Raw genomic sequence first — 56,418 nt, 5'->3', positions numbered from 1 at the left:
GGTGGAAGATGCAGTAGGCTTTAAGGCTTTCCGTCTAGCGGACATGCACACCAGCCCAACGTGCAACTTCCAGGGTAGTGCGAATCGGCTCAGGGACGTGGTCAACTGGCAAGCACCCCAGGGAGTGAAGCGAGTATACCCCAAGCCGTTTCACGTTTCAGCCCTTGGTGACGTCCGGATCGGTTGCGAGCACCAGATCGACACGGTCCAGCAGGTCGCGAACCTGCTCGCGAGTCGAGCCGCTGGCCTGTACATCCGGGCGTTCTTCCTTGTGCAGCAGGTCGTGGGTGATGTTCAGCGCGGCCATCACGGCGATGCGATCGGCACCGATGACTTTGCCGCTGCTGCGGATTTCGCGCATCTTGCCGTCCAGGTAACGGGCGGCGCTCACCAGATTGCTGCGCTCTTCCTGGGGGCAGATGATCGAATATTCTTTGTCGAGGATCTGCACGGTAACGCTATTGCTTGAACTCATGAGTCTTGCTCCAGGGCCTTGAGGCGCGAAATCATTGATTCGACCTTACGCCGGGCGATTTCGTTCTTTTCAATGAGGTGAGCGCGTTCCTCGCGCCAGGTCTTTTCCTGAGCTAATAGGAGTCCGTTTTGACTCTTTAGTTGCTCGACTCGGCTAATTAGCAGTTCGAGTCTGGCCATCAGCGCTTGCAGGTCGGTGTCTTCCATTGTCTTCACTGTCTGATGGGTGTCGGACTGTAGGAGCGAGCTTGCTCGCGATGAACCCGAGAACGCCGCGGGGTGTCAGGTACTCAGCGCTATCGTTGGCGACCATCGCGAGCAAGCTCGCTCCTACAGGGGTAGTCGATGTAGGATACAAGGCCTTCATTCTAGACATAGCGCCGTCTGGCGCCTAGCTGCCCATGCCCATTCAGAATTCTCCGTACCAAGCCTTCGCCACCCTGCTCACTTCCAGCGGTCATAACGTCTCGCCTGCCGAACTGCATGGCCTGTTGCTCGGCCGCAGTTGCGCCGGTGCCGGCTTCGATGCCGAAGGCTGGTTGATCGATGCCGCCGAGCTGCTCGAAAGCGAGCCGCAAGATAATGTCCGCAATGCCCTGATCGGCTTGCAGGAGATGGTCAAGGGTGAACTCACCGGTGACGATGTGACCGTCGTTCTGCTGCTGCCGACGGATGACGAGCCGCTGACTGATCGTGCCGCCGCACTGGGCCAATGGTGCCAGGGCTTCCTCAGCGGTTTCGGCTTGAACTGCCGTGACAGCAGCATGCTCAGCACCGAGGCCACCGAAGTGCTGCAAGACCTGGCGGCCATCGCCCAGGTGCAAGACGCGCTCGAAGAGTCCGACGACGGCGAGAGCGACTACATGGAAGTCATGGAATACCTGCGCGTCGCGCCGCTGCTGCTGTTCAGTGAAACCAGGAAACCGGACGCGCCGGCTGCCGCCAAACCGTCGTTGCATTAATCGCGAGCCAGGAAAAGCCATCTGCCCATGATTCATATCCCGAAATCGGAATACAGCCGTCGCCGCAAGGCCCTGATGGCGCAGATGGAACCCAACAGCATCGCCATCCTGCCTGCCGCCGCGGTGGCCATTCGTAACCGTGACGTCGAGCACGTCTATCGCCAGGACAGCGACTTCCAGTACCTCAGCGGTTTCCCTGAGCCACAGGCCGCCATCGTGCTGATGCCCGGCCGTGAGCATGGCGAATACCTGCTGTTCTGCCGTGAGCGCAACGCCGAACGCGAGTTGTGGGACGGCTTGCGCGCCGGCCAGGAAGGCGCGATCCGTGACTTTGGCGCCGACGACGCATTCCCTATCACCGACATCGACGACATCCTGCCGGGCCTGATCGAAGGGCGTGACCGGGTGTATTCGGCGATGGGCAGCAACCCGGAATTCGACCGGCACCTGATGGACTGGATCAACGTGATCCGCTCCAAGGCGCACCTTGGCGCCCAGCCACCGAACGAATTCGTTGCCCTGGATCATCTGCTGCATGACATGCGCCTGTATAAATCGGCGGCAGAAGTGAAGGTGATGCGCGAGGCTGCGCGGATTTCCGCCCAGGCGCATATCCGTGCGATGCAGGCCAGCCGCGCCGGGCTGCATGAGTTCAGCCTCGAAGCCGAGCTCGACTACGAGTTCCGCCGGGGCGGGGCGAAGATGCCGGCCTACGGTTCGATTGTCGCGTCGGGGCGCAACAGCTGCATCCTGCATTACCAGCAGAATGACGCGGTGCTCAAGGACGGTGACCTGGTGCTGATCGACGCCGGTTGCGAGATCGACTGCTACGCCAGCGACATCACCCGCACCTGGCCGGTCAACGGCAAGTACTCGGCGGAACAGAAGGCGATCTATGAACTGGTGCTGGCTTCACAAGAAGCCGCATTTGCCCAAATCGCCCCGAACAAGCACTGGAACCAGGCACACGAAGCCACGGTTCAAGTGATTACGAGCGGTCTGGTGAAGCTGGGCCTGTTGCAGGGCGACGTCGACGAATTGATCGCCAGCGAAGCCTACAAAGCGTTTTACATGCACCGCGCCGGCCACTGGCTGGGCATGGATGTGCATGACGTCGGCGAGTACAAGGTCGGCGGTGAATGGCGCGTGCTGGAAGTCGGCATGGCGCTGACCGTGGAGCCGGGCATCTACATCGCCCCGGACAACCAGAACGTGGCGAAGAAATGGCGCGGCATTGGTGTGCGCATCGAGGACGACGTAGTGGTGACCAAGACCGGTTGTGAAATATTGACCAAAGGCGTGCCGAAAACGGTCGCCGAGATCGAGGCCTTGATGGCCGCCGCACGGGCACAAGCGGCATGAGTCGAGTCAATCTGGCCATCATCGGTGGCGGTCTCGTGGGGGCCAGTCTGGCGTTGGCCTTGCAGGCCGGGGCCAAGGCCCGTGGCTGGAAGATCGTACTGATCGAACCGTTCGCGCCGGGCGACACTTATCAGCCGAGCTACGACGCCCGCTCTTCGGCGCTGTCCTACGGGGCCAAGCAGATTTATCAACGGCTGGGCGTGTGGCAGGAAATCTCCCGCCGCGCCGAGCCGATCAAGCAGATACATGTCTCCGACCGTGGGCGTTTTTCCACGGCGCGACTGTCGGCGATGGAAGAGGGCGTTCCGGCGCTGGGTTACGTGGTGGAAAACGCCTGGCTCGGCCAATGCCTGTGGCAAGGCCTGGACAAGGACGTGATCAGTTGGCGTTGCCCGGCGGAAGTCACGCGCATGGAGCCGCTGACCGACGGCTATCGCCTGACTCTCAACGATGAAACCACCCTGGAATGCGACCTCGCGGTGCTCGCTGATGGCGGCCGCTCCGGCCTGCGCGAGCAACTGGGAATCGGCATCAAAAAGCGCCCGTACAACCAGAGCGCGCTGATCGCCAACATCACCCCGAGTGAAGCGCACAACGGCATGGCCTTCGAACGTTTCACCGACGACGGCCCGATGGCCTTGTTGCCACTGCCGGAAAACCGCTGCGCGCTGGTCTGGACCCGTCTGGGGATGGACGCGCAGCGACTGGCGGCCCTTGATGAAAAAAGCTTTCTCAGCGAGTTGCAGGGCGTGTTCGGTTATCGCCTCGGCACCTTGAAGCAGGTTGGCGCGCGGCATTTGTACCCGCTGACCTTGATCGAGGCCGAAGAGCAGGTGCGTCCGCATCTGGCGATTCTTGGCAACGCCGCCCACAGCTTGCACCCGATTGCCGGCCAGGGTTTCAACCTGTCGCTGCGTGATGCCCAGGCCTTGGCCGACGCGTTGCTTGCCAGCGAGACCTCGCCCGGCGACTTTGCGACCTTGCAGACTTACCGCGAGCGTCAGCGCATGGATCAGAACCTGACCGTCGGCTTCTCCGATCAGGTCACGCGTTTGTTCGGCAGCACCCAGCCGCTGGTGTCCCTGGGGCGCAACCTCGGCCTGCTCGGCCTTGATCTGCTGCCTCCGGCCAAACGCTGGTTCGCCCGGCAGGCCATGGGCTTGGGTACGCGTCCCGATGCTTGAGTGGCGGGTTAACGCCCACTCTCTGCCGCGATTGCAGGTCGATATTCACGACGGCGCGGGCCCCTTGGCGGCGCCGGTCGAAAAACCCCTTTACGTGCGGTGCAAGCCGCAAGCGAGACAGGCATAAAGCATGGAAATGCGCGCAGATCTGCTGATTGTCGGGGCCGGAATGGTCGGCAGCGCCCTGGCGCTGGCGTTGCAGGACAGCGGGCTGGAAGTCCTGCTGCTGGACGGCAGCCCCCTGAGCGTCAAACCGTTTGATGTTCAGGCGTCGTTCGAGCCGCGAGTGAGCGCCTTGTCGGCGGCCAGCCAGCGGATTCTTGAGCGCCTGGGCGTCTGGGACGGCATCTCCAATCGGCGCAGCAGTCCTTACACCGACATGCAGGTGTGGGACGGCAGCGGCACCGGGCAGATTCATTTCTCGGCGGCCAGCGTGCATGCCGACGTGCTTGGGCACATTGTCGAGAACCGCGTGGTTCAGGACGCCTTGCTCGACCGTTTGCACGACTGCGACCTCGGGATGCTGGCCAATGCGCGCCTGGAACAGATGCGCCGTTCCGGCGACGACTGGCTGCTGACCCTGGCCGATGGCCGCACACTGCGCGCACCGCTGGTGATTGCAGCGGATGGCGCCAACTCGGCCGTGCGGCGCCTGACTGGCGTGGCGACGCGTGAGTGGGATTACTTGCACCATGCGATTGTCACCAGCGTGCGCAGCTCAATGCCTCATCAGATGACGGCCTGGCAGCGTTTCACCGATAACGGTCCGCTGGCGTTCCTGCCGCTGGAGCGCGATGGTCAGCAGGATTGGTGTTCGATTGTCTGGTCGACGACCCCAAGTGAAGCCGAACGCCTGATGGCGCTGGATGACGACGGCTTCTGCAAAGAACTGGAGCGCGCCTTTGAAGGCCGACTCGGCAACGTGCTCAGCGCTGACCCGCGTCTGTGCGTGCCGCTGCGTCAGCGCCACGCCAAGCGTTATGTGGCGCAAGGCCTGGCGTTGATCGGCGACGCAGCGCACACCATTCACCCGCTGGCCGGGCAGGGCGTGAACCTGGGTTTCCTCGATGCCGCCGTATTGGCCGAAGTGCTGTTGCAAGCAGCCGCGCGGGGCGAGTGTCTGGCGGATGTGAAGGTGCTCAGTCGTTACGAGCGACGACGCATGCCCCACAACCTGGCGTTGATGGCGGCGATGGAGGGGTTTGAGCGGTTGTTCCAGGCGGATCCGCTGCCGGTGCGCTGGTTGCGCAATGCCGGGTTGAAGATCGTCGATCAGATGCCGGAAGCCAAGGCGTTGTTTGTGCGTGAGGCGCTGGGGTTGACCGGGGATTTGCCGGCGCTGGCCAAGGCCTGACATCTTTATTGGGGCCGATGGCCTCTTCGCGAGCACATTCACCGCAGATCCCTGGCCATGCAACATCTGGTAACGCACCCGCGAACTGTTCGATTGAGAAGGAAAATGTGAGTCCTTATCATTTGGCTTCAATTTTCAATCGAGAGACCGCTCCCATGTTGGCACCGAAGCGTCTACTGACCGCACTGGCCCTGACCCTGATTGGCAGCACCGCCGCCCAGGCCGCCGACGAAGTAGTGGTTTACTCCTCGCGTATCGACGAGCTGATCAAGCCAGTCTTCGATGCCTACACCGCGAAAACCGGTGTGCAGGTGAAGTTCATCACCGACAAGGAAGCGCCGCTGATGCAGCGCATCAAGGCCGAGGGCGAGAACGCTACCGCCGACCTGCTGCTCACCGTCGATGCCGGTAACCTCTGGCAAGCCGAGCAGATGGGCATCCTCCAGCCGTTCACCTCGAAAGTGATCGATGCCAACATCCCGCTGCAGTACCGCGCGTTCTCTCACGCCTGGACCGGCCTGAGCCTGCGGGCGCGGACCATCGCTTACTCCACCGATCGAGTGAAACCGGGTGAGTTGACCACCTACGAAGGTCTGGCCGACAAGCAATGGGAAGGCCGCCTGTGCCTGCGTACGGCGAAGAAGGTCTACAACCAGTCGCTGACCGCCACAATGATCGAAGTGCATGGCGCCGATAAAACCGAAAAGATCCTCAAGGGCTGGGTGAGCAACCTGTCCACCGACGTGTTCTCCGATGACGTTGCGGTGCTGGAAGCGATCAACGCCGGCCAGTGTGACGTCGGCATCGTCAACACCTACTACTACGGCCGCCTGCACAAGCAGAAGCCGGACCTGGCGGTGAAGCTGTTCTGGCCAAACCAGGGTGACCGTGGCGTGCACGTCAACCTGTCGGGCATTGGCCTGACCAAACATGCGCCGCACCCGGAAGCGGCCAAGGCGTTGGTGGAGTGGATGACCACGCCGGAAGCGCAAAAGATTTTCGCGGATGTGAACCAGGAATTCCCGGCCAACCCAGCGGTTCAACCTTCCGCTGAAGTGGCGGGCTGGGGCAAGTTTGTCGCCGATACCTTGCCGGTGGAAATTGCCGGCAAGCGTCAGGCTGAAGCGATTCGGATGATGGATCGGGCAGGTTGGAACTGAGTCTCGCGCGTTAAAGATCAAAAGATCGCAGCCTCGTTTCAACGACAGCTCCTACATTGGGATAGCGGACCCCTGTAGGAGCTGTCGAGTGAAACGAGGCTGCGATCTTTTTGCGTTTTTCCTGAAATTCACGATTTATCCGCGAGAGACCTTCCTTGGCCCACCCCGCCCAACGTCGCTGGTATCCCCTGGTCTTCGCCATTGCTGCGCTGGTCCTGCTGCCCCTGAGCGTGTTGTTTCTCTCCTGGCAAACCATCGATCAGCAAATCTGGTCCCACCTGTGGGACACCCAGATGCCACGCTTGCTGGGCAACACCCTGACCCTGGTGCTCGGCGTCGGTATCGGCGTAACGCTGTTGGGCGTGAGCCTTGCCTGGCTGACCAGCCTCTGCGAATTCCCCGGTCGGCGCTGGCTGGACTGGGCGCTGATGCTGCCGTTTGCGATTCCCGCCTACGTGCTGGCGTTTGTCTTCGTCGGCCTGCTGGATTTCGCCGGCCCCGTTCAAACGTTGATGCGGGAATGGTTCGGCAGCGGGCTGCGGCTGCCGAGAGTGCGCTCCACCGGCGGGGTCATCCTCGTTCTGGTGCTGGTGTTCTATCCCTACGTTTACCTGTTGGCGCGCACCGCGTTCCTGGCGCAGGGCAAAGGCCTGATGGAAGCGGCGCGGGTTCTCGGCCAATCGCCGTGGCAGGCGTTCTGGCGCGTCGCCTTACCGATGGCGCGCCCAGCCATTGGCGCGGGCGTGGCATTGGCGTTGATGGAAACCCTCGCGGATTTCGGTGCGGTGTCGGTGTTCAATTTCGACACGTTCACCACCGCCATCTACAAAACCTGGTACGGATTTTTCAGCCTCTCCACCGCTGCGCAACTGGCGAGCCTGTTGTTGCTGGTGGTGATGGTCGTGTTGTACGGCGAGCGCCGTGCGCGCGGGGCCAACCGGGCAAGTAACGAGCGACCGCGAGTCAAGGCGCTGTATCACTTGCACGGTTTCAAGGCGTTGGCGGCAATGAGTTGGTGCGGCCTGGTGTTCGCTTGCGCCTTCGTCATTCCGATGCTGCAACTGGTGGTGTGGTTCTGGCAGCGCGGGCGCTTCGATCTGGACGAGCGTTACGCCGGGCTGATCGTCCACACCCTCTATTTGGGCGGCATGGCGGCAGTGATCACGGTCTGCGTCGCCCTGGTACTGGCGTTTGCCCGCCGACTGGCGCCGACGCGGGGTATCCGCACCGGTGTCAGCCTGGCCAATCTTGGTTATGCCTTGCCCGGTTCGGTGCTGGCGGTGTCGATCATGCTGGCGTTCAGTTACCTGGACCGCGAGCTGGTGATCCCGTTGTCGGGTTGGCTCGGCGGCGCGGGCAAGCCGTTGCTGTTGGGCAGTCTGTCGGCGCTGTTGCTGGCGTATCTGGTGCGGTTCATCGCGGTGGCGTATGGGCCACTGGAAAACAGTCTGGCGCGAATACGGCCATCTTTGCCCGAAGCGGCACGTAGCCTTGGCGTCAGTGGGCCACGGTTGTTTTTCAAAGTGTATCTGCCGTTGTTGCTGCCCGGCACGTTGAGCGCCGCGTTGCTGGTGTTCGTCGATGTGCTCAAGGAAATGCCCGCGACCCTGCTGATGCGCCCGTTTGGCTGGGACACGCTGGCGGTGCGCATCTTTGAAATGACCAGCGAAGGGGAATGGGCGAGGGCGTCGTTGCCAGCACTGACCCTGGTTTTGGTCGGGTTGTTACCGGTCATCGGATTGATTCGACGTTCGGCGCATCGAAACGCCTAGGTGCCAGTCCTACACCTTGAGGCTACAATGCGCGGCATTCGGTGCGGTCCGTCCTACGGACCCGGTAGCTGAGATCGGCTGAAAGCCTTGTAATTCAAGGCTTTCACTCGGTAAAGCACCTGCCCGCACCTTCGCCACGCCCGGAAGGAGAAACCCATGGGACAGCGTACGCCTCTGTATGACCTTCATCTCGCCCTTGGCGCGAAGATGGTCGATTTTGGCGGTTGGGATATGCCTCTGCATTACGGCTCGCAGGTCGAGGAACACCATCAGGTGCGCCGCGATTGCGGGGTTTTCGATGTATCCCACATGACCGTGATCGATGTCGGCGGCCCTCAGGCGAAAGCCTGGCTCCAGCATTTGCTGGCCAATGACGTCCAGCGTCTGCACAGCCCCGGCCGTGCCTTGTACAGCACCATGCTCAACGAGCGCGGCGGCATCGTCGACGACATGATCGTCTATCGCCTCGACGAGGGTTATCGTCTGGTGGTCAATGCCTCGACTCGCAACCAAGACCTCGCCTGGATGCAGGCTCACCTCGATGGCTTCGATGTGCAGCTCAACGAGCGCTCCGAGCTGGCGATGCTGGCCATTCAAGGTCCGCAGGCCCGGCACAAGATTGCCGAACTGGTGACCCAGTCTCGCGGTAACCTGATCCAGCTGCTCAAGCCGTTCGAAGGCCAGCCGGACGGTGACTGGTTCATCGCCCGCACCGGCTACACCGGCGAAGACGGTCTGGAAATCGTTCTGCCGGCCAGTCAGGCGCCGGGTTTCTTCAACGACCTGGTGGGCGCGGGCATTTCCCCCATCGGGCTTGGCGCACGGGATACCTTGCGTGTCGAAGCCGGGATGAACCTCTACGGTCAGGACATCCATCAGGATGTTTCACCGCTGGCCTCCAACATGGCCTGGAGCATTGCCTGGGAACCGGCCACTCGTCAGTTCATTGGCCGCGCCGCCCTGGAAGCCGAACGCGCGGGTGGCATACAGCACAAACTGGTCGGTCTGGTCCTTGAGGAGCGTGGGGTTTTGCGCGCTCATCAAGTGGTCCGCATCGCCAATGTTGGCGAAGGAGAGATCACCAGTGGTAGTTTCTCTCCTACGCTTAGCAAGTCGATAGCACTGGCGCGCGTGCCAATGGCAACTGCCGACCGCGCCGAAGTGGAAATCCGTGGCAAGTGGTACCCGGTCCGAGTGGTCAAACCGACCTTCGTACGCCATGGCAAAACCTTGATCTAACCTTTTCCGGCGGACTACGACCGCTGACAATTTCTTGAGGACACAGAACATGAGCGATATCCCTGCCGACCTGCGTTTTGCCGAAAGTCACGAATGGGCCCGTCTGGAAGCCGATGGCACCGTCACCGTGGGCATCAGCGATCACGCTCAGGAAGCCTTGGGCGATGTGGTGTTCGTTGAACTGACCGAAGTCGGAAAAGTCTTCGCCGCCGGTGATCAATCCGGTGTGGTGGAGTCGGTTAAAGCCGCTTCCGACATCTATTCCCCGATTGCCGGTGAAGTGATCGCGATCAACGAAGACCTGGGCGCTTCGCCTGAGTCGCTCAACACCGACCCGTACGGTGCCTGGATCTTCAAGCTGAAGCCAAGCAACACGGCTGACCTGGACAAGCTGCTCGATGCGGCTGGCTACAAGGCCGCCATCGGCGAGTAAGCTTTTCAGCGTCATCCCAAAGCCCCGACCTGTCGGGGCTTTTTTGTGCCTTGTAGATCAGGATCTTTTGATCTTCAAGGGCACCGCGACATCGACTGCTATGCTGCTTTGACCGAGTTGCATCGACGTTGAGCGCCAGTCAAGAGAGAGCCCGTCATGTCCCAGTTGCCGTCCTTGAGCCAGTTACGCGACCCCAATGCCTTCCTTCGCCGCCATCTCGGGCCCGATGCCGCCGAGCAGCAGGCGATGCTCGACAGCCTCGGCCTCGGTAGCCGGGTCGAGTTGATCGAGCAGACGGTGCCCCCGGGAATTCGCCTGAACCGGGCACTCGACCTGCCGCCAGCCCTCGACGAAGAAGCCGCGCTGGCCAAACTTCGGGGGTACGCCGAGCAGAACCAGGTCTGGACCAGCCTGATCGGCATGGGCTACCACGGCACGCTTACGCCAGCCGTCATCCTGCGCAACGTGCTGGAAAATCCCGGTTGGTACACCGCCTACACGCCCTATCAACCGGAGATCGCCCAAGGTCGTCTCGAAGCGCTGCTGAATTTTCAGCAACTGACCATCGACCTCACGGGCCTGGAACTGGCCAATGCTTCGCTGCTGGATGAGGCCACCGCAGCGGCGGAAGCCATGGCGCTGGCCAAGCGTGTCGCCAAGTCGAAAAGCAATCTGTTCTTCGTCGACGAAAACTGTCATCCGCAGACCATTTCCGTGGTGCAGACCCGTGCCGAAGGGTTCGGCTTCGAGCTGATCATCGATGCTGTGGATAACTTGAAGCAGCACCAGGTGTTCGGCGCGCTGCTGCAATACCCCGACACCCACGGCGAGATCCGCGACCTTCGCCCCTTGATCGATCACCTGCATGCCCAGCAGGCGCTGGCCTGTGTCGCTACCGATCTGTTGAGTTTGCTGTTGCTGACGCCGCCGGGAGAGTTGGGTGCCGACGTGGTGTTCGGTTCGTCTCAGCGGTTTGGCGTGCCGATGGGTTACGGCGGGCCGCACGCGGCGTTTTTTGCCAGCCGCGATGAGTACAAACGGGCGATTCCCGGACGGATCATCGGCGTCTCGAAAGATGCCCGTGGTAACACCGCATTGCGCATGGCCCTGCAAACCCGCGAGCAACACATCCGTCGGGAGAAGGCCAACTCGAACATCTGCACCGCCCAGGTATTGCTGGCCAACATCGCCAGTTTCTACGCGGTCTACCATGGCCCGGAAGGGCTGAAACGGATTGCCCAGCGTGTTCATCGGCTGACCTGCATCCTTGCTGCCGGTCTTGAGCGAAACGGTATCAGCCGACTCAATCAGCATTTCTTCGACACCCTGACCCTGGAGGTTGGTGGCACTCAGACCGCGATTATCGAAAGTGCCCAGGCGGCGCAGATCAACCTGCGTATTCTCGGCCGCGGGCAACTGGGCCTGAGCCTCGATGAAACCTCTGATGAATCCACCGTGGCGAAGTTGTTCGATGTGTTCCTCGGCGCCGATCATGGGCTGAGTGTCGACGAACTGGACGCCGAAACCCTGGCTTCCGGCATTCCCAGCGGGCTGCTGCGTACCTCGCCGTATTTGCGTCACCCGGTGTTCAACGCCCATCACAGCGAAACCGAGATGCTGCGTTACCTCAAACAACTGGAAAACAAGGACCTGGCGCTCAATCAATCGATGATCCCGCTGGGCTCTTGCACCATGAAGCTCAACGCCACCAGCGAAATGATCCCCATCACTTGGCCACAGTTCGCCAATTTGCACCCGTTTGTGCCGAAAGAGCAGGCGCTCGGTTATTCGCTGATGATCGAGGAACTGGAGCGCTGGCTGTGCGCGATCACCGGTTTCGATGCGATCTGCATGCAACCCAACTCCGGGGCCCAGGGCGAGTACGCCGGTTTGCTGGCGATCCGCAAATACCACGAGAGCCGCCATGAGGGCGCCCGGGATATTTGCCTGATCCCGTCCTCGGCCCACGGCACCAATCCGGCTTCGGCGCAGATGGCCGGGATGCGCGTGGTGATCGTCGAGTGCGATGAAGCGGGTAACGTCGACCTGGAGGACTTGAAGGAAAAAGCCGCGGCGGCGGGGGATAAACTCGCCTGCCTGATGGCGACGTATCCTTCGACTCACGGCGTCTACGAGGAAGGCATCAGCGAAATCTGTGAAGTTATCCACAGCCACGGCGGCCAGGTGTACATGGATGGCGCCAACCTCAATGCCCAGGTCGGGCTGACACGGCCGGCGGACATTGGCGCCGACGTTTCCCACATGAACCTGCACAAAACTTTCTGCATTCCCCACGGCGGCGGCGGGCCGGGGATGGGGCCGATTGGTGTGCGAGCCCATCTGGCGCCGTTCGTGGCCAATCACCCGGTGGTGCCGATCGACGGGCCGTTGCCGCAGAACGGCGCGGTGAGCGCGGCGCCCTGGGGCAGTGCGAGCATCCTGCCGATCAGCTGGATGTACATCGCCATGATGGGACCGCAACTGGCGGACGCCAGCGAAGTGGCGATCCTTGCCGCGAATTACCTGGCGCAGCATCTGTCCGGCGCGTTCCCGGTGCTTTACACCGGGCGTAACGAACGGGTAGCCCACGAATGCATTCTCGACTTGCGACCGCTCAAGGTCCTGACCGGGATCAGCGAGGAGGACGTTGCCAAACGCTTGATGGACTACGGCTTCCATGCCCCGACCATGTCATTTCCGGTGCCGGGAACGTTGATGGTCGAACCGACCGAGAGTGAATCGAAGGCCGAGCTGGATCGGTTTATCGGGGCGATGCTGAGCATCCGCGCGGAAATCACCGAGGTGCAGAACGGCAACTGGCCGGCCGAAGACAACCCGCTGAAACGTTCGCCGCACACCCTGGCCGACATCAGCGGAATTTGGGAGCGGCCCTACAGCATCGAACAGGCCGTGACGCCCGATGCGCACACCAAGGCGCATAAATATTGGCCGGTGGTGAACCGGGTGGACAATGTTTACGGCGACCGCAATTTGTTTTGTGCCTGTGTCCCGGTAGACGATTACCGCTGAGATTCCGGCAACACATCTAACCCTGTGGGAGCGGGCTTGCCCGCGATGAGGCCGGAACAGTCAATATCTAGGGTGACTGACATATCGCCATCGCGGGCAAGCCCGCTCCCACAGGGGATTTGCGTCGGGCAAAAAAATGCCGCTCATGTGAGCGGCATTTTTGTTCAGCAGTAAATCTTATTCGGAAGCGACGGCATTCTTCGCCAGGATCGCATTCGCCAGTTCCATGTCGGTCGCCTGCAGGCCCGGGTTGTCGGCGCGGACTTTCTGCATTGCGGCTTCCAGGTACGGGCCGCGGATGCCGCCGTCGCTGGCGACGAAGCTGCCGGCATCGTCCTGAGCGGCAATGATCAGCTTGTGATCCTTGAAGGTCAGGTAGGTCGAACCGGTGGTTGCACCGGAGGAGATGACGTTACGCCAAAAGCTATCGGCCATCGCCGAACCGACTGGAAGGGACAACAAGGCGAGGGTAGCGACAGCAAGTTTGAGACGCATAGGGTGACTCCACTGGGTTATCTACGGCGTTGGATTGCCAATCACCCAATCGAGTTCCCTTCCGGCTCATTCAGCCGGTTCCACCAGCAAAATCGCCCCTTGCTGCCCAACCACGCGAACCCGGCTGCCCAATGCAGCATCCGGTCCTCGGGCCATCCACACGCCATCGGCAACCTTGATTTTGCCGCGTCCGTCGATAATCGCTTCATGCACCACAAAGGTTTTGCCGACCAATTCCTGACCGCGCAGGTTGAGGTTCGGCTGATCGCTCTCGCGCACGGCGCTGCGCTGGCGTCTCCACCAATACAGCGCGGTGGCGATCGAGAGCAGGCCGAACAGCAGGAACTGCAATTCCCAGGACAGCTCCGGCGCCACAAAGGTCAGCACGCCAACGGCGGCGGCTGCCATGCCGATCCACAGCAGATAGCCGCCCGCGCCGAACACTTCGAGAATCAGCAACACCGTGCCTAACGCCAGCCAGTCCCAGAAGGATAGATGCTGCAGAAATGCCCACATAGCGTGCCTCAGGCTTTCTTGTTATCGAACGTGGCCTTGACGATTTCGCCGATGCCGCCGACTGCGCCGATCATCGAACTGGCTTCGAGCGGCATCAGGATCACTTTGCTGTTGTTGGCCGAGGCCAGTTTGCCCAGTGCATCGATGTACTTCTGCGCGACGAAGTAGTTGACCGCCTGCACGTTGCCGCCAGCGATGGCTTCGGACACCACTTTGGTCGCCTGGGCTTCAGCTTCGGCCTGACGTTCACGGGCTTCGGCTTCGAGGAACGCGGCCTGCCGACCGCCTTCGGCCTCGAGGATCTGCGCCTGCTTCTTGCCTTCGGCGGTCAGGATGGCGGCCGCTCGCAGGCCCTCGGCTTCGAGGATTTGCGCGCGCTTGATCCGCTCGGCTTTCATCTGGCCAGACATTGCCGCCATCAGGTCAGCCGGCGGGCTGATGTCCTTGATCTCGATCCGGGTGATCTTGATGCCCCACGGCGCCGTGGCTTCGTCGACGGTACGCAGCAGTTTTTCGTTGATCCCGTCGCGCTGGCTGAGCATCGCGTCGAGTTCCATTGAGCCGAGCACGGTACGAATGTTGGTTTGCAGCAGGTTGCGAATCGCGTGTTCGAGGTTGTTCACCTCGTAGGCGGCCTGGGCGGTGTTGACCACCTGGAAGAAACACACGGCATCGATCTGCACCGTGGCGTTGTCGGCGGTAATGACTTCCTGCGGCGGAATATCCAGCACGCTTTCCATCACGTTGATCTTGCGACCGATGCGGTCCATCACCGGAATGATGATGTTCAGGCCTGGCTTGAGGGTGTTGGTGTAACGGCCGAAACGCTCGACCGTCCATTGGTAACCCTGAGGCACGACCTTGAAACCCATGAACAGAATGGCGACCACGAGGCCGACAAAAAGCAAAAGCACGCTACCGATCTGCATAACGATTCCCTGTTGATCAATGAAATGGCGATCGCAGGAGTGTAGCGGCGCGGGTCGGGGATAAGTACCGATAGTCGGCCCTCGCATCATCAGGAGACACAATAGGGTTTATTTCTGCTCGCTCTGCGGCGTCACTCGCAGCACCTCCTCGATCGTGGTCAAACCCGCCGCGACTTTCTGCGCCCCGGACAGCCGTAAACTGCGCATGCCTTCCTTGAACGCCTGGCGCCGGATCGCCAGCAAATCGGTATCGGGATTGATCAGCGCCTTGACGCCGTCAGTCAGTTGCATGATTTCGTAAACCCCGGCGCGGCCACGATAGCCGGTGTCGCGGCATTCCAGGCAGCCGATGGCGCGTTGTGCGTTACTCGGCAACGGTGCCTGCCAGGGCCGGGTCAAGGTTTGCCAGTCTTCTTCGCCCAGCGTCAACGGCGCCTTGCAATGCGGGCACAAGGTACGGACCAGACGCTGGGCCATGACGCCAAGCACCGTGGCTTTGATCAGGTAATGCGGCACGCCGAGTTCCAGCAGGCGGCTGATCGCGCTGGGCGCGTCATTGGTGTGCAACGTCGACAACACCAAGTGACCGGTGAGTGCGGCCTGAATCGCCATTTCGGCAGTTTCGAGGTCGCGGATCTCGCCGATCATGATGATGTCCGGGTCTTGCCGCATCAGCGCACGCACACCGGCGGCGAAGGTCAGGTCGATGTTGTGCTGGACCTGCATCTGGTTGAACGCCGGCTCGACCATCTCGATCGGGTCTTCGATGGTGCAGAGGTTGACCTCGGGTGTCGCCAGTTTCTTCAGGGTGGTGTACAGCGTGGTGGTTTTACCGGAACCGGTCGGTCCGGTGACCAGGATGATGCCGTTGGGCTGGCTCGTCATGTCCTGCCAGCGGCGCAGGTCTTCGGCGGAGAAGCCCAACTGATCGAAATTCTTGAGCAGCACTTCCGGGTCGAAGATCCGCATGACCATTTTTTCGCCGAAGGCGGTCGGCAATGTCGACAGGCGCAACTCGACTTCGCCACCGTCCGGGGTCTTGGTTTTTACTCGGCCGTCTTGGGGTTTGCGCTTTTCCGCGACGTTCATCCGCCCCAGGCTTTTCAGGCGGCTGACGATCGCCATGGTCACCTGCGGCGGGAATTGATAGACGTTGTGCAGCACGCCATCGATGCGAAAGCGCACGGTGCCTTGCTCGCGTCTGGGTTCGATGTGGATGTCGCTGGCGCGCTGCTGGAATGCGTACTGGAACAACCAATCGACGATGTTGACGATGTGTGCGTCGTTGGCGTCGGGTTCCTGGTCGCTGGCGCCGAGGTTGAGCAACTGTTCGAAGTTGCCCAGGGTGTTCATCTGCTGATCGGCGTTGGTCGCGCCGCTGACCGATTTGGCCAGGCGGAAGAATTCCACACTGAAGCGCTGGATGTCGATCGGGTTGGCCACCACGCGCTTGATCGGCAGTTTCAGGACGTGGGTCAGGTCGGCTTCCCAACCGTTGACGTATGGCTGGGCGCTGGCCACGGTCACCGCGTCGCGATCGATGGCGACCGCGAGAATTTTGTGGCGCTGGGCGAACGCGTAGGACATCAACGGGGTAATGGCCGCGACGTTGATTTTCAGCGGGTCGATGCGCAAGTAAGGTTGGCCCGCCTGCTGCGACAGCCACAGCGTCAGGCTCTCCAGGTCGAGGTGTTTGCCAGGGCGGCTGAGGTCGTCCAGCTGCTGGCTGGCGATGAACTCCAGCGGGTGCATCTGGCCATTGGCGGCGTGACGGCGTCGGGCATTCAGCGCGTGCTCGGCCGAATCCTGGCTGATAAAGCCTTGGGCGACCAGTTCACGCAGCAAATCATTGAGATCCAGCCAGCGGTCCTGAATGGCGAGTTGAACGGACATGCGGGCTCCTCATGAACAACAGTTCGCAAAGGATAGTCGCGCAGCCGCTGACCGTTGGGCCACTACCCGACGAAGCCGTTTCGAGTTCTTTCAGCCTGTCGCCTGAACCGGCTCATCCCACGCAGAATCGGCGGCTTGCAGCTCCACCGAACAGACGCTGATCAGGTTACGCAGTTTTTCCGCGATGACCTGGGCGCGGTGCCAGCTCAATCCGTCGATAACGATGTCGAGCGACAGCAGATCATCCATGCGCTGTACGTTGACCTGGTGCGGCGTGAGGAACTGCATGGCAAACAGGTTCAGCGCCCGGCACAGCACATCCGGTTCAGCCTCGGTCAGCAGTTGGTAGTGAACGCGGCAGTGGGCATTACTGGTGTTCCAGACATCGGCGCGGGTGGGCGGGGTGTTCACGGCTTCTAGATGCGGCATGGTCGGTCTCCAAATCACTGGAGAAATTTTTACATTCGTCGGCGGGTATTTCTTATCTATGATGGGGGTAATTGGCGATTAATCGAATTGCACAATTCAAAGCGCTATCAATTACAGGTTTTTCTATGCACAGCGAGCTGGATGGCTACGACCGCAAGATTCTGGCATTGCTGCAAGAGGACGCCTCGCTCTCCAGTGCGCAGATCGCCGAGCAAGTGGGGCTCTCGCAGTCGCCGTGCTGGCGGCGAATTCAGCGGATGAAGGAGGAGGGGATCATTCGCGGGCAGGTGACGTTGCTCGACCGCAAGAAAATCGGCTTGAACACGCAGATCTTCGCCCAGGTGAAACTCAACGCTCACGGACGCTCGAACTTCACCGAATTCACCGAGGCGATTCGCGGTTTTCCCGAGGTGCTGGAGTGTTACGTGCTGATGGGGGCGGTGGATTTCATGCTGCGGATTGTCGCGGCGGACATCGAGGCCTATGAGCGCTTCTTTTTCGAGAAGCTGTCGATGGTGCCGGGGATTCAGGAAGTGAACTCGATTGTGGCGTTGTCGGAGATCAAGTCGACCACCAGTTTGCCGGTTTGAAAATGATGCGTTAATCCTGCGGCCCCATCGCCAGCAGGCTGGCTCCCACATTGGATTTGTGGTGTACACAAAACCAATGTGGGAGCCAGCCTGCTGGCGATGGCGGTATTACATGCGCAGCAACATCTTCCAGGCACGGTTCTGATACACCGCAATCGCCTGCTGCTTACGCGCATCCAGTGATTCGTCGGTGATCGGCTCGTTGGCCAGTTGCGCCAGTTTGTTCAGCTCACCGTACAGGCGATCCATTTCTGGAATGTCCAGCACGTTGCGCGCATGGTGCATCCAGGCCTGGATGCGTTCGATGCGCGGCAGTTGCTCGGCCAGGTCTTCCGGCTGTTGCTGGTAACGCTGCAATTGCAGGGACGTGGCTTCCTCGCCCAACAGGCGCGGCAACCAGCTGCCCAGTTGCGCGGCGCCTTGGCGATTGCCACGAACGTTGCGATCGGCAGCCCAGGTGCGGGCCAGCAACCAGCGCGAAGTGTTCAGGGAGAACAGACCCCAGCGCGGGTCTTCGAGTTCTTCGAGGAACTGCTCCGGCGCGGCTTTGCGCACGTCTTCGTCGTCGATGCCGGCTTGCACCAGTGGACGCCAGTCTTCCAGCAAGGCATCCAGTGCAACGCGCAGATCGTGCGTCGACTGACGCGGTGCGGCCTGGCCCAGGCTGCTGAGCAGTGCGCGCAGTTCAGCGAGGTTCTCGACCCAGTCCTGCAACAGGCGCCAGTGACCATTGAAGCGATACTGCTCGGCCAGACGCTGGCTGCTGCCCAGCAAGTGCCAGCTCAGGGCGGCGAACGCATCGTCCAGCGGCATTTCGGCGCTGATTTGCGGCGCCGGCAGGCTCAACGAGTAGCTGTTGGCGTCGTACAAACGATAACCGCGTTCGGCCTTACTGATGTCGCACGGCATCAGGGCCAAGGTCGCGGCCAGTTCAGCGGCCAGTTCCAGCAACGCGGCCGGATCGCCTTCGCGCAGTTCCAGTTCCAGTTCGCAGATTTCTTCTTTCTGTTTGCCGACGACAACGTGGCCCAGGTCCAGCGCGGCCTCGATGACCACTTTGGTCTTGCCACGGCCCCAAGCGATTTCCGCGCGTTCGCGGATGAAATCGGTGGTGAAGATTGGCTTCAGGGTTTTCTTGTCCAGCTCGGCCAACTCTTCAGGCCAGCATTCGCCGTCGAGTTTCTTCACGTCGAGCTTGGCTTTGGGCAGGTTCCAGTCGTACTCGTTACGCTCAGACAGACCGGCGACGCTCTGGCCACGGGTCTTGAGGGTCTGAATCACTTCTTCGCCATCGCGGCGCAGGCGCAGGGCAACCTTGGCGCGGGCCAGGTCGCGCTCAGGCGTGTCGAAGTACTGATTCATCAACTCACGGCGTTCCCAGCCACTTTTGTTGCGTTTTTTCAGGAGCGGGTGCTCGCGCAGAGCGGCGAGGGTTTCGCGGCTGACGCGGAGTTTGATTTCGGTTTCTTTCTGCATGGCCGGAAAATCCAGGATCGGGAGCGCAGCCGGGGGAATGTGTGGCTGCCAAGGTCGTGCAGTGTACAGGACTCATTCGAGATAGGGTCTGTTGACGCTTGGCGACGAACCGCAACGGTTTATTCCTGTCGCCAGATGGTTCTATGATGGACTTCAATTCGGGAGTTGGAGTCAGCGATGCCTTTGCCGTCCATGAAAGATCAGTTCGCTGCGCTGATCGCCGCACCGTCCGTCAGTTGTACCCAACCCAGCCTCGATCAATCCAATCGTCCAGTGATTGATCTGCTGGCGACGTGGCTCGGTGACCTGGGTTTTGCCTGCGACATCCAGCAGGTCAGCCCCGGCAAGTTCAACCTGCTAGCCAGTTTCGGTTCCGGCCCCGGCGGCCTGGTGCTGGCCGGGCACAGCGACACGGTGCCTTACGACGGCGCGCGGTGGCAGACCGATCCGCTGAAGCTGACCGAAGTCGATGGCCGTTGGATTGGCCTCGGCAGTTGCGACATGAAGGGTTTTTTCGCCCTGGCCATCGAAGCCGTCATCCCGCTGCTCGACCAACCGTTCAAGCAGCCGCTGCTGATCCTTGCCACCTGCGATGAAGAAAGCTCGATGTCCGGAGCTCGCGCCCTGGCCGAAGCCGGGCGGCCGTTGGGCCGCGCAGCAGTGATCGGCGAGCCGACCGGGCTCAAACCGATCCGCATGCACAAAGGCATCATGATGGAACGCATCGACATCCTCGGTCAGAGCGGCCATTCCTCTGACCCGCGCCTGGGCCACAGCGCCCTCGAAGCGATGCACGATGCTATCGGCGAACTGCGTGGACTGCGTCTGCTGTGGCAGCGCGAGTTTCGCAACATGCAGTTTGGCGTGCCGACGCCGACCATGAACTTCGGCTGCATCCACGGCGGTGACAACCCCAACCGCATCTGCGGCCAGTGTTCGCTGGAATTCGACTTGCGGCCGTTGCCGGGCATGGACCCTAAAGCCCTGCGCGCGGAAATTCTGCAAAGGCTCAAGCCGGTTGCCGAGCGGCATCAGGTGAAGATCGATTACGCGCCGCTGTTCCCCGAAGTGCCGCCCTTCGAGCAGGCCGAGGATGCCGAATTGGTGCGGATCGCGGAAAAGCTCACCGGTCATCGGGCCGAAGCAGTGGCGTTCGGCACAGAAGCGCCTTATCTTCAGCGTCTTGGCTGCGAAACACTGGTGCTGGGCCCGGGCGACATCGCCTGCGCGCACCAACCGGGGGAATACCTCGAAATGTCACGTTTGCAGCCTACGGTGCATCTATTACGTCAGTTGATTGAACATTACTGCCTGGCGCCGGCCCAAACACCAACGCCGGTCATCCATGCCACCTGACCGTGTAAATTGCCGGTGTCTTAACCCGTATTCATGAGGAGAGCGCGCGTGTCGCCAAGCCTGTTCCGACGATAACCATCAGCCCGCTGTGCATTTTCTGTTCGCCCATTTTTTGGCTGCTATTTATTACAGGCCCAGGTTCATGCCCGAATACGTTAATTGGCTTCGTCACGCTTCGCCTTACATCAATGCCCACCGTGATTGCACCTTCGTCGTCATGCTCCCTGGCGACGGCGTGGAACACCCGAATTTCGGCAACATCGTCCACGACCTGGTGCTGTTGCACAGCCTGGGCGTGCGGCTGGTGCTGGTGCACGGTTCCCGTCCGCAAATCGAAACCCGCCTGGCGACTCGCGGCCTGACCCCGCATTACCATCACGGCATGCGCATCACCGATGCCGCGACGCTGGAATGTGTGATCGATGCGGTCGGCCAACTGCGTATCGCCATCGAAGCCCGGTTGTCGATGGACATGGCCTCGTCGCCGATGCAGGGCTCGCGTCTGCGGGTGGCGAGCGGCAATCTGGTGACGGCACGGCCGATTGGCGTGCTCGAAGGTGTCGACTATCACCACACCGGCGAAGTGCGCCGGGTCGACCGCAAGGGCATCAATCGTCTGCTGGACGAGCGTTCGATTGTGTTGCTGTCGCCGTTGGGTTACTCGCCGACCGGGGAGATTTTCAACCTCGCCTGCGAAGACGTCGCCACTCGCGCGGCCATCGACCTGGGCGCGGACAAGCTGCTGCTGTTCGGTGCCGATCTGGGTCTGATCGATGAGAACGGTCGTCTGGTGCGTGAGTTGCGTCCACAGCAAGTGCCGGCGCATTTGCAGCGGTTGGGCAGCAACTATCAGGCTGAGCTGCTGGATGCGGCCGCTGAAGCGTGCCGCGGCGGCGTCGCCCGCAGCCATATCGTCAGTTATGTCGAAAACGGCGCGCTGCTGACCGAACTGTTCACCCGTGACGGTGGCGGTACGCTGGTGGCCCAGGAGCAATTCGAAGTGGTGCGCGAGGCGGCCATTGAAGACGTCGGTGGCTTGCTGGATCTGATCAGTCCACTGGAAGAGCAGGGGATTCTGGTGCGCCGTTCCCGCGAGGTGCTGGAGCGCGAGATCGAGCAGTTCAGCGTGGTCGAGCGCGAAGGCATGATCATCGCTTGCGCGGCGCTGTATCAGATTGCTGATTCGGATGCGGGCGAGTTGGCGTGCCTGGCGGTGAACCCCGAGTACCGCCATGGTGGGCGCGGGGATGAGTTGCTGGAGCGCATCGAAACCCGAGCGCGGGCACAGGGATTGAAAACCTTGTTCGTGCTGACGACCCGCACGGCCCACTGGTTTCGTGAGCGGGGTTTCGTACCGAGCAGCGTTGAGCGCCTGCCATCGGCGCGGGCGTCGCTCTACAACTATCAGCGTAATTCGAAGATCTTCGAAAAGACCCTCTGACCTGATCGTTCCCACGCTCCGCGTGGGAATGCCTCTACGGACGCTCCGCGTTCGGCTCTGGATGGGACGCGGAGCGTCCCGGGCTGCATTCCCACGCAGAGCGTGGGAACAATCAAAAACCCCTCTGAATCGGCGACCCCAATCCCTGTAGGAGCGAGGCTTGCCCGCGAAGCAGACAACTCGATTTGTCTGTTGTCCATGATGACGCCTTCGCGGGCAAGCCTCGCTCGTACAGGAGATCGGTGTGTAAAGGTCGGCGCACCCCATTGGCCGACCTCTGCCGCGTCGGTCAAGGTCTTGCCGGTCTTGCGAATTTCCCCCAGGGCTGGCGACCAGCAGGTTCCCCACTTTGACTTTCGAGGCATCCAGCCCCCAGTGCTTCGGCGAGCCGAGCAGGCTGTAGTGAGAGGTCGAAACGAACGGGGTGGCGATGGTCTTGCCGATCAGATCTTCCGGTTTATCGATAGCCGACGGTGAGGTGCGCTGCATGAGCGGAGAACGAAATTGAAGGCGACACACAAACTGTAACAATTGGGCTGGATAGTGCGCGTTTGGTCGACATGGCGACGCCTCTCGGCAGGGGAAATATTTCCGATTTGCGTCAAAGCTAATCGATCTAAAAAACAGCCAATAAATACCTTTTAGGAATTAGTTTATGAGCCGACTGCTCTACTCCGGGGCTGGGGCAAAGTGATCTATATTCCTAAAAGGTATGAAAAAAAGAATTGACCAATTCTTTTTAGGTTTATGACGAATTCATGACCCTGCAAGGACCAAAAAAACGAGGATTAGACTATGGTCGTAGACACACATAGTTACGATTGACTTGTGGGTCACGGTCTGGCGCTAATCGCGCATCTTAGGATTCGAGGCATTTGATCTCGGGCCAGGAACACAAGAATTAGAAACGAGAGGAGCGAAACAATGAACAAGTCCACCTTGGCGCTGGCCGTGGCTGTTGGGGTTTTGGCGCAGCAGGCAGGCGCCGCGGGTTTCATCGAAGACAGCAAGGCTTCCGTCAGTTCGCGTACCTATTATTTTGACTCCGATAGACGTGAAGGCCTCAATATTCCTGCAAACCGGCAGCGAGAGGCCGCTGAAGGTCTCAAGTTCGATTACCAGTCGGGCTTCACCCAAGGTGTCGTAGGTTTCGGTATTGACGCCCAGGCGCTGGTCGGTATCCATCTGGACGGCGGCAAGGGCCATCACCCGGACAACAACTCCTTCAACCCTAGCGATACCGATGGTTCGGCAGTGGATGAGTGGAGCCGTCTGGCAGGCAACGTCAAGGCCCGCTTCTCGAAGACAGAAGCCCACTACGGTGGCGCTCTGCAGCCAAACATGCCGATCCTGATCGCCAACGACAGCCGCGTGCTGCCACAAACCTTTGAAGGTGGCACCATCACCTCGAAGGAAATCGACAACGTGACCTTTAACCTAGGTCAGTTGGAGCACGCGACAGGTCGCGCCTCCACCAACAGCACTGGCCTGGCCGTGGCTGGCGGTACTCAGGACAGCAACCAGTTCCGTTACGCCGGTGCAGACTGGAAGGTCACCAAAGACCTGACGCTGCAGTACTACTACGCGAACCTGGAAAACTACTACAAGCAGAATTTCCTCGGTTTGGTGCACGTCTACCCGATTGTTCCCGGTCAGACGTTCAAGACCGATCTTCGGTATTTCGACAGCAGCTCCGACGGCAAGAACGGTGACGCCGGGTACCAATTCAACAACAATAGTGGCTACGCCAAGCACCTGGGCGAGGTCGATAACAAGACCTGGAGCGCCACGTTCACCTACACCCTGGGTGGCAGCGCGTTTCTGCTCGGGCATCAGCGTGTCAGCGACGACGGCGGCTTTGTGTTCTTGAACCAAGGTAACGTTGTCGATGGCAACGGTCGCAACGAAGGTGCCGGCGGCGCAAGCTTCTACTCGTTTACCGACGCAACGGTTGGCAGCTTCATCCGTGCCGGTGAAAACACCTCGTACGGTCAGTATTCCTATGACTTCGCTTCATTGGGTGTACCGGGCTTGAAAGCTTCGGCTGCTTACCTGTATGGCCAGGACATCAAGGCCACCAACGGCGTGGGCAAGGATCTGAACGAGCGCGAAACCGACCTGCGTGTGGATTACGTAATTCAACAGGGGCCACTTAAAGGATTTGGCACGACGCTGCGTCACGGCATGTATCGTGGCAACACCAGTACCCTCGATGAAGACCAGACCCGTCTGATCTTCAACTACACCTATAGCTTCATGTAATCAGTCAGTCCCCAAAAAAAAACCTTGTCCTCTGACAAGGTTTTTTTTCGGCTGTGCTTTTATATTCCATAAACACTGCACATGATGATTTTTTATTCTTTTTAGATTTGTTTGCCTGGGCCTAAAGTGGGCCCCGCAGCACTGTCAGCCTTGGCAAAACCGCTCCCGATTGCATACAGGTTCAGGAATTGGTTTTCGAGCCGATACCTTCTGTCCCATGCGGAGCTTTATTCCTGGATGGCATGAAAAACAGTTCTGCAATTCTTTTTGGGTTTATGAACAGGTATCCTTTAGCGACCAGATGACCGGGTTAGACGGCTTGGCGCTAAAGCGCGCATCTCAGGATCCGGGCATTCGATCTGGACCAGGAACATTAGAATTAGAGCAATAGGAGCGAAACAAATGAACAAGTCCACCTTGGCCATGGCTGTGGCCTTAGGGGTTGTGGCGCAGCAGGCAAGCGCCGCAGGTTTCATCGAAGACAGCAAGGCCACTTTGGGGTTGCGCAACTTCTACATCAACACCGACTACCGTGACGGTACCGGTCCGAACAAAAACGAAGAATGGGGCCAAGGCTTCGATCTGCGTTTCATCTCCGGTTATACCCAAGGCACTGTAGGTTTCGGTGTTGATGCCATCGGCCTGTTGGGCGTGCGTCTGGATTCGGGCGGCGGCACCAACGGCGCAGCAAACACCGCTGCTTACGGCGGTACTGTTTTCCCAAGCGAGTCCAACGGCGAAGCAGTTGATAACTTCTCCAGCCTGGGCTTGACGGCAAAGGCCAAGATCTCCCAGACCGAACTGAAACTGGGGACTTTGCAACCGAAGCTGCCAGTCATCGTGACCAACGACGGTCGTCTGCTGCCACAAACCTGGCAGGGTGGCCAGATCACTTCCGGCGAGATCAAGGACCTGACGCTGGTCGGCGGCCAGATCGAGCACGCCAAGGGTCGTAACTCCAGCAACAATGAACAACTGTCCATCGGTGGCGCAAACGCACGTGTAGCCAACAGCAACAAGTTCATCTATGGCGGTGGTGACTACAAAATCACCAAGGACCTGACGGCCCAGTACTACTACGGCAACCTGGAAGACTTCTACAAGCAACACTTCCTGGGTCTGGTGCATAACTGGGCCATTGGCCCGGGTGTGCTGAAATCCGATCTGCGCTACTTCAACAGCTCTGACGATGGCGCTAACGCCAACACCTCGGCTTACTTCAGCAACGGCAACTACAGCGGCGTGGCTAGCGGTAAAGGCAAGGTCGACAACAACCTGTACAGCGGCCTGTTCCTCTACACCGTTGCAGGTCACACCTTCGGCGGCGGTTATCAAGTCAGCAACGGCAGCAGCGATTTCCCTTGGCTGAACCAGGGCGACGGCTCGTCGGCTTACATCATCACCGACTCGCAAATCCAGAAATTCGCCCGTGCCGGCGAGCGCACCTGGCAAGCACGCTACTCGTATGATTTCGCCAAGGTCGGCGTGCCTGGCTTGACCGCTGGTGTGGTGTATCTGCGTGGCGACAACATCGATACCGTTTCCGGTACCCGTCCTTTTGCTGAAGTCGCTAACGGCGCTTCCGAGTGGGAACGCGACCTGACCGTGGGTTACGTCGTCCAGTCCGGCGCGTTGAAAAACCTTGGCTTGATGTGGAAAAACGCTACCTGGCGTACCGACCTGCCGAGCACTCGCTCCCAGGACGAAAACCGCTTGATCGTCAGCTACTCGATCCCGCTGTTGTAAGAGCGCTCTTGTAACCGAGACAAAAAAGCCCCGCCCGGCATCTCGCCGGGCGGGGCTTTTGCGTTTTCAAACCGGGATCACCCCCGTAAACCCGGCCTGAAATTCCCCTCTTTTGCAGCAACTCAAGGCCTTCTCGAACCTTGCTGGCGATGTTCGGCGGGATGCGCATGCACGTCCAGTGAACAGATTTTTAATATTCATTTACGATCTAAACAAATCGATATTTATTCTTTTTAATAGATAAAAAACACAGGCACAGTTGAGCTCAACCCGCACTCATCAGGAGCAGCACCATGAGCCTCAGACTGGGCGATATCGCCCCCGACTTCGAACAGGATTCCAGCGCCGGCACCATCAATTTCCACGAGTGGCTGGGCGATAGCTGGGGCGTGCTGTTTTCCCACCCGGCGGATTTCACGCCGGTGTGCACCACCGAACTCGGCTTCACGGCCAAGTTGAAAGAAGAATTCGCTCAGCGTGGGGTCAAGGCCATCGCCCTGTCTGTTGACCCGGTGGATTCGCACCACAAGTGGATCGAGGACATCAACGAAACCCAGGACACCGTCGTCAACTTCCCGATCCTCGCTGACGCCGACCGCAAGGTCTCGGACCTCTACGACCTGATCCACCCCAACGCCAACGACACCTTGACCGTGCGCTCGCTGTTCGTGATCGACCCGAACAAAAAGGTACGCCTGACCATCACCTACCCGGCGAGCACGGGCCGCAACTTCAATGAAATCCTGCGGGTGATCGATTCGCTGCAACTCACCGACAACTACAAAGTGGCCACCCCGGCCAACTGGCAGGACGGTGATGACGTGGTGATCGTGCCGTCGCTCAAGGACGAAGATGAAATCAACAAACGCTTTCCCAAGGGTTATCGCGCGGTGAAACCGTACCTGCGCCTGACCCCGCAGCCGAACAGGTAATCCTTCGAATTTTGCGGTGATGCTGAAATCGCAATCGCGGGCAAGCCCGCTCCCACAGGGTTTTGTGGTTTGCCATACCTCTGTGATCACCCCGATCCACTGTGGGAGCGGGCTTGCCCGCGATTGCGGCAGAACGGCCAGTGAATAGTTCTTGTCATCCACAAAGCAGGGGATTTCAGGCCGTTTTAACGGCCTGTTTTTTTGCCTGGAGTAAATGAATTCTCATAGTTCTACAAGGAATAACCAAATGAATAAATATGATTTATAGATATAACAATCCCCTGTTAAGGTCGTTTCACCCAAGCGAGACCGCAAACCGCGAATCGCCAACACCGTTCAAGGAATCGTCTGAATGCTGGTCGTCTCTCTCGGTGGCAGTCCGAGCCAACGCTCCCGTTCCGGGGTGCTGCTGGACCGCTCGCAACGCTGGTTGCAGGAGCAAGGTGTCGAAGTGGTGAGTTATCAGGTACGGGACTTCCCGGCCGAAGACTTGCTGCATGCACGCTTCGACAGTCCGAAGGTGATCGACCTGCTGCAACAGATTGAAAACGCCGATGGCCTGTTGATCGCTACTCCCGTCTACAAGGCCTCGTTCTCCGGCGCCCTGAAGACCGTGCTCGATCTGCTGCCCGAACGCGCCTTGGCGCACAAAGTGGTTTTGCCAATGGCGACCGGCGGCAGCATCGCCCACATGCTGGCGGTGGATTACGCGCTCAAGCCTGTGTTGTCGGCGTTGAAAGCCCAGGAAATGCTTCATGGGATTTTCGCCGTAGACAGCCAGATCGCCTACGGCGAAGGCAGTGCCCAGGCACAGTTGGCACCCGAGCTGGAACAGCGGCTGAGCGAATCGCTGGAGCTGTTTTTCAGCGCCATGGCCCGACGCCCCAAGCCGATCGACCCGAACCTGTTGAACGAACGTTTGTTGAGTGCCCGCTGGAGCATTTAAGCCAGCACTCAAGCCACATCTGAATTTGATCCACTCACCTTACTCAGCCGCTAACGGCCAAGCAGGTGCAGCCAAAACCCAACAGCAAAAAGGAGAGCGCCATGCGCCCTGTCATTTTGCGTCGTGGTCTGGTCGCTCTGTTTGCTGCGGCTGTCACCTTCGGCGCCATTACTCAAGCTCAAGCTGAAACCCTGCGTATCGGCTATCAGAAGTACGGCACCCTGGTGCTGCTCAAAGCCAAAGGCACTTTGGAAAAACGCCTCGCCGCCCAAGGCGTGGACGTGCAATGGACTGAATTCCCCGGTGGCCCGCAACTGCTTGAAGGCCTGAACGTCGGCTCGATCGACTTCGGCGTCACTGGCGAAACCCCGCCGGTGTTCGCTCAAGCGGCCGGCGCCGATCTGCTCTACGTCGCCTACGAACCCCCAGCGCCACACAGCGAAGCGATCCTGGTGCCGAAGGACTCGCCGATCAAATCGGTGGCCGAACTCAAGGGCAAGAAAGTCGTCCTGAACAAAGGCTCCAACGTTCACTACCTGCTGGTGCGCGCCCTTGAAGACGCCGGCCTCAAGTACACCGACATCCAGACTGTATTCCTGCCGCCGGCCGATGCCCGCGCCGCGTTCGAGCGTGGCAGCGTCGATGCCTGGGTCATTTGGGACCCGTACCAGGCCGCTGCCGAACAGCAGCTGCAAGCACGCACCCTGCGTGATGGCCAAGGCATCGTCGACAACCATCAGTTCTACCTGGCGACCAAGCCGTATGCGCAGAAAAAACCCGAGGTGATCAAGACCCTCGTGGAAGAAGTGCGCGCGGTCGGTGAGTGGTCCAAAGCCAACCCGGAAGACGTGACCAAACAGGTCTCGCCACTGCTCGGCCTGCCGGCGGACATCACCCTGACCTCGGTGAAACGCCAGGGCTACGGCGCGCTGTTCCTGACCCCGGAAGTGGTCGCCGCCCAACAGAAAATCGCCGACAGCTTCTACCAGCTCAAGCTGATTCCGAAGCCGTTGAGCATCAAAGACGTGATCTGGACGCCACCGGCGGCCGTTGCCAAAGCACCGTAATTCGATTCCCTAAGGAGACCACTCCATGAGCCTCAATATCTTCTGGTTCCTGCCTACCCACGGTGACGGCCATTACCTTGGCACCGCCGAAGGCGCTCGCGCTGTCGACCACGGTTACCTGCAACAAGTCGCGCAAGCGGCGGATCGCCTGGGTTTTGGCGGGGTGCTGATTCCCACCGGTCGCTCCTGCGAAGATTCGTGGCTGGTGGCGGCGTCGTTGATTCCGGTGACCCAGCGTTTGAAATTCCTCGTCGCCCTGCGCCCCGGGATCATTTCCCCGACGGTGGCCGCGCGTCAGGCTGCCACGCTGGATCGCTTGTCCGGCGGTCGTGCGCTGTTCAACCTGGTAACCGGTGGTGACCCGGAAGAATTGGCCGGCGACGGTTTGTTCCTGACCCACGAAGAGCGCTATCAAGCCTCGGTGGAATTCACCCGGATATGGCGTCGTGTATTGGAGGGCGAAACCGTCGATTACGACGGTCAGCACATCAGCGTGAAGGGCGCCAAGTTGCTTTATCCACCGATCCAGCAACCGCGTCCACCGCTGTACTTCGGCGGCTCTTCGGAAGCGGCGCAAGACCTCGCGGCCGAGCAGGTGGAAATGGTCCTGACCTGGGGCGAGCCACCGGCCGCCGTTGCGGAGAAAATCGCACAGGTTCGCGCCAAAGCCGCGAAGCTCGGCCGTACCGTGCGCTTCGGTATTCGCCTGCACGTGATCGTCCGTGAAACCAACGAAGAAGCGTGGCAAGCGGCGGATCGACTGATCTCGCACCTGGACGACGACACCATTGCTCGCGCTCAAGCCTCGTTGGCGCGCTTCGATTCCGTTGGCCAGCAACGCATGGCCGCGCTGCACGGTGGCAGCCGCGACAACCTCGAAGTCAGCCCCAACCTGTGGGCCGGCGTTGGCCTGGTGCGGGGCGGTGCCGGTACGGCGCTGGTGGGCGACGGTCCGACCGTGGCGGCCCGCGTGAAGGAATACGCGGACCTGGGCATCGACACCTTCATCTTCTCCGGTTATCCACACCTGGAAGAGTCGTACCGCGTCGCCGAATTGCTGTTCCCGCACCTGGACATCGAGCGTCCCGAGCTGCCGAAAAGCGCCGGTTACGTCAGCCCGTTTGGTGAGATGGTCGCCAACGACATCCTCCCCAAAGCCGCGTCGCAGAGCTGAGGCGCGCCATGAAGAAAATCATCCACAACCTCGCACCCTGGGCGTTGCCGGTGTTGCTGTTGGCAGTGTGGCAGTTGTCGGTGTCGGCGGGCTGGTTGTCGACGCGGATTCTGCCGGCACCCATTGCGGTCATCGAAGCCGGCGTCAGCCTGGTTCGCAGCGGCGAAATCTGGACGCACTTGGCGATCAGCGGCTGGCGTGCCGCGCTGGGCTTTGCCATCGGCGGCGGCATCGGCCTGACATTGGGCTTTATCACCGGCCTGTCGAAATGGGGCGAACGCCTGCTCGACAGTTCGGTGCAGATGATCCGTAACGTGCCGCACCTGGCGCTGATTCCGCTGGTGATCCTGTGGTTCGGCATCGATGAGTCGGCGAAGATTTTCCTGGTGGCGCTGGGCACGTTGTTCCCGATCTACCTCAACACCTATCACGGCATCCGCAACGTCGACCCGGCGCTGGTGGAAATGTCCCGCAGTTATGGCTTGTCCGGTTTCAGCCTGTTCTGGCAAGTGATCCTGCCGGGTGCGCTGCCTTCGATTCTGGTCGGCGTACGGTTCGCCCTCGGCTTCATGTGGCTGACGCTGATCGTCGCGGAAACCATTTCCGCCAGTTCCGGTATCGGCTACCTGGCGATGAATGCCCGGGAGTTCTTGCAGACCGACGTGGTGGTGCTGGCGATTCTGTTGTACGCGGTGCTCGGCAAACTGGCCGACCTCGCGGCCCGTGGACTGGAACGTGTGTGGCTGCGCTGGCATCCGGCATATCAGGTTGTCAAAGGAGGTGCCGCATGACTGCTCAACAACCTCCACGCCTGCTGCGCGGTATTCCGCTGGCGGTGCGCAAGCTGCAAAAAAGCTTTGGTTCGCGGCAAGTGCTGCGCGAGATCGATCTGCACATTCCCGCGGGCCAGTTCGTGGCGGTGGTCGGCCGCAGCGGTTGCGGCAAAAGCACCTTGCTGCGTTTGCTCGCCGGCCTCGACAAACCCACGGGCGGTGAATTGCTGGCCGGCTCTGCGCCGCTCAGCGATGCGCGGGAAGACACCCGGTTGATGTTCCAGGAAGCGCGTTTGCTGCCGTGGAAAAAAGTCATCGACAACGTTGGCCTCGGGCTCAAGGGCAACTGGCGTGCGCAAGCGCTGGAAGCCTTGGAAGCGGTCGGCCTGGCGGATCGCGCCAACGAGTGGCCAGCGGCCTTGTCCGGTGGGCAGAAGCAACGTGTGGCCCTGGCCCGCGCGCTGATCCACCAACCGCGCTTGCTGCTGCTGGACGAGCCGCTGGGCGCACTGGATGCCCTGACTCGGATCGAGATGCAGCAACTGATCGAACGGCTCTGGCAGAAGCATGGTTTTACCGTGTTGCTGGTGACCCACGACGTCAGTGAAGCGGTGGCAATTGCCGATCGGGTAATCCTGATCGAAGAGGGCGAAGTCGGCCTCGACCTGCTGGTGGAACTGCCGCGGCCTCGGGTCCGTGGCTCCCATCGGCTGGCGGCGCTGGAAACCGAAGTCCTCAACCGCGTGCTGGCGCTGCCCGGCCAACCGCCGGAACCGGAACCCGTTTCACCATTGCCCACGCAACTGCGTTGGGCTCAATAACTCAAGCCTTGTATCAACGACAGGAATCAACACCATGACGATTAAAGCCATCAACGTGCGTAACCAATTCAAAGGCTCGATCAAGGAAATCGTCCTCGGCGACGTGCTCTCGGAAATCGACGTGCAGACCGCTTCTGGCATCGTGACTTCAGTGATCACCACGCGCTCGGTGAAAGAGCTGGAACTGGTGGTCGGCAGCGAAGTGATCGCCTTTGTGAAATCCACCGAGGTGTCGATCGCCAAGTTGTAAGCGGGTGCGCAAACAACAACCCCGAAGGGTGTGAACCCTTCGGGGTTTTTTATGCGTGTGAATCAGTGAGCGCGCTAGAGATTGCGCTTGGGTAAATAGGTTGGCAAATACAACCCCAGATACGCATCGAACACCCGCATGCCTTCTTCAGCCATGCGCGGGGTGATCTGCCCGTGTTGTTGCACTGAACGGGCGTAGACGCGGTCACCCAGTTCCATCGCCAAGGCAAACACATCCACATCACTCGGCAGCCTCGGCAGTTCGAAGTGGTGGTCGAACAGCTTGTGCATCAGGTCGCCGAGTTCGATGTCGTGCTGGCGGTCGGCCTGGGTCACTTCGGTCAGGCCGTGCTGGGCAAGGATCAACTGGCGGGCGGCGGCATCTTCGTCGTAGATGTCGAGCATGCGCTGTTCGACCAGGCGCGACAGGTCACGCCAGCCGTTGAGGGCTTCGTGGTTGATCGGCGCTTGCAGGCAGGCGCGGAACGCGGCGTGGACGTCGGCGGTCAGGGCTTCGAGCAAGGCCGGGACGCTGGCGAAGAAGTGGTAGACGGAGGAGGGCGGGATCTCCGCGCGCTCGGCGACGCTGTAGATCGACAGGCTGGCCACCCCTTCGGCCGCCAGCAGCGTGCGGGCGGCATCGAGTATCGAATCGATCCGGGCCTGGCTGCGTGCGCGGGGTTTGCGTGGGGTGGCGAGTCGGGTCATTGAAGTCTCCTGCGGGGGCAGCGGGCATTGTACGAGCAGGGTTTGATGTTGTCTGCCCGGACGCCATCGCTAGCAGGCTAGCTCCCACAGTTGATCTCCAGTGAACATAAATTCTGTGTACGCAGCAAATCCCTGTGGGAGCTAGCCTGCTAGCGATCCGCCGCAGGCGGCCATAAAAAAAAACGCCGCAAGCCTTATCAGCCTGCGGCGTTCTCGTTTTACTGCAACCGCTTACACGGTATGCAGGTACCAGTTGTACTCAAGGTCGGAGATGGAGTGTTCGAACTCCTCCAGCTCACTTTCCTTACAGGCCACGAAGATATCGATGTATTTCGGATCGATGTACTTGGCCATGACTTCGCTGTCGTCCAGCTCACGCAGTGCATCGCGCAGGTTGTTCGGCAGGCTCTGCTCGTTCTGTTCGTAGCTGTTGCCTTCCACGGGTGCGCCCGGTTCGATCTTGTTGGTCAGACCGTGGTGCACGCCTGCCAGGACCGAAGCCATCAGCAGGTACGGGTTGGCGTCGGCACCGGCCACACGGTGTTCGATACGTACGGCGTCGGACGAGCCGGTCGGTACGCGAATCGCCACTGTGCGGTTGTCCAGGCCCCAGCACGGCGAGTTCGGCACGTAGAACTGTGCGCCGAAACGACGGTAGGAGTTGACGTTCGGGCAGAGGAAAGCCATCTGCGCCGGTAGGGTCTCGAGCACACCGCCGATCGCGTGACGCAGTGCGGCGTTCTGCTCGGGATCCTCACTGGCAAAAATATTCTTGCCATCTTTATCGAGAATCGAGATGTGGACGTGCAGACCGTTGCCCGCCTGGCCCGGGTAAGGCTTGGCCATGAAGGTGGTGTCCATCTCATGGTCGTAGGCGATGTTCTTGATCAGGCGCTTGAGCAAGACTGCGTAGTCGCAGGCCTTGATCGGGTCAGCCACGTGGTGCAGGTTCACTTCGAACTGCGCCGGGGCACTTTCCTTGACGATCGCGTCGGCAGGGATGCCTTGCTCTTTCGCACCTTCCAGAATGTCCTGGAGGCAGTCGACGTATTCGTCGAGGTCGTCGATCAGGTAAACCTGAGTCGAGTGCGGGCGTTTGCCGGAAATCGGCGAGCGCGGTGGTTGTGGGCGACCGTTCACGTTTTCCTGGTCGATCAGGTAGAACTCCAGTTCGAACGCGGCGCAGATGGTCAGGCCCATCTCGTCGAACTTGGTAACAACTTGACGCAGTACTTCACGGGGATCCGCGAAGAAAGGTTCACCTTCGAGTTCGTGCATGGTCATTAACAGTTGCGCGGTAGGGCGCTTCTGCCAAGGCTCGTTGCACAGGGTGTCAGGGATTGGATAGCAGATTCGGTCAGCATCGCCGATGTCCAGGCCCAGGCCGGTGCTTTCCACCGTCGAGCCATTGATATCCAGAGCAAATAGAGAGGCCGGCAGGTTGATGCCTTTCTCGTAAACCTTGTGGAGGCTGGTGCGTTCAATGCGCTTGCCGCGCACCACACCATTCATATCCGCAATCAGAAGGTCAACGTACAGAACCTCAGGATGTTCCTTAAGGAACGCGTTCGCTTCGTTAAGCTGAACGGCACGCGGGGGTACCGACATGATGCAACACCTTTGTTGTTAAAAATATCAATCATTGATCTCTTCGGATTCCAGTCAACCCGAACGGCATGCCGAAGTCAAGCGAGGCCTTTTTTGCCCTAAAAAAGCGCTCGTAGGGCTTTTTTGAGGCAGTTTGGGGCGTTTTTATGCCTTTGAACGCTTTAGCGGCCGCAGGCTTGAGCGGGCCGTGTTGTATTTTTTACGGGGGTGTTGTGTAAAAAAATGAACAAGGCTAAGCTCGATTCAAACCCATAACACCAATAATACCGGGGTGCTTCATGTCTCGCCTGCCGTTAATCGGCGTCACCGAATGCTCAAGGCAGATCGGTCTGCATGCTTACCACATCAGTGGCGACCCGTACGTTCACGCTCAGGCCAGTGTTGCCAAAGGCGTGCCGTCGACTCTTTCTTCCCCGGCACTTTGGCGGGCACCGTCCGATATTCTGGACGGTTTGCACGACATTCTCTTGACCGACGCTACATCCAATATAGAACCGTTTCACGGTGGCGGCCCAGCCAATGCGTCGGGCGCTGCTCATCATTCTGCACGCGCTGCTTTACTCTCCCGATACCACGCCACTGTCGCGGCGGGTATTTGTGCGCGGCAATTGCAGTGGCAATCTGTATCACGCGACGCCGATGCGTCAAACAACGCCTGACTTATAAGAGTCAGGAAACTCAGCCTAAGAGGCATTTATGAGTCACAACCTCGACCAGCTCACCGATTGGTTGAAAGACCACAAGATCACAGAAGTCGAATGCATGATCGCCGACTTGACCGGGATCACCCGGGGCAAGATTTCGCCGACCAACAAGTTCATTGCCGAAAAGGGCATGCGCCTGCCCGAGAGCGTTCTGTTGCAGACCGTGACCGGCGACTATGTCGAAGACGACATCTATTACGAACTGCTCGACCCGGCCGACATCGACATGATCTGCCGCCCCGACGCGAACGCGGTGTTCCTCGTGCCGTGGGCCATCGAGCCTACTGCCCAGGTGATCCACGACACCTACGACAAGCAGGGCAACCCGATCGAGCTGTCGCCGCGCAACGTGCTCAAGAAGGTCCTGAAACTCTATGCCGACAAGGGCTGGCAGCCGATCGTGGCGCCGGAAATGGAGTTTTACCTGACCAAGCGCAGCGACGACCCGGACTATCCGTTGCAGCCGCCGATCGGCCGCTCCGGTCGCCCGGAAATCGGTCGCCAGTCGTTCTCGATTGAAGCGGCGAACGAATTCGATCCGCTGTTCGAAGACGTCTACGACTGGTGCGAACTGCAGGAACTGGACCTCGACACGCTGATCCACGAGGACGGCACGGCGCAGATGGAAATCAACTTCCGTCACGGCGATGCCTTGTCCCTGGCCGACCAGATCCTGGTGTTCAAGCGCACCATGCGCGAAGCGGCGCTCAAGCACGACGTGGCCGCGACCTTCATGGCCAAGCCCATGACCGGCGAGCCGGGCAGCGCGATGCACTTGCACCAGAGCATCATCGACATCGAGACCGGCAAGAACGTCTTCTCCAATGAAGACGGGACCATGAGCCAGCTGTTCCTGAACCACATCGGTGGCTTGCAGAAACTGATCCCCGAGCTGTTGCCGCTGTTCGCGCCGAACGTCAACTCGTTCCGCCGCTTCCTGCCGGACACTTCGGCACCGGTGAACGTGGAGTGGGGCGAAGAGAACCGCACCGTGGGCCTGCGGGTGCCGGATGCCGGGCCACAAAACCGTCGGGTGGAAAACCGCCTGCCGGGCGCCGACGCCAACCCGTACCTGGCGATTGCCGCGAGCCTGCTCTGCGGGTACGTCGGCATGGTCGAAGGCTTGAACCCGAGTGCGCCGGTGGTGGGTCGTGGCTATGAACGCCGCAACCTGCGCCTGCCACTGACCATCGAAGACGCGCTGGAACGCATGGAAAACAGCGCGACCATCGAGAAATACCTGGGCAAGAAATTCATCACTGGCTACGTCGCGGTCAAGCGGGCCGAGCATGAAAACTTCAAGCGCGTGATCAGTTCGTGGGAGCGGGAATTCCTGCTCTTCGCCGTCTGATGCGCCGGGCGCGGCTGCACTTGGCCGCGCCCTCCACTGAAACCTTAGGAGAATTCGCATGACCAGCAACAACCCGCAAACCCGTGAGTGGCAAACCCTGAGCAATGATCACCACCTGGCCCCGTTCAGCGACTTCAAGCAGCTGAAAGAGAAAGGCCCGCGGATCATCACCACCGCCAAAGGCGTTTACCTCTGGGACAGCGAAGGCAACAAGATCCTCGACGGCATGGCCGGCCTGTGGTGCGTAGCGATCGGCTACGGTCGCGATGAACTGGCCGATGCCGCCAGCAAGCAAATGCGTGAACTGCCTTATTACAACCTGTTCTTCCAGACCGCTCACCCGCCGGTGCTTGAACTGGCCAAGGCCATTTCCGACATCGCGCCGGAAGGCATGAACCACGTGTTCTTCACCGGTTCCGGTTCCGAAGGCAACGACACCATGCTGCGTATGGTGCGTCACTATTGGGCGATCAAGGGCCAGCCGAAAAAGAAAGTCATCATCAGCCGCAAGAACGGCTATCACGGTTCCACCGTGGCCGGCGCGAGCCTGGGTGGCATGACTTACATGCACGAGCAGGGCGACTTGCCGATCCCGGGCATCGTCCACATCGCCCAGCCGTACTGGTTCGCTGAAGGCGGCGACATGACGCCGGAAGAGTTTGGTATCTGGGCGGCCAATCAGCTGGAAGAGAAGATTCTGGAAGTCGGCGTCGACAACGTCGGTGCCTTTATTGCCGAGCCGATCCAGGGCGCCGGTGGCGTGATCATTCCGCCAGACAGCTACTGGCCGCGCATCAAGGAAATCCTCGCCAAGTACGACATCCTGTTCGTGGCGGACGAAGTGATTTGTGGTTTCGGCCGTACCGGTGAGTGGTTCGGTAGCGATTTCTACGACCTCAAGCCCGACATGATGACCATCGCCAAAGGCCTGACCTCCGGCTACATCCCTATGGGTGGCCTGATCGTGCGTGACGAAGTGGTCGCGGTGCTCAACGAGGGCGGCGATTTCAACCACGGCTTCACCTATTCCGGGCACCCGGTGGCTGCTGCGGTGGCGCTGGAAAACATCCGCATCCTGCGCGAAGAAAAAATTGTCGAGCGCGTTCATGCAGAAACGGCACCCTATTTGCAAAAGCGTCTACGGGAACTGAACGATCACCCGTTGGTGGGGGAAGTGCGTGGGGTGGGTCTGCTGGGGGCCATCGAGCTGGTGCAGGACAAGGCCACTCGCAAACGTTACGAAGGCAAGGGCGCCGGCATGATCTGCCGCACGTTCTGCTTCGAGAACGGCCTGATCATGCGCGCCGTGGGCGACACCATGATCATTGCTCCGCCACTGGTGATCACACCGGCAGAAATCGATGAGTTGGTCACAAAGGCACGCAAGTGTCTGGACCTGACTCTGAGTGCGTTGCAGGGCTAAGTGCTAGGCTCTGAGCGGGGTGTGAAGTTTGCATTTCGCTCGGAGCAAACAAAGGATGGGTCTTTCCTTGAAAGCCTGCCTTGGATCTTGCCAGACTACCGGTTGTTCGGAGTGCCCGGGAAAGGCCGCTGAGCACGTGGTTAAAAAGAAAAATTGGAGCATTACCCATGAAGGCATTAGGTATGAAGATAGCTGGCAAGACCCTCCTCGCCATGTCCCTGATGGGCGTGATGGCGGGCGCAGTTCAGGCGGACGACAAGGTTCTTCACGTGTACAACTGGTCCGATTACATCGCACCGGACACCGTCAAGAAGTTCGAAGCCGAGTCGGGGATCAAGGTTGTTTACGACGTATTCGACAGTAACGAAACCCTGGAAGCCAAGTTGCTGGCAGGCAAGTCCGGCTACGACATCGTCGTGCCGTCGAACAACTTCCTGGCCAAGCAGATCAAGGCCGGCGTTTACCAGAAGCTCGACAAGTCCAAGTTGCCAAACTGGAAGAACCTGAACCCTGACCTGCTTAAAGCCGTATCGGTCAGTGACCCGGGCAACGAACACGCTTTCCCGTACATGTGGGGTTCGATCGGTATTGGCTTCAACGCCGAGAAGGTCAAGGCTGCACTGGGTGCCGATGCACCGACCAATTCCTGGGACCTGCTGTTCAAACCTGAAAACGCCGCCAAGTTGAAGTCGTGCGGTATCAGTTTCCTCGATTCGCCAACCGAGATGATTCCGGTGGCGTTGCACTACCTGGGCTATCCAACCGACAGCCAGGACAAAAAACAACTGGCCGAAGCCGAAGCGCTGTTCCTGAAGATTCGTCCTTCGGTGGGCTACTTCCACTCGTCCAAGTACATCTCCGACCTGGCCAACGGCAACATCTGCGTGGCCGTGGGTTACTCGGGTGACATCTACCAGGCCAAGTCCCGCGCGGCTGAAGCCGGTGACAAGGTGAAAGTCAGCTACAACATTCCGAAAGAAGGTGCAGGCAGCTTCTACGACATGGTCGCCATCCCTAAAGATGCCGAAAACGTCGAAGGCGCGTACAAGTTCATGACCTTCCTGCAGAAGCCGGAAATCATGGCTGAAATCACCAACGCCGTACGTTTCCCGAACGGTAACGCGGCCGCTACCGCATTGGTTGATAAAGAAATTACCGCCGACCCAGGCATCTACCCGCCGGCAGACGTGCTGGCCAAGCTGTACGCGATTGCCGACTTGCCGGCCGCGACCCAGCGGATCCTGACGCGCAGCTGGACCAAGATCAAATCCGGTAAGTAAGTAAAACCCTGTAGGAGCGAGCTTGCTCGCGATGGTCGTCAACGATAACGCTGGGTGCCTGACACCCCGCGGTGCTCTCAGATCCATCGCGAGCAAGCTCGCTCCTACAGGTATCGGTATAAAAGTTTTGCTGGAACGGTTTTTCGAGGGTAAGTTGCGCGCCGGTTTTGTTGTCAGGCAGCCATGGCTGTCATGTAACGCGGGGCAACTTGGGCCCAACTCATTTTAGAGGACCTTCACTTGCCTATTTTTTCTTTGTTGCGCAATGCCTTGCTGGTCGGCGTCGGACTAACGCTTGCCGTTAGTGTCCAGGCCGCCGGCACTGTGCATATTTATAACTGGTCGGACTACATCGGATCGACCACCCTGGCAGACTTCCAGAAAGAGACCGGCATCAAGCCGGTGTATGACGTCTTCGATTCCAACGAAACCCTGGAAGGCAAGTTGCTCGCCGGGCGTACCGGCTATGACGTGGTCGTGCCGTCCAACCACTTCCTCGGCAAGCAGATCAAGGCGGGCGCTTTCCAGAAGCTCGACAAGAAGCTGCTGCCCAATTATTCCAACCTCGACCCGGTGCTGCTCAAGCGCCTGGAGCAAAACGATCCGGGTAACCAGTACGCCGTGCCGTATCTGTGGGGCACCAACGGCATCGGTTACAACGTCGACAAGGTCAAGGAAGTGCTCGGCCTCGACAAGATCGACTCCTGGGATGTGGTGTTCGAGCCGGAGAACATCAAGAAGCTGCACAGTTGCGGCGTAGCGTTCCTCGATTCCGCCGATGAAATGATGCCCACCGTTCTCAACTACATGGGCCTCAACGCCAACAGCACCAACCCCGAAGACTACAAAAAGGCCGAAGCCAAGTTGCTCGCGGTGCGGCCTTACGTGACCTATTTCCACTCTTCCAAATACATCGCGGACTTGGCCAACGGCGACATCTGCATCGCGATCGGCTTCTCCGGTGACATGTTCCAGGCCAAGGCCCGCGCGGCCGAAGCCGGCAAAGGCATGAACATCGCCTACTCGATTCCAAAGGAAGGCGGCGCACTGTGGTTCGACATGCTGGCAATCCCCAAGGATGCGGCCAACGTCAAGGAAGCCCACGCCTTCATCAATTATTTGTTGAAACCCGAGGTGATCGCCCAGGTCAGTGATTACGTGGGTTACGCCAACCCTAACCCAGGGTCGGACAAGCTGATGGAGGAGTCCATTCGCACCGACGAATCGGTTTATCCACCGCAAGCCGTCCTCGACAAGACCTACGTGTCCATCGAGTTACCACCAAACATTCAACGTTTGATGACCCGCAGCTGGACCAAGGTCAAGTCGGGTAAATAGCTGCAAGGCTCAAACTATCCAAGGTTGGCTCACCTTGAGCGAACTGCACTCTTTTTTTCTGGGAGTTTCGTAAATGGCAGTTGCCTCCGGCGCCTATAAGAAAGCCCTCGAGGGCGACCAGACACCTAAACAGGTGTTGGTCAAAATCGACCGGGTCACGAAGAAGTTCGACGAGACGATTGCCGTGGACGATGTGTCCCTGGAAATCAAGAAAGGCGAGATCTTCGCCTTGCTCGGCGGTTCGGGATCGGGCAAATCCACCCTGCTGCGCATGCTCGCAGGTTTCGAACGGCCCACGGAGGGGCGGATTTTCCTCGATGGCGTAGACATCACCGACATGCCGCCGTACGAGCGGCCGATCAACATGATGTTCCAGTCCTACGCCTTGTTCCCGCACATGACCGTGGCGCAGAACATCGCCTTCGGCCTCAAGCAGGACAAAATCCCCGCCGCTGAAGTCGATGCCCGTGTCGCGGACATGCTCAAGCTGGTTCAGATGACGCAGTACGCCAAGCGCAAGCCGCATCAGTTGTCCGGTGGCCAGCGTCAGCGTGTGGCGTTGGCCCGTTCGCTGGCCAAGCGACCGAAGCTGTTGCTGCTCGACGAACCGATGGGCGCGCTGGACAAGAAGCTGCGATCGCAAATGCAGCTGGAGCTGGTCGAGATCATTGAGCGCGTCGGCGTAACCTGCGTCATGGTGACCCACGACCAGGAAGAGGCCATGACCATGGCCGAGCGCATCGCGATCATGCACCTGGGCTGGATCGCCCAGATCGGCAGCCCGATCGACATCTACGAAACCCCGACCAGCCGCCTGGTCTGCGAATTCATCGGCAACGTCAACATTTTCGAAGGTGAAGTGATCGACGACGCCGAAGGCCACGCGATCATTACCTGCAAGGACCTGGATCGCCAGATCTACGTCGGCCACGGCATCAGCACCTCGGTGCAGGACAAATCCGTGACCTACGCGATCCGTCCGGAAAAACTGCTGGTGACGCCGACCATGCCGACCTGCGACTACAACTGGTCCAGCGGCAAGGTGCATGACATTGCCTACCTCGGTGGCCATTCGGTGTTCTACGTTGAGCTGCCTAGCGGCAAGATCGTCCAGTCGTTCGTCGCCAATGCCGAGCGCCGTGGTCAGCGCCCAACCTGGGGTGACCAGGTTTACGTGTATTGGGAAGACGACAGCGGCGTGGTACTTCGCTCATGAACATGCGCAAATTCAAACGCCGCCTCAATCGAATAATTCCCGGTGGCCGTCAGCTGGTCATCGGGGTTCCGTTCATCTGGCTGTTCCTGTTCTTCATGTTGCCGTTCTTCATCGTCCTGAAGATCAGCTTCGCCGAAGCCGACGTGGCCATTCCGCCGTATACCGAAATCTACAGCTACCTCGACCAGAAAGTGCAGTTGCTGCTTAACCTGAGCAACTACGCAATGCTGGCCGGCGACGAGTTGTACATCGCCGCTTACCTCGGCTCGTTGAAGATGGCGCTGATCAGCACCGTCCTCTGTTTGCTGATCGGCTACCCAATGGCTTACGCCATCGCCAGTGCCCGCAAAGAGATGCAAACGGTGCTGGTGCTGCTGATCATGATGCCGACCTGGACCGCGATCCTGATCCGCGTGTATGCGTGGATGGGCATCCTCAGCAACAACGGTCTGTTGAACGGCTTCTTGATGACCATGGGCTGGATCGACGAGCCACTGCAGATCCTCAACACCAACCTCGCTGTCTATATTGGTGTCGTTTACTCCTATTTGCCGTTCATGATCCTGCCGCTCTACGCCAACCTGGTGAAGCACGACAACAGTCTGCTGGAAGCCGCATCGGACCTCGGTTCGAGCACCTTCAACAGCTTCTGGAAAATCACCATTCCGCTGTCCAAGAACGGCATCGTTGCCGGCTGCATGCTGGTGTTCATTCCGGTAGTCGGTGAGTTCGTGATCCCGGAACTGCTCGGCGGTCCGGAAACCCTGATGATCGGTAAAGTGCTCTGGCAAGAGTTCTTCAATAACCGCGACTGGCCGGTGGCGTCTGCGCTGGCGGTGGTGATGCTGTTGATCCTGATTGTGCCGATCATCCTGTTCAACCGTAGTCAGGCCAAAGAAATGGAGGGCAAAGAATGAAGCGCTTCCGTTTCTCAAGCTTCATGTTGATAGCGGGTCTGCTGTTCATCTACGCACCGATGCTGATCCTGGTGATCTACTCGTTCAACGCCTCGAAACTGGTGACGGTGTGGGGCGGCTGGTCGATCAAGTGGTACGTCGGTTTGATGGACAACACCCAACTGATGGGCTCGGTGGTGCGCTCGCTGGAAATCGCCTGCTACACGGCGGTGGCAGCGGTGGCGCTGGGTACGCTGGCGGCCTTCGTGCTGACCCGTATCACCCACTTCAAGGGCCGTACGCTGTTCGGTGGCCTGGTGACGGCGCCGTTGGTGATGCCCGAAGTGATCACCGGTCTGTCGCTGTTGCTGCTGTTCGTAGCCATGGCGCAGATGATCGGTTGGCCACAGGAACGCGGCATCATTACCATCTGGATCGCCCACACCACGTTCTGTGCGGCGTATGTGGCGGTGGTGGTGTCGGCGCGCTTGCGTGAGCTGGACCTGTCCATCGAAGAGGCGGCCATGGACCTCGGTGCGCGGCCGTGGAAGGTGTTCTTCCTGATCACCATCCCGATGATCGCGCCATCGCTGGGTGCCGGTGGCATGATGTCCTTCGCGCTGTCGCTGGATGACCTGGTGTTGGCGAGCTTCGTGTCCGGGCCGGGTTCGACGACCTTGCCGATGGAAGTGTTCTCGGCGGTGCGCCTGGGCGTGAAACCCGAGATCAACGCTGTGGCCAGCCTGATTCTGTTGGCGGTATCGCTGATGACATTCCTGGTCTGGTTCTTCAGCCGCCGTGCCGAAGAAAGTCGCAAACGTGCGATCCAGCAGGCCATCGAAGAAAGCGCTGCCGACTCCTGGAAACAACCGGACGTGCGTCGCGCACAGCAGGCGCCGGAAGCGGCTTGAGCCTGAAGCGAGGTTGACCACGACTCCGTAGTCAACCCAAATCACTGTGGGAGCGGGCTTGCCCGCGATGGGGTCAGTACATTCAACATCAATGTTGTCTGGTATTCCGCCATCGCGGGCAAGCCCGCTCCCACAAGTTTTTTGGTGGTCAGGACACCCAAGGTGATTTGCGGATGATCTCGACGAAATTCATCGGCTTGAACCCCGGCTCGCTGTCCACCAGCACGTCCGCGTTCACGGTGCCGAACGTGGTGTCCGGCCGGTGTTTGAAGCCATTGGCGAACGCACACAGGATGCATTCCTTGAACCCTTCGCCCCGTGGATGCGCATGCACCACCGCCTCACGTTGCACGGCGGGGAACGCGGCGTAATCGATACCCAGCACATCCATCTCGACACCGGCAGTCACCAGCGCCACGTTCGGACGCAAGTGTTGCGGCACGCCCGGTGTGGTGTGCAGGGCAATCGACAACCACACCTGCTCGATATCGTCGTCCGAAAAACCATAAGGCTGGAGGAACGCTTTGGCGGCGTTGGCGCTATCGACTTCGAAACGCTCATTGTCAGTGCGGTGACCTTCCACCAGACCCAAGTCATGGAACATTGCGCCGACGTACAACAACTCGGGGTTGTAGGCCAGTTGTTTGCGTTCGCCGCTCAAGGCACCGAACAGAAACACTCGGCGCGAGTGGTGATACAGCAGGTCTGATTCGACGTCGCGAATGTATTCAGTGGTGGCCTTGGCCAACGCGCTGTCGGGGATTTTGATGCCGGCGATGGTGCTGCTCATGGTGCTTTCCTCGTGGGGAACGCCGTGGCGGCGCTGATGGGTCAAGTCTGTTCCCGCACTCGAAACCGGACAATCGATCCATGGCTGCGATCCTTGCCAATGAACCTGCATATCGCGCCAACCTCGCTTGTTGCGCGCGGATTCGCTAAGTTTGAATCAGGATACACGCACCCCCTGTAGCAGCTGCCGAGCCTGCGAGGCTGCGTTCGACAGCTGCTACAAGTCGCGTGATGGCTGACTTTCATTTCAATACCTGGAAGGCGAATCCTGCCATGAGTAAAACCGTTGCCATCGTGGTGTTCGCAGGCGTCCAGTCGCTGGATGTCACCGGTCCCATGGATGTGTTTTCCGAAGCCAATCGGTTCCTGGCACCGGAAGATCACTATCGGCTGGAGGTGATCGGGGTCGAGCGTGGGGTGATGGCCTGCTCCAACGGCTTGTCACTCAATGCCCATCGGCATTTCAGCGAAGCGCTGGAGGCCTATGACTTGCTGCTGGTGGCCGGTGGGCCGCAGTTGCCGTTCATGAATTTCGGCGCGGCATTCGATGCCTGGCTGCGCGATGCCTGTGCGCTGGCGCAGCGCTTTGGCTCGATCTGCAACGGCGCGTTCATGCTTGCGCGGGCTGGATTGCTCGAAGGGCGAACGGTGACCACTCACTGGGGCGATGCGGCGGCACTGGCGGCGTTGTGTCCTTCGACGCAGGTCGACGCGGATCGCCTGTACGTGCAGGACGGCGAGCTGTTCACCTCGGCCGGGGTTACGGCGGGCATCGATCTGTCGTTGTACCTGCTGGGTCGGGATCATGGGCCGGAAGTGGCCTTGAGCGTGGCCAAGCGGCTGGTGGTGTTCACTCAGCGCTCGGGCGGGCAATCGCAGTTCAGCCCGTTCCTCACGCCACACGCTGAACCGACGTCGGCGGTGGCGTTGGTGCAGCTTTACGTGTTGGCCAACCTCACCGGCGACCTGACGATTGCCGACCTGGCCAACGCCGCCAACATGAGCGCGCGCAACTTTTCCCGGGTGTTCGTCAAAGAAGCGAAAATCACCCCGGCGGAATTCGTCGAGCGGGCGCGGGTGGATGCGGCGCGGGTGCTGCTCGAAAGCACCAGCTCGCCGCTCAAGACCGTGGCTTATCAGTGCGGGTTTCGCGATGCCCAGCACATGCGCAGTGTGTTCAACCGCAGGCTGGGGGTGACGCCGCAGCAGTTCAGGTTGAACTTCGCGGCGATGGTGTGAGCCATTAATTTGTGTTGTTCTTGCGGGCCCAATCGCGGGCAAGCCCGCTCCCACAGGTTTTATGGCGTGCACAAAACCTGTCTTCACTGAGATCCTTGTGGGAGCGGGCTTGCCCGCGAAGGCGTCGGATTGGCCAACAGGAATCTACTGAGCAGACCGCGCCGGCAACAGCTTCAACGTGCTGCGGGTATTGGCCGTGACTTCTTCATCATTGAGATGCGCCTGGTAGTAGATCCCTTCGATGTACGCTTCGGCCTGGTCGTCATAGTGGCTGTCGAACGGCACGCCGCTCTGGCCAACCGGGTTGACGGTCAGGCTGTGGGCCGGGTCGGCGAAGTCGATCAGGCGCCGGGTCGATGGGCCATAGGTCACGGGCCACGGTGCCGGGCCGATCTTGGCCGAGAGGTTGTTCGGCACTTCGTGAGTGCCGGGCGCCGCGAACGGTCCGACATTGAAGATCCGGTCCAACGGCTTCTGTTGGCCCAGTGGATGACCATGGGTCAGCGTGTGCGCCTTGCCCCACTGCCATTGCGCGAAATCCGCACCCAGCGTGGTCTTGAGGTGAGCGATGCTTGCTTGCCACGCCACCTTGACCGTATCGGCACGGGTTTCCTTGCCGAGGGTGTTGCGGTTGTCCCACCACGGCGAGTCGGCGGTTGCGGCCAGGCGCGGCAATGCGGCGTCGATCACTCGGGTCGAGAGCAGCGTTTCGAAAAAGTCATTGCCCAGCTCATCGTGCATCGTCGCGTCAGCCAGGTTGAACAGGAACTGGTTGAACAGCGTGGCGCTGGTGGAATCCAGCGGGTAGTCGCCTTTCCACTGGGCCAGTTGCTCCACCAGTTTGAGTTCGGCGGGAACGCTCACCACTTCGCGCAACACCGGCAGCAACGGCGCCAGCAACCGCGGACCGTAGGCAGTGGTGGTGCCCAGTTGCAGCTTCTGGCTGGCGTCCAGGTCCCACTTGATGTTTTTGTCGCTGAGCTGGCGATTGAGCTGCTGGCCCCGATCCGCCAGGTTGTAATAGCCGGGAATCTCCATGCCGGTTGGTGACACCGGCTGGAAGTTGGCCGAGACGATGTAGCCCCGCGCCGGGTTCTCTTCCTGTGGATTGGCGCTGAACGGGTAGAAGCCGTCCTTGTCCGCCTCGGCCGTGCTGCCGTCGAGGATGAAACCCGGGCGCGCGCCTGCCGGACGTTTCGGTAACTGCGCGGCCGCCCACCAGCCGATATCGCCCTTGGCATTGGCCCAGACGATGTTCAGGCCCGGGGCCTGGACCTTGGCGGCGGCACTGCGAGCCTTGGCCAGGGTGTCGGCGCGGTTGAGCTGGTAGAAACCTTCAAGGATCGGATTCTGACTTTCGAGAAAGCCCCACCACATGGCGATCGGCGTTTTGCCGACGTTGCTGCCCAGCGCATCGTTGACGATCGGGCCGTGCGGCGATTGACGCAGTACCAGCGTTACCGGTGGCTGACCCTTGACCGCGATCTGCTGTTCGCTGGACACCATGTCCACCCATTTGCCGCGATACCAGACCTGATTGGGATTGTCCGGGTTGACCTTCTCGGCGATCAGGTCAAGGTCATCGTTCTGGAACATGGTGATGCTCCAGCCAAAGTCGCGGTTCATCCCCAGGGAGGCGAACGGCATCAAGGCCTGATAGTGACCGTAGAGTTCGAAACCCGGCGCCGAAAGGTGCGCTTCGTACCACACCGACGGCGCGGAGAAGCGGATGTGCGGGTCGCCGGCCAATAGCGGCTTGCCGCTTTTGGTATGGCTGCCGGAGACGACCCAGGCGTTGCTGCCCTCGAACTGTGGCAGGCCATTGTCGGCCAGCGCCTGTTCGCTCAAACGGGCGAGGGCATTGAGGTCTTTCCAGTCGGCACTGGCGAGGGCTGGCAGGCTGCCGTTGAGCACACCTTTGGGCTGCCAGTCGAGATCGAACACAGTCAGGTAGTTGGCCCCCAACTGATCACGCACGAAGGTCAGCAACGGTTCGGTACGAAACGCGGCGGCAAAACTGTAGGCCATGTAGCCGGCGATGCTGATGGTGTCCTGGGCGGTGAACGGACGCTTGGGAATGCCCAGCACATCGAACTCTACGGGTTTCGGGTGGCTGTCCTGATATTGATTGATACCGTCGAGGTAGGCTTGCATGGCGATAAAGGTCGGCGACTGTTTGTCCAGGTTCGCCAGATAGGTTTCGGCGCGTTCGCGGATGCGCAGGCTGCGCATCAGTTTGTCGGTATCGAGCAGTTTCGGGCCGAGGATTTCGGCGAGCTCGCCGCGCGCGAGTCGGCGCAGGACTTCCATCTGGAACAGCCGGTCCTGGGCATGCACGTAACCGAGGGTGCGGTACAGGTCGGTTTCGTTGTCGGCGCGGATGTGCGGGATGCCGCGCTCGTCGTAGCGCACCGTGACCGAACCTTGCAGGTGCTGCAGCTCAACCAGGCCCTGGCGTGACGGCTGCTTGCTGTACACGTACCAACCGCTGCCTGCGGCGAGCACGACGATCAGCACGGCAAGAACGGTCAGGCTACGTTTCATGGTGATTCCTTGTTTTTGTATTGAGTGACAGCAGTTCCCTGGCGCCACTTTTTAGCACGGCTTGCCGACCGGACCATCGCACTTAGGAGGGATTCGCCTCTCCTGAACGCTACTGCTTGGTGTCGACTTTTGTCTCGATCGGCCACGGGCAGTAACACCCCACCGCGAGTGTGTGCGTGGCATTCACGGTGCGGCCTTCGTTCAGCGCTTGCAGGATCGGCTCGATAAAGCTGTTGCTCGAGTTGCAGGTCAGGCCTTCGCTGTACGGGCCGAAATACGCCAGTTTGCCGCTGCGATCCCAGATCGCCACCGCCGGGCTGGCGGGGATTTGTTCGGAACCGGGCAGTACGGTGATGCTTTTCAGGCTGCTCAACGTGCTGGGCAACTGACCATGGCTGCCGGGCTTTTGTACCGCATAAAACTCCACGCCTTGCGGTACATAGTGCTCAACCAGTTCGGTCAGGTGCTGTTGATTGCCGACGTTGCACGGGCAGGCCGGGTCCCAGAAGTGCACGAGGCGGATGGCACCGGGGCCGGCGAGGTTGTCGGGCAGGCGCAACGGGTCGCCGGAGAATACGGCAGTGTGTGAGCTGAATGCTCGCAGGTAGCGCCCCTGAAACCAGTCGTAAGCGGCCCACAGGACGCCGGCGCACACGAGGGCGAGCAGGCTGGCAAGCAGTGTGGTGCGGTAGGCCGGGCGCATGGGTTTGAATCCTCGAAGGTCGCCCAGCTTGCCATGCTTGCCGCGACAGATGAATATCGCAGTCCCATAAAGTCTGTTTCAGGTTTTGGAATTTGCTCATGTCCGCCACTTTCGACCCCGATCATCTGCGTGCCAGCCTGCGGCCATTGGCCGAGGGGCAGCCGTTGTCGGTGGAAGCGCTGTCTTACCAGCGGTTCTATGGGCTGGATTTTCCGGGACGCGATTTGCGCAGCGGTCTGGGACGTTTTGCGGTGGATGGTTATGACGTGGTCAGTCAGGTCTGGTGGCCCGAGCGGGCGAAAGCCACGCTGTTTTTGTTCCATGGTTTTTACGATCACACCGGGCTCTACCGGCACGTGATCGAGTGGGCGCTGGACCAGGATTTTGCAGTGATTGCCTGCGACCTGCCGGGGCACGGGTTGTCCAGTGGCGAACGGGCGAGCATCAAGGATTTCGCCGAGTATCAGGACACGCTGCAAGGGTTGTTCGCGGAAGCGTTGTCCCTTGAACTGCCGCAACCGTGGCACCTGTGCGGGCAAAGCACGGGTGGCGCGATCGTGATCGATCATGTGCTCAACCAGGGCGCCAGCAGCCCGGCCCAGGGCCAAGTGATTCTGCTGTCGCCGTTGGTGAGGCCGCGAGCCTGGGGCTGGTCGCAGCTCAGCTATTACCTGCTCAAGCCGTTCGTCAAAGCCATCGCCCGGCGCTTCAGCGAGAACTCCAACGACCCGGATTTCTTACCGTTCCTGCAAGCCGATCCGTTGCAACCACTGCGCTTGCCGACGGTCTGGGTCGGTGCGCTGGCGCGGTGGATCAAGCGTATCGAGGCTGCACCGGGCAGCACGCGGCGACCGCTGATTGTGCAGGGGCAGGCGGACATGACGGTGGATTGGGAGCACAACCTTGAGGTGCTGCGGGGCAAGTTTGATCGGCCGCAGGTATTGATGCTGCCGCAGGCGCGGCATCATCTGGCGAATGAAACGCTGGCGTTGCGGGGGGAGTATTTCGGGTTTTTGACGAAGCGGATCAGGGGCAGGAATCTTTAGCGACCGTAAGGGCCTCTTCGCGGGCAAGCCTCGCTCCTACAGTTGATCGCGTTCCCCTGTAGGAGCGAGGCTTGCCCGCGAAAGCAATTTATCAGGCGCTGAGGATTACTGCCGAAGACTCGACGTATCCTGCCCCACCGCCAACCCCGCGCGAATCGCCGCCAGCGCCGCCTGGTAATAAGCCTTGCCCTCAGCCGACTCGGCAAACGTGGCGAATTCTTCCAGTTCGTCATCCGACAGGTCGCGATAGACATACAGCAGCGTGTTGTTCAGGTCGCTGCCGATCTGGTCCATCAAGCGTTGGCGCTGTCCGTTCAACATGCCTTGTGCCTGACCACCACCGAGCAAACCGGGGATCATCGAGCTGAGGCTGTCGGCCGCGACGCCGGCAATCGCCAGGCTCACTTCAGCGCCGGCTTCGCGAGCGGGCAGGGCCTGGGCCAGATGGCCGATGATCAGCATGCGGCTGTCAGTGGCCTGCATCTTCGGCAAGCCCTTGGCGTTTTTTGCCAGTTGATCGCGGCGGGTCGCCAGCAGTTCGGCGGCGACGATTTTCTTGCCCAGCGGCGATTGAAAGAACGTCAACGCAGGCTTCGGATCGATGAGGGTTTTGCGCAATTGCGCTTCGGCGCGCTGGTCCACGGCCTGGGGTGCAAAACGCTGATTGCTGTTGTTGACCAACGCCTGGAACACCGCCGGCGGCAGGCTGTTCTGGTAACGCTGCTGAGCGGCCGACAGTGCGTCGTTAAAATGCGCGCGTTGTTCTGGCCAGCCGGCGACCTTGTACAACTGGTCGTGGCCGTCTGCCCAAGCGGGCATAACGCAGAACATCAACAGTGAGAAAAGCAAACGGCGCATAGGGACTCCTGTCAGCAGGCGACTATTCTCCGTGTGGCCTTCGTACTTGTCGAGAATTCGTATCAACCCGCTGCGCGGCTCTGTCGGATTTACAGGCGCAGGAATACTATGCGCATCATGCAAATACCCTCTGATCACCCGCTGCTGTTACGTATCGTCGACGACCTGGCTGAACACGGCTGGTCGCAGCAGAATATTTTCCTGCCTCTGGGTCTGACCCAGGAACTGGCGGCCGAGTGCCGTAAACGTTCTGCCGAAGGTGAATTGGCGCCGGCGGCTGTGGGGCGCGGGCCGACATCGGAGATCCGCGAGGGGATTCGAGGCGACCATATCCAGTGGATCGATCCCGGTCAGGCGCTGGCGTGCGACAGTTATCTGGAGCTGATGGACAGCCTGCGCGAGGCGATGAATCGCGGTTTGTACCTGGGCCTGGAAGATTTCGAAAGCCATTTCGCCCTGTACCCGCCCGGTGCTTTCTACCTCAAGCACGTCGACCGTTTCCGCGATGATGATCGGCGCATGGTGTCGGCAGTGGTCTACCTCAATGACGCCTGGCTGCCCGAGCACGGCGGCCAGTTGCGCATGTACCTGGCCGACGGCGTCGAACACGATGTGGTGCCTGCCGGCGGAAGCCTGGTGGTGTTCCTCTCGGGTGAAGTGCCCCACGAAGTCCTGCCCGCGACGCGCGAGCGCCTGTCGTTGACCGGCTGGTTCCGGCGTCGCGGCAACGAGCCGTTCTGATCATGCAGAAAATTCTGGTAAGCCGCTGCCTGCTGGGCCACCGCGTGCGTTACGACGGCGGGGCCAGCGGGCCGTTCGATCAGCTTCAACAGTGGCTCGACGAAGGTCGGGTCGTGCCGTTGTGTCCGGAAGTGGCCGGTGGCTTGCCGACACCGAGGGCCGCGGCGGAAATCCCGGGCGGGCAGGGCGGTGAGGTGCTGGATGGCCACGCCTCAGTGATCACCACCGACGGCGCGGATGTCAGTGCCGAGTTTCTCTCGGGGGCTTATCAAGCGCTGGAGTTGGTGCAAAAGCACGGCATCCGGATTGCCGTGCTCAAGGCCAACAGTCCGTCCTGCGGGAATATGCTGACCTATGACGGGACGTTCAGTGGCGTGAAGGTCCGTGGTGAGGGCGTTACTGCGGCGCTACTCAAGCGTCATGGTGTGCAAGTCTTCAGCGAGCTGGAGTTGGCTGAAGCGGCGCAGTCTTTGGCAACACTCCTCTAACATCCAACTCCAAACCACTGTGGGAGCTAGCCTGCTAGCGATTGCAGTCTGTCAGTCACGAAGATTTTGACTGACACACCGCTATCGCGAGCAGGCTCGCTCCCACAGGGTTACTCGCCTACTTGAAATCAGGGTTTGGGCGCCACACTCGTGTCCGCCCCGAACCACTTCTGCGACAACGCTTCCAGTCGCCCATCGGCCTTGATCCGCTGCAAGGCGTTTTCCAGGCTGGCGTGAAACGCCGGGTTGCCCTTCTGGAACGGAATCGCCAGGCCCACGACCGGACCGTCCTTGGGCTTCTCTTCCGTCAGCGATTGCACCAGCACCATCGACCGTGGCTGCTGTTCTTTTTGCGCGATCAATTGCGCATCGGTGTAGCTATAAGGTTCGCTGAAATCGAAACGATCCTTGAGATCAGGGGTCATTGCTATGTGATTGATGGCGACGTCGTACTTGCCGCTTTCGACGCCGGGCAACAGATCGCTGGCGTCGGTGACAACGAAGTCAGCCCGTACATCCAGTTCATTGGCCAACAGTTGGCCCAGTTCGACTTCGAAGCCTGTTAGTTTGCCGTCGTCCTTGAAATTGAACGGCGGTGTATTAGCCTCAAGAGCGATGCGCAATTCGCCGCGATCGTTTACATCGTCAATCAGTTCGGCATGAGCCAAAGGGCTCAAAAGGGGTAGCAGGCAGATCAGGCCAGGCAAAAAACGCATGGTCACTCCTTTGAATTCATTATTGCGATGCTCTGATTCAGGCTCGCTTTGCTATGGTTGTCGAGTGCCTTCGACAACGAATGGCCGTGAAGTTGTGGCGGTCACGCGGATTTTACGAAAAAACTGGAGAAGAGAATGAAAACCTTTATGTCACGAGCAGCATTGGCCGGCCTGTTGATGGGCGTTTCGGTCCTGGCCAGTGCTGCCACGCCGGCCCCGAAAGGTGCCGAAGTGTTCATCGTATCTCCCGAGGACGGAGCCACTGTTGCGCAAACCTTCATTGTCAAATTCGGCGTCAAGGACATCGCGTTGGCACCGGCCGGTGATGTGACCAAGAACACCGGCCATCACCACCTGCTGATCGATGTCGACAAACTGCCAGCGGCGGGCGCGCCGATTCCAAATGATCCCAACCATATGCACTTCGGCAAGGCGCAAACCCAGGCTGAAGTGAAACTGGCACCGGGCAAGCACACCCTGCAGCTGGAGCTGGGCGACAGCGGCCACCTGCCGTTCGATCCACCCATCGTGTCGAAGAAGATCACGGTCAACGTGAAGTAACCTGCTCGGAATAAAGAACCGCGGACATGAAAAAGGAGCCCCGAGGGGCTCCTTTTTTTGTCGCTCAAGTCGCTATCAGAACAACACGCGGCAACGAATGGTGCCGTTGATGTGCTGCAGCTTCTCTTGCGCCATTTCCGAGTACTCGGCGTCTACGTCGATAACCACGTAGCCGACTTTCTCGTTGGTCTGCAGGAACTGACCGGAAATGTTGATACCGTTTTCGGCGAAGACCTTGTTGATCTCGCTCATCACACCCGGGATGTTCTCGTGGATGTGCAGCAAACGGTGCTTGCCAGGGTGAGCCGGCAGCGCCACTTCCGGGAAGTTGACCGAGGACACCGACGTACCGTTGTCGCTGTACTTGACCAGTTTTTCGGCCACTTCCAGACCGATGTTGGCCTGCGCTTCAGCGGTGGAACCACCGATGTGCGGGGTCAGGATCACGTTGTCCAGGCCACGCAGCGGGCTTTCGAACTCTTCTTCGTTGGAGCGAGGCTCCACCGGGAATACGTCGATGGCCGCGCCGATCAGGTGCTTGTCCTTGATCGCGTCCGCCAGGGCTTGCAGTTCGACCACGGTGCCGCGAGCGGCGTTGATCAGGATGCCGCCCTTCTTGATGGCACGGATTTCCTTCTCGCCGATCATCCACTGGGTGGCAGCGGTTTCCGGAACGTGCAGGGTGACGATGTCGGACATGCCCAGCAGTTCGTGCAGGTTGCCGACCTGGGTCGCGTTACCCAGTGGCAGCTTGGTCACGGTGTCGTAGAAGTACACCTGCATGCCCAAGCCTTCCGCCAGGACCGACAGTTGCGTACCGATCGAGCCGTAACCGACGATACCCAGCTTCTTGCCACGGATTTCGAAGGAGTTGGCCGCGCTCTTGATCCAGCCGCCACGGTGGCAGGAGGCGTTCTTCTCAGGGATGCCGCGCAGCAACAGGATCGCTTCGGCCAGCACCAGCTCCGCCACGGAACGGGTGTTGGAGTACGGTGCGTTGAACACCGCGATGCCGCGTTCGCGAGCCGCGTTGAGGTCGACCTGGTTGGTGCCGATGCAGAAACACCCGACAGCCACGAGCTTTTTCGCGTGATCGAAGATCTCTTCGGTCAGTTGAGTGCGGGAGCGAATGCCGATGAAGTGCGCATCAGCGATCTTTTCCTTCAGCTGGGCTTCCGGCAGAGAACCTGTGAGGTACTCGATGCTCGTGTAGCCCGCCGACTTGAGAACGTCGACAGCCGATTGGTGGACGCCTTCGAGAAGAAGGAACTTGATCTTGCTCTTATCGAGAGAAGTCTTGCTCATCTGCGTAAACCTGTATCCCGGAGAAAAATGGCAGGAAATGGTCAACAGACGCTGACCCGAACGGCAAGAAAGCCGTTACCGCAGAACAGCCGTTGGGCACTATGCTGCGGGGTCGGTATGCTAGCATATGCACCCCGCTAAACACTCATTCCTGCGACGTGAAGCGTTCTCAGGATGACCATGAATTGTTCGAGAGTTCTGTCGATGACCAATCCTGTCCTGATTGAAGAGCTGAAGACCCTGGTCGAGCCTGGCAAGGTGTTGACCGATGCCGACTCCCTGACTGCTTACGGCAAGGATTGGACCAAGCACTTCGCCCCGGCTCCGAGCGCCATCGTGTTTCCCAAGACCACCGAACAGGTCCAGGCCATTGTCCGCTGGGCTAATGAGCACAAGGTCGCGCTGGTGCCGTCCGGCGGTCGCACCGGGCTTTCTGCTGCTGCCGTGGCGGCGAATGGTGAAGTGGTCGTCTCGTTCGACTACATGAACCAGATTCTCGATGTGAACATGACCGATCGCACCGCCGTTTGTCAGCCGGGCGTGGTCACCGAGCATTTGCAGAATGTCGCCGAAGAAAAAGGCCTGTACTACCCGGTGGATTTCGCTTCGGCAGGTTCCAGCCAGATTGGCGGCAATATCGGTACCAATGCCGGCGGGATCAAGGTCATTCGCTACGGCATGACCCGTAACTGGGTCGCAGGCATGAAAGTTGTCACCGGCAAGGGCGATGTGCTGGAACTCAACCGCGACCTGATCAAGAACGCCACCGGCTACGATTTGCGTCAGCTGTTTATTGGCGCTGAAGGCACGCTCGGTTTCGTGGTCGAAGCGACCATGCGTCTGGACCGGGCCCCGAAAAACCTCACCGCGATGGTCCTCGGCACCGCCGATTTCGACTCGATCATGCCGGTGCTGCACGCATTCCAGAGCAAAGTCGATCTGACCGCGTTCGAATTCTTCTCCGATAAAGCCCTGGCGAAAGTCATGGCGCGTGGTGATGTGCCGGCACCGTTCGAAACCGATTGCCCGTTCTACGCGCTGCTGGAATTCGAAGCGACCACCGAAGAAGTGGCCAACCACGCGTTGGAAACGTTCGAACATTGTGTCGAGCAGGGTTGGGTGCTGGACGGCGTGATGAGCCAGAGCGAAACCCAGCTGCAAAATCTCTGGAAGCTGCGCGAGTACATCTCCGAAACCATTTCCCACTGGACGCCGTACAAGAACGACATTTCGGTCACTGTGTCGAAAGTCCCGGCGTTCCTCAAGGAAATCGATGCGATCGTCGGCGAACACTACCCTGACTTCGAAATCGTCTGGTTCGGCCACATCGGCGACGGCAACCTGCACTTGAACATCCTCAAGCCAGAAAACCTCAGCAAGGACGAGTTCTTCGCCAAGTGCGCGACCGTCAACAAGTGGGTGTTCGAAACCGTCGAGAAGTACAACGGTTCGATTTCCGCCGAACATGGCGTGGGCATGACCAAGCGTGATTACTTGACCTACAGCCGTTCGCCGGTTGAGATCGAGTACATGAAAGCCGTCAAAGCGGTCTTCGACCCGAACGGCATCATGAACCCGGGCAAAATTTTCGCTGTTTGACTGTTGAATTCAAGCGCTACGAAACAGGAGTCGGTAATGAGCTATCAGCACCAGTATGTCGACGGTACGCGTATTCACTTCCCACTGGGAAAAGTGGTGTGCATCGGCCGTAACTACGCCGAACACGCCAAGGAACTGGACAACCCGGTGCCTACCGAACCGCTGCTGTTCATCAAGCCAGGCAGCTGCGTGGTGCCGCTGGAAGGCGGTTTCAGTATTCCGACCGAACGGGGTTCGGTGCACTACGAAGCGGAAATCGCCGTGTTGATCGGCAAACCGTTGTCGACCAAGCCGAGCCGCGAAGAGGTGCTCGACGCCATCTCCGGTTT

Annotated in this window: 51 protein-coding genes, 1 other RNA gene and 3 pseudogenes (2 of these 55 cut by a window edge); 37 read left to right on the top strand and 18 right to left on the bottom strand. The window is 59.9% G+C overall.

Annotation, left to right across the window (positions count from 1 at the left end):
- From ssrS to ACA057_RS30155, 3 genes are all read right to left on the bottom strand, one after another.
- Window positions 1–127: non-coding RNA, 6S RNA (gene ssrS, locus ACA057_RS30165), on the bottom strand (it extends 52 nt beyond the left edge of the window).
- 30 nt (window positions 128–157) lie between these two features.
- The gene (locus ACA057_RS30160) at window positions 158–475 is read right to left on the bottom strand and encodes a cell division protein ZapA (RefSeq protein WP_007942435.1); all 318 of its coding nucleotides are present in this window, start codon (window positions 473–475) and stop codon (window positions 158–160) included.
- Window positions 472–681, bottom strand: a complete 210-nt coding sequence (locus tag ACA057_RS30155) for a TIGR02449 family protein (RefSeq protein WP_007942437.1) — start codon at window positions 679–681, stop codon at window positions 472–474. Before ACA057_RS30155 ends, ACA057_RS30160 begins: the two co-directional genes overlap by 4 nt.
- Window positions 682–875: 194 nt before the next feature.
- On the opposite strand from ACA057_RS30155, the gene ACA057_RS30150 reads away from it, so the two are divergent.
- From ACA057_RS30150 to gcvP, 10 genes and pseudogenes are all read left to right on the top strand, one after another.
- Window positions 876–1,436, top strand: coding sequence for a YecA/YgfB family protein (locus tag ACA057_RS30150; protein ID WP_497344608.1), 561 nt, complete (start codon window positions 876–878; stop codon window positions 1,434–1,436).
- A gap of 27 nt (window positions 1,437–1,463) precedes the next feature.
- Window positions 1,464–2,798, top strand: a complete 1,335-nt coding sequence (gene pepP / locus ACA057_RS30145) for a Xaa-Pro aminopeptidase (RefSeq protein ID WP_497344606.1) — start codon at window positions 1,464–1,466, stop codon at window positions 2,796–2,798.
- Window positions 2,795–3,982, top strand: a complete 1,188-nt coding sequence (gene ubiH / locus ACA057_RS30140) for a 2-octaprenyl-6-methoxyphenyl hydroxylase (protein WP_497344604.1) — start codon at window positions 2,795–2,797, stop codon at window positions 3,980–3,982. The genes pepP and ubiH overlap by 4 nt, the downstream gene beginning before the upstream one ends.
- A gap of 22 nt (window positions 3,983–4,004) precedes the next feature.
- Window positions 4,005–4,109, top strand: a pseudogene (locus tag ACA057_RS30135) (tetrameric acyl-CoA thioesterase); the annotation flags it as partial.
- Window positions 4,110–4,118: 9 nt separating this feature from the next.
- Window positions 4,119–5,336 carry a 2-octaprenyl-3-methyl-6-methoxy-1,4-benzoquinol hydroxylase gene (locus tag ACA057_RS30130; protein WP_497350056.1) on the top strand — a complete coding sequence of 406 codons (1,218 nt, stop codon included), beginning with the start codon at window positions 4,119–4,121 and terminating at the stop codon, window positions 5,334–5,336.
- 155 nt (window positions 5,337–5,491) lie between these two features.
- Window positions 5,492–6,496 (top strand): extracellular solute-binding protein, encoded by a 1,005-nt coding sequence (locus ACA057_RS30125; protein ID WP_497344602.1) that lies wholly within the window; start codon window positions 5,492–5,494, stop codon window positions 6,494–6,496.
- 155 nt (window positions 6,497–6,651) lie between these two features.
- The gene (locus tag ACA057_RS30120; protein ID WP_497344600.1) at window positions 6,652–8,268 is read left to right on the top strand and encodes an ABC transporter permease; all 1,617 of its coding nucleotides are present in this window, start codon (window positions 6,652–6,654) and stop codon (window positions 8,266–8,268) included.
- A gap of 156 nt (window positions 8,269–8,424) precedes the next feature.
- Window positions 8,425–9,507 carry a glycine cleavage system aminomethyltransferase GcvT gene (gene gcvT, locus ACA057_RS30115; protein WP_497344598.1) on the top strand — a complete coding sequence of 361 codons (1,083 nt, stop codon included), beginning with the start codon at window positions 8,425–8,427 and terminating at the stop codon, window positions 9,505–9,507.
- A 49-nt stretch (window positions 9,508–9,556) separates the two neighbouring features.
- Window positions 9,557–9,940, top strand: a complete 384-nt coding sequence (gene gcvH / locus ACA057_RS30110) for a glycine cleavage system protein GcvH (protein ID WP_059407245.1) — start codon at window positions 9,557–9,559, stop codon at window positions 9,938–9,940.
- Between the two features lie 156 nt (window positions 9,941–10,096).
- Window positions 10,097–12,970, top strand: coding sequence for an aminomethyl-transferring glycine dehydrogenase (gene gcvP / locus ACA057_RS30105; RefSeq protein WP_497344596.1), 2,874 nt, complete (start codon window positions 10,097–10,099; stop codon window positions 12,968–12,970).
- Window positions 12,971–13,147: 177 nt separating this feature from the next.
- On the opposite strand, the gene ACA057_RS30100 is transcribed toward gcvP, so the two are convergent.
- From ACA057_RS30100 to ACA057_RS30080, 5 genes are all read right to left on the bottom strand, one after another.
- Window positions 13,148–13,465 (bottom strand): DUF2388 domain-containing protein, encoded by a 318-nt coding sequence (locus ACA057_RS30100; RefSeq protein WP_008081461.1) that lies wholly within the window; start codon window positions 13,463–13,465, stop codon window positions 13,148–13,150.
- 66 nt (window positions 13,466–13,531) lie between these two features.
- Window positions 13,532–13,981 (bottom strand): NfeD family protein, encoded by a 450-nt coding sequence (locus ACA057_RS30095; protein ID WP_497344594.1) that lies wholly within the window; start codon window positions 13,979–13,981, stop codon window positions 13,532–13,534.
- An 8-nt stretch (window positions 13,982–13,989) separates the two neighbouring features.
- The gene (locus tag ACA057_RS30090; protein WP_008150402.1) at window positions 13,990–14,910 is read right to left on the bottom strand and encodes an SPFH domain-containing protein; all 921 of its coding nucleotides are present in this window, start codon (window positions 14,908–14,910) and stop codon (window positions 13,990–13,992) included.
- Window positions 14,911–15,018: 108 nt separating this feature from the next.
- Window positions 15,019–16,803: a type IV pilus assembly ATPase TfpB gene (gene tfpB / locus ACA057_RS30085; protein ID WP_059407250.1), complete on the bottom strand. Its 1,785-nt coding sequence runs from the start codon at window positions 16,801–16,803 to the stop codon at window positions 15,019–15,021.
- A gap of 90 nt (window positions 16,804–16,893) precedes the next feature.
- Window positions 16,894–17,232 carry an ACT-like domain-containing protein gene (locus tag ACA057_RS30080; RefSeq protein ID WP_497344591.1) on the bottom strand — a complete coding sequence of 113 codons (339 nt, stop codon included), beginning with the start codon at window positions 17,230–17,232 and terminating at the stop codon, window positions 16,894–16,896.
- 125 nt (window positions 17,233–17,357) lie between these two features.
- On the opposite strand from ACA057_RS30080, the gene ACA057_RS30075 reads away from it, so the two are divergent.
- A complete protein-coding gene (locus ACA057_RS30075; protein WP_497344589.1) occupies window positions 17,358–17,822 on the top strand; it encodes an Lrp/AsnC family transcriptional regulator in 465 nt (154 codons plus the stop codon).
- 108 nt (window positions 17,823–17,930) lie between these two features.
- Here the strand turns inward: ACA057_RS30075 and ACA057_RS30070 are convergent, their stop codons facing one another.
- Window positions 17,931–19,298 carry a CYTH domain-containing protein gene (locus ACA057_RS30070; RefSeq protein WP_497344587.1) on the bottom strand — a complete coding sequence of 456 codons (1,368 nt, stop codon included), beginning with the start codon at window positions 19,296–19,298 and terminating at the stop codon, window positions 17,931–17,933.
- A 177-nt stretch (window positions 19,299–19,475) separates the two neighbouring features.
- Between ACA057_RS30070 and argE the strand changes: the two genes are divergently transcribed.
- Window positions 19,476–20,654 (top strand): acetylornithine deacetylase, encoded by a 1,179-nt coding sequence (gene argE / locus ACA057_RS30065; RefSeq protein ID WP_497344585.1) that lies wholly within the window; start codon window positions 19,476–19,478, stop codon window positions 20,652–20,654.
- Window positions 20,655–20,796: 142 nt separating this feature from the next.
- Window positions 20,797–22,095, top strand: coding sequence for an amino-acid N-acetyltransferase (gene argA, locus ACA057_RS30060; RefSeq protein WP_497344583.1), 1,299 nt, complete (start codon window positions 20,797–20,799; stop codon window positions 22,093–22,095).
- Window positions 22,096–22,343: 248 nt separating this feature from the next.
- Here the strand turns inward: argA and tauA are convergent.
- Window positions 22,344–22,566, bottom strand: a pseudogene (gene tauA, locus ACA057_RS30055) (taurine ABC transporter substrate-binding protein); the annotation flags it as partial.
- A 453-nt stretch (window positions 22,567–23,019) separates the two neighbouring features.
- Here tauA and ACA057_RS30050 point away from each other — a divergent pair.
- From ACA057_RS30050 to ACA057_RS30010, 9 genes are all read left to right on the top strand, one after another.
- A complete protein-coding gene (locus ACA057_RS30050) occupies window positions 23,020–24,357 on the top strand; it encodes an OprD family outer membrane porin (protein ID WP_497344581.1) in 1,338 nt (445 codons plus the stop codon).
- Between the two features lie 402 nt (window positions 24,358–24,759).
- Window positions 24,760–26,103, top strand: a complete 1,344-nt coding sequence (locus ACA057_RS30045; protein ID WP_497344579.1) for an OprD family porin — start codon at window positions 24,760–24,762, stop codon at window positions 26,101–26,103.
- A 293-nt stretch (window positions 26,104–26,396) separates the two neighbouring features.
- The gene (locus ACA057_RS30040; RefSeq protein ID WP_497344577.1) at window positions 26,397–27,035 is read left to right on the top strand and encodes a peroxiredoxin; all 639 of its coding nucleotides are present in this window, start codon (window positions 26,397–26,399) and stop codon (window positions 27,033–27,035) included.
- Window positions 27,036–27,387: 352 nt separating this feature from the next.
- On the top strand, window positions 27,388–27,981 hold the full coding sequence (gene ssuE / locus ACA057_RS30035) for an NADPH-dependent FMN reductase (protein ID WP_059407260.1): 594 nt from the start codon (window positions 27,388–27,390) through the stop codon (window positions 27,979–27,981).
- Between the two features lie 101 nt (window positions 27,982–28,082).
- Window positions 28,083–29,048 carry a sulfonate ABC transporter substrate-binding protein gene (locus ACA057_RS30030; RefSeq protein WP_497344574.1) on the top strand — a complete coding sequence of 322 codons (966 nt, stop codon included), beginning with the start codon at window positions 28,083–28,085 and terminating at the stop codon, window positions 29,046–29,048.
- A 25-nt stretch (window positions 29,049–29,073) separates the two neighbouring features.
- Window positions 29,074–30,222 (top strand): FMNH2-dependent alkanesulfonate monooxygenase, encoded by a 1,149-nt coding sequence (gene ssuD, locus ACA057_RS30025; protein ID WP_401356077.1) that lies wholly within the window; start codon window positions 29,074–29,076, stop codon window positions 30,220–30,222.
- Window positions 30,223–30,230: 8 nt separating this feature from the next.
- Window positions 30,231–31,013: an aliphatic sulfonate ABC transporter permease SsuC gene (ssuC, locus tag ACA057_RS30020; RefSeq protein WP_401356079.1), complete on the top strand. Its 783-nt coding sequence runs from the start codon at window positions 30,231–30,233 to the stop codon at window positions 31,011–31,013.
- Entirely contained in the window at window positions 31,010–31,816 is an 807-nt protein-coding gene (ssuB, locus tag ACA057_RS30015; RefSeq protein WP_059407264.1) for an aliphatic sulfonates ABC transporter ATP-binding protein, read from the top strand. Before ssuC ends, ssuB begins: the two co-directional genes overlap by 4 nt.
- A gap of 34 nt (window positions 31,817–31,850) precedes the next feature.
- On the top strand, window positions 31,851–32,066 hold the full coding sequence (locus tag ACA057_RS30010; RefSeq protein ID WP_003229256.1) for a TOBE domain-containing protein: 216 nt from the start codon (window positions 31,851–31,853) through the stop codon (window positions 32,064–32,066).
- A gap of 74 nt (window positions 32,067–32,140) precedes the next feature.
- On the opposite strand, the gene ACA057_RS30005 is transcribed toward ACA057_RS30010, so the two are convergent.
- Together ACA057_RS30005 and ACA057_RS30000 are read right to left on the bottom strand one after the other, a co-directional pair.
- Window positions 32,141–32,773: a TetR/AcrR family transcriptional regulator gene (locus ACA057_RS30005; protein WP_497344571.1), complete on the bottom strand. Its 633-nt coding sequence runs from the start codon at window positions 32,771–32,773 to the stop codon at window positions 32,141–32,143.
- Between the two features lie 231 nt (window positions 32,774–33,004).
- Window positions 33,005–34,381 (bottom strand): glutamine synthetase family protein, encoded by a 1,377-nt coding sequence (locus tag ACA057_RS30000; RefSeq protein WP_010466681.1) that lies wholly within the window; start codon window positions 34,379–34,381, stop codon window positions 33,005–33,007.
- Window positions 34,382–34,659: 278 nt separating this feature from the next.
- Here ACA057_RS30000 and ACA057_RS29995 point away from each other — a divergent pair.
- From ACA057_RS29995 to ACA057_RS29960, 8 genes and pseudogenes are all read left to right on the top strand, one after another.
- Window positions 34,660–34,977 (top strand): annotated as a pseudogene (locus ACA057_RS29995) (gamma-glutamyl-gamma-aminobutyrate hydrolase family protein); the annotation flags it as partial.
- 100 nt (window positions 34,978–35,077) lie between these two features.
- Window positions 35,078–36,436 (top strand): glutamine synthetase family protein, encoded by a 1,359-nt coding sequence (locus ACA057_RS29990; protein ID WP_059407267.1) that lies wholly within the window; start codon window positions 35,078–35,080, stop codon window positions 36,434–36,436.
- A 58-nt stretch (window positions 36,437–36,494) separates the two neighbouring features.
- On the top strand, window positions 36,495–37,859 hold the full coding sequence (locus ACA057_RS29985; RefSeq protein ID WP_497344568.1) for an aspartate aminotransferase family protein: 1,365 nt from the start codon (window positions 36,495–36,497) through the stop codon (window positions 37,857–37,859).
- A 182-nt stretch (window positions 37,860–38,041) separates the two neighbouring features.
- Window positions 38,042–39,139 carry a polyamine ABC transporter substrate-binding protein gene (locus tag ACA057_RS29980; protein WP_497350054.1) on the top strand — a complete coding sequence of 366 codons (1,098 nt, stop codon included), beginning with the start codon at window positions 38,042–38,044 and terminating at the stop codon, window positions 39,137–39,139.
- A gap of 240 nt (window positions 39,140–39,379) precedes the next feature.
- A complete protein-coding gene (locus ACA057_RS29975) occupies window positions 39,380–40,477 on the top strand; it encodes a polyamine ABC transporter substrate-binding protein (RefSeq protein WP_497344566.1) in 1,098 nt (365 codons plus the stop codon).
- Between the two features lie 73 nt (window positions 40,478–40,550).
- Window positions 40,551–41,693 (top strand): ABC transporter ATP-binding protein, encoded by a 1,143-nt coding sequence (locus tag ACA057_RS29970; protein WP_497344564.1) that lies wholly within the window; start codon window positions 40,551–40,553, stop codon window positions 41,691–41,693.
- A 35-nt stretch (window positions 41,694–41,728) separates the two neighbouring features.
- Window positions 41,729–42,610: an ABC transporter permease subunit gene (locus ACA057_RS29965; RefSeq protein WP_415760672.1), complete on the top strand. Its 882-nt coding sequence runs from the start codon at window positions 41,729–41,731 to the stop codon at window positions 42,608–42,610.
- Window positions 42,607–43,500: an ABC transporter permease subunit gene (locus ACA057_RS29960; RefSeq protein ID WP_497344562.1), complete on the top strand. Its 894-nt coding sequence runs from the start codon at window positions 42,607–42,609 to the stop codon at window positions 43,498–43,500. Before ACA057_RS29965 ends, ACA057_RS29960 begins: the two co-directional genes overlap by 4 nt.
- 148 nt (window positions 43,501–43,648) lie before the next feature.
- On the opposite strand, the gene ACA057_RS29955 is transcribed toward ACA057_RS29960, so the two are convergent.
- Window positions 43,649–44,290, bottom strand: coding sequence for an HD domain-containing protein (locus ACA057_RS29955; RefSeq protein WP_497344560.1), 642 nt, complete (start codon window positions 44,288–44,290; stop codon window positions 43,649–43,651).
- A 272-nt stretch (window positions 44,291–44,562) separates the two neighbouring features.
- Here ACA057_RS29955 and ACA057_RS29950 point away from each other — a divergent pair, with 272 nt between their 5' ends.
- On the top strand, window positions 44,563–45,528 hold the full coding sequence (locus ACA057_RS29950) for a GlxA family transcriptional regulator (protein WP_497344558.1): 966 nt from the start codon (window positions 44,563–44,565) through the stop codon (window positions 45,526–45,528).
- Between the two features lie 144 nt (window positions 45,529–45,672).
- On the opposite strand, the gene ACA057_RS29945 is transcribed toward ACA057_RS29950, so the two are convergent.
- Together ACA057_RS29945 and ACA057_RS29940 are read right to left on the bottom strand one after the other, a co-directional pair.
- Complete coding sequence (locus ACA057_RS29945; RefSeq protein ID WP_497344556.1) at window positions 45,673–48,072, bottom strand: penicillin acylase family protein; 2,400 nt, start codon at window positions 48,070–48,072, stop codon at window positions 45,673–45,675.
- Window positions 48,073–48,181: 109 nt separating this feature from the next.
- Entirely contained in the window at window positions 48,182–48,775 is a 594-nt protein-coding gene (locus ACA057_RS29940; RefSeq protein WP_497344554.1) for a DUF6436 domain-containing protein, read from the bottom strand.
- Window positions 48,776–48,873: 98 nt separating this feature from the next.
- Between ACA057_RS29940 and bipL the strand changes: the two genes are divergently transcribed.
- Complete coding sequence (gene bipL, locus ACA057_RS29935; RefSeq protein ID WP_497344552.1) at window positions 48,874–49,821, top strand: phospholipase BipL; 948 nt, start codon at window positions 48,874–48,876, stop codon at window positions 49,819–49,821.
- A gap of 105 nt (window positions 49,822–49,926) precedes the next feature.
- On the opposite strand, the gene ACA057_RS29930 is transcribed toward bipL, so the two are convergent.
- Entirely contained in the window at window positions 49,927–50,679 is a 753-nt protein-coding gene (locus ACA057_RS29930) for a DUF2059 domain-containing protein (protein WP_401356112.1), read from the bottom strand.
- A 108-nt stretch (window positions 50,680–50,787) separates the two neighbouring features.
- Here ACA057_RS29930 and ACA057_RS29925 point away from each other — a divergent pair, with 108 nt between their 5' ends.
- A complete protein-coding gene (locus ACA057_RS29925) occupies window positions 50,788–51,420 on the top strand; it encodes a 2OG-Fe(II) oxygenase (RefSeq protein ID WP_497344549.1) in 633 nt (210 codons plus the stop codon).
- Window positions 51,421–51,422: 2 nt separating this feature from the next.
- Window positions 51,423–51,908 carry a 2-thiouracil desulfurase family protein gene (locus ACA057_RS29920; RefSeq protein WP_497344547.1) on the top strand — a complete coding sequence of 162 codons (486 nt, stop codon included), beginning with the start codon at window positions 51,423–51,425 and terminating at the stop codon, window positions 51,906–51,908.
- Window positions 51,909–52,036: 128 nt separating this feature from the next.
- Here ACA057_RS29920 and ACA057_RS29915 read toward each other — a convergent pair whose 3' ends face one another.
- Window positions 52,037–52,624 (bottom strand): transporter substrate-binding domain-containing protein, encoded by a 588-nt coding sequence (locus ACA057_RS29915; protein ID WP_497344545.1) that lies wholly within the window; start codon window positions 52,622–52,624, stop codon window positions 52,037–52,039.
- Window positions 52,625–52,759: 135 nt separating this feature from the next.
- On the opposite strand from ACA057_RS29915, the gene ACA057_RS29910 reads away from it, so the two are divergent.
- Window positions 52,760–53,185 (top strand): DUF4399 domain-containing protein, encoded by a 426-nt coding sequence (locus ACA057_RS29910; protein ID WP_497344543.1) that lies wholly within the window; start codon window positions 52,760–52,762, stop codon window positions 53,183–53,185.
- Window positions 53,186–53,260: 75 nt separating this feature from the next.
- Here the strand turns inward: ACA057_RS29910 and serA are convergent, their stop codons facing one another.
- Window positions 53,261–54,490 (bottom strand): phosphoglycerate dehydrogenase, encoded by a 1,230-nt coding sequence (gene serA, locus ACA057_RS29905; RefSeq protein WP_102616101.1) that lies wholly within the window; start codon window positions 54,488–54,490, stop codon window positions 53,261–53,263.
- A gap of 204 nt (window positions 54,491–54,694) precedes the next feature.
- On the opposite strand from serA, the gene ACA057_RS29900 reads away from it, so the two are divergent.
- Both ACA057_RS29900 and ACA057_RS29895 read left to right on the top strand, forming a co-directional pair.
- Complete coding sequence (locus tag ACA057_RS29900) at window positions 54,695–56,089, top strand: D-2-hydroxyglutarate dehydrogenase (RefSeq protein WP_497344541.1); 1,395 nt, start codon at window positions 54,695–54,697, stop codon at window positions 56,087–56,089.
- A 36-nt stretch (window positions 56,090–56,125) separates the two neighbouring features.
- On the top strand, window positions 56,126–56,418 hold the 5' portion of the coding sequence (locus tag ACA057_RS29895) for a fumarylacetoacetate hydrolase family protein (RefSeq protein ID WP_007995532.1). The gene runs 373 nt beyond the window's last position; only the first 293 of its 666 coding nucleotides appear in the window; it begins with the start codon at window positions 56,126–56,128; the stop codon falls past the right edge of the window.

Source organism: Pseudomonas sp. LBUM1661, assembly GCF_059695925.1.
Note: the sequence above shows the minus strand (reverse complement) of the source record. Positions and strands in the feature narration are given on the sequence as shown.

Bases quoted from the DNA above. Each gene is read 5' to 3' on its own strand.
- ACA057_RS29960 (WP_497344562.1), top strand. From the start codon at position 42,607: ATGAAGCGCTTCCGTTTCTCAAGCTTCATGTTGATAGCGGGTCTGCTG.
- ssuB (WP_059407264.1), top strand. From the start codon at position 31,010: ATGACTGCTCAACAACCTCCACGCCTGCTGCGCGGTATTCCGCTGGCG.
- ACA057_RS30050 (WP_497344581.1), top strand. From the start codon at position 23,020: ATGAACAAGTCCACCTTGGCGCTGGCCGTGGCTGTTGGGGTTTTGGCG.
- ssuE (WP_059407260.1), top strand. From the start codon at position 27,388: ATGCTGGTCGTCTCTCTCGGTGGCAGTCCGAGCCAACGCTCCCGTTCC.
- ACA057_RS29930 (WP_401356112.1), bottom strand. From the start codon at position 50,679: ATGCGCCGTTTGCTTTTCTCACTGTTGATGTTCTGCGTTATGCCCGCT.
- ACA057_RS29945 (WP_497344556.1), bottom strand. From the start codon at position 48,072: ATGAAACGTAGCCTGACCGTTCTTGCCGTGCTGATCGTCGTGCTCGCC.
- ACA057_RS30090 (WP_008150402.1), bottom strand. From the start codon at position 14,910: ATGCAGATCGGTAGCGTGCTTTTGCTTTTTGTCGGCCTCGTGGTCGCC.
- ACA057_RS29910 (WP_497344543.1), top strand. From the start codon at position 52,760: ATGAAAACCTTTATGTCACGAGCAGCATTGGCCGGCCTGTTGATGGGC.
- ACA057_RS29925 (WP_497344549.1), top strand. From the start codon at position 50,788: ATGCGCATCATGCAAATACCCTCTGATCACCCGCTGCTGTTACGTATC.
- ACA057_RS30045 (WP_497344579.1), top strand. From the start codon at position 24,760: ATGAACAAGTCCACCTTGGCCATGGCTGTGGCCTTAGGGGTTGTGGCG.
- ACA057_RS30130 (WP_497350056.1), top strand. From the start codon at position 4,119: ATGCGCGCAGATCTGCTGATTGTCGGGGCCGGAATGGTCGGCAGCGCC.
- ACA057_RS30005 (WP_497344571.1), bottom strand. From the start codon at position 32,773: ATGACCCGACTCGCCACCCCACGCAAACCCCGCGCACGCAGCCAGGCC.
- gcvT (WP_497344598.1), top strand. From the start codon at position 8,425: ATGGGACAGCGTACGCCTCTGTATGACCTTCATCTCGCCCTTGGCGCG.
- ACA057_RS30000 (WP_010466681.1), bottom strand. From the start codon at position 34,381: ATGTCGGTACCCCCGCGTGCCGTTCAGCTTAACGAAGCGAACGCGTTC.
- ACA057_RS30070 (WP_497344587.1), bottom strand. From the start codon at position 19,298: ATGCAGAAAGAAACCGAAATCAAACTCCGCGTCAGCCGCGAAACCCTC.
- ssuC (WP_401356079.1), top strand. From the start codon at position 30,231: ATGAAGAAAATCATCCACAACCTCGCACCCTGGGCGTTGCCGGTGTTG.
- ACA057_RS30030 (WP_497344574.1), top strand. From the start codon at position 28,083: ATGCGCCCTGTCATTTTGCGTCGTGGTCTGGTCGCTCTGTTTGCTGCG.
- pepP (WP_497344606.1), top strand. From the start codon at position 1,464: ATGATTCATATCCCGAAATCGGAATACAGCCGTCGCCGCAAGGCCCTG.
- ACA057_RS30075 (WP_497344589.1), top strand. From the start codon at position 17,358: ATGCACAGCGAGCTGGATGGCTACGACCGCAAGATTCTGGCATTGCTG.
- ACA057_RS29900 (WP_497344541.1), top strand. From the start codon at position 54,695: ATGACCAATCCTGTCCTGATTGAAGAGCTGAAGACCCTGGTCGAGCCT.
- gcvH (WP_059407245.1), top strand. From the start codon at position 9,557: ATGAGCGATATCCCTGCCGACCTGCGTTTTGCCGAAAGTCACGAATGG.
- ACA057_RS30160 (WP_007942435.1), bottom strand. From the start codon at position 475: ATGAGTTCAAGCAATAGCGTTACCGTGCAGATCCTCGACAAAGAATAT.
- ACA057_RS30080 (WP_497344591.1), bottom strand. From the start codon at position 17,232: ATGCCGCATCTAGAAGCCGTGAACACCCCGCCCACCCGCGCCGATGTC.
- ACA057_RS30150 (WP_497344608.1), top strand. From the start codon at position 876: ATGCCCATTCAGAATTCTCCGTACCAAGCCTTCGCCACCCTGCTCACT.
- ACA057_RS30155 (WP_007942437.1), bottom strand. From the start codon at position 681: ATGGAAGACACCGACCTGCAAGCGCTGATGGCCAGACTCGAACTGCTA.
- ubiH (WP_497344604.1), top strand. From the start codon at position 2,795: ATGAGTCGAGTCAATCTGGCCATCATCGGTGGCGGTCTCGTGGGGGCC.
- argA (WP_497344583.1), top strand. From the start codon at position 20,797: ATGCCCGAATACGTTAATTGGCTTCGTCACGCTTCGCCTTACATCAAT.
- ACA057_RS29990 (WP_059407267.1), top strand. From the start codon at position 35,078: ATGAGTCACAACCTCGACCAGCTCACCGATTGGTTGAAAGACCACAAG.
- bipL (WP_497344552.1), top strand. From the start codon at position 48,874: ATGTCCGCCACTTTCGACCCCGATCATCTGCGTGCCAGCCTGCGGCCA.
- ssuD (WP_401356077.1), top strand. From the start codon at position 29,074: ATGAGCCTCAATATCTTCTGGTTCCTGCCTACCCACGGTGACGGCCAT.
- ACA057_RS29950 (WP_497344558.1), top strand. From the start codon at position 44,563: ATGAGTAAAACCGTTGCCATCGTGGTGTTCGCAGGCGTCCAGTCGCTG.
- argE (WP_497344585.1), top strand. From the start codon at position 19,476: ATGCCTTTGCCGTCCATGAAAGATCAGTTCGCTGCGCTGATCGCCGCA.
- ACA057_RS29915 (WP_497344545.1), bottom strand. From the start codon at position 52,624: ATGCGTTTTTTGCCTGGCCTGATCTGCCTGCTACCCCTTTTGAGCCCT.
- ACA057_RS29970 (WP_497344564.1), top strand. From the start codon at position 40,551: ATGGCAGTTGCCTCCGGCGCCTATAAGAAAGCCCTCGAGGGCGACCAG.
- ACA057_RS29940 (WP_497344554.1), bottom strand. From the start codon at position 48,775: ATGCGCCCGGCCTACCGCACCACACTGCTTGCCAGCCTGCTCGCCCTC.
- tfpB (WP_059407250.1), bottom strand. From the start codon at position 16,803: ATGTCCGTTCAACTCGCCATTCAGGACCGCTGGCTGGATCTCAATGAT.
- ACA057_RS29985 (WP_497344568.1), top strand. From the start codon at position 36,495: ATGACCAGCAACAACCCGCAAACCCGTGAGTGGCAAACCCTGAGCAAT.
- ACA057_RS29955 (WP_497344560.1), bottom strand. From the start codon at position 44,290: ATGAGCAGCACCATCGCCGGCATCAAAATCCCCGACAGCGCGTTGGCC.
- gcvP (WP_497344596.1), top strand. From the start codon at position 10,097: ATGTCCCAGTTGCCGTCCTTGAGCCAGTTACGCGACCCCAATGCCTTC.
- ACA057_RS29920 (WP_497344547.1), top strand. From the start codon at position 51,423: ATGCAGAAAATTCTGGTAAGCCGCTGCCTGCTGGGCCACCGCGTGCGT.
- ACA057_RS30100 (WP_008081461.1), bottom strand. From the start codon at position 13,465: ATGCGTCTCAAACTTGCTGTCGCTACCCTCGCCTTGTTGTCCCTTCCA.
- serA (WP_102616101.1), bottom strand. From the start codon at position 54,490: ATGAGCAAGACTTCTCTCGATAAGAGCAAGATCAAGTTCCTTCTTCTC.
- ACA057_RS30125 (WP_497344602.1), top strand. From the start codon at position 5,492: ATGTTGGCACCGAAGCGTCTACTGACCGCACTGGCCCTGACCCTGATT.
- ACA057_RS30040 (WP_497344577.1), top strand. From the start codon at position 26,397: ATGAGCCTCAGACTGGGCGATATCGCCCCCGACTTCGAACAGGATTCC.
- ACA057_RS29980 (WP_497350054.1), top strand. From the start codon at position 38,042: ATGAAGATAGCTGGCAAGACCCTCCTCGCCATGTCCCTGATGGGCGTG.
- ACA057_RS30095 (WP_497344594.1), bottom strand. From the start codon at position 13,981: ATGTGGGCATTTCTGCAGCATCTATCCTTCTGGGACTGGCTGGCGTTA.
- ACA057_RS30010 (WP_003229256.1), top strand. From the start codon at position 31,851: ATGACGATTAAAGCCATCAACGTGCGTAACCAATTCAAAGGCTCGATC.